At 58.3% G+C, this 55,885-nt stretch carries 57 protein-coding genes (2 of these 57 cut by a window edge); 23 read left to right on the top strand and 34 right to left on the bottom strand.

The window, feature by feature from the left end; all coding sequences use genetic code 11:
* Positions 1-923: the 5' portion of an ABC transporter substrate-binding protein gene (locus GOX66_RS00875; RefSeq protein ID WP_170758705.1), read on the bottom strand. It extends 28 nt beyond the left edge of the window; only the first 923 of its 951 coding nucleotides appear in the window; its start codon is at positions 921-923; the stop codon falls past the left edge of the window.
* Positions 924-1,339: 416 nt separating this feature from the next.
* On the opposite strand from GOX66_RS00875, the gene GOX66_RS00870 reads away from it, so the two are divergent.
* Together GOX66_RS00870 and GOX66_RS00865 are read left to right on the top strand one after the other, a co-directional pair.
* Entirely contained in the window at positions 1,340-2,002 is a 663-nt protein-coding gene (locus GOX66_RS00870) for a DNA-3-methyladenine glycosylase I (protein ID WP_170758703.1), read from the top strand.
* Positions 2,003-2,043: 41 nt separating this feature from the next.
* Positions 2,044-2,730, top strand: a complete 687-nt coding sequence (locus GOX66_RS00865; protein WP_170758701.1) for a hypothetical protein — start codon at positions 2,044-2,046, stop codon at positions 2,728-2,730.
* A 3-nt stretch (positions 2,731-2,733) separates the two neighbouring features.
* On the opposite strand, the gene GOX66_RS00860 is transcribed toward GOX66_RS00865, so the two are convergent.
* Positions 2,734-3,138, bottom strand: coding sequence for a c-type cytochrome (locus GOX66_RS00860; RefSeq protein ID WP_170758699.1), 405 nt, complete (start codon positions 3,136-3,138; stop codon positions 2,734-2,736).
* A 98-nt stretch (positions 3,139-3,236) separates the two neighbouring features.
* Between GOX66_RS00860 and GOX66_RS00855 the strand changes: the two genes are divergently transcribed.
* A complete protein-coding gene (locus tag GOX66_RS00855) occupies positions 3,237-3,674 on the top strand; it encodes a DMT family transporter (RefSeq protein ID WP_170758697.1) in 438 nt (145 codons plus the stop codon).
* On the opposite strand, the gene GOX66_RS00850 is transcribed toward GOX66_RS00855, so the two are convergent.
* Together GOX66_RS00850 and GOX66_RS00845 are read right to left on the bottom strand one after the other, a co-directional pair.
* The gene (locus GOX66_RS00850; protein WP_170758695.1) at positions 3,658-4,344 is read right to left on the bottom strand and encodes an ABC transporter ATP-binding protein; all 687 of its coding nucleotides are present in this window, start codon (positions 4,342-4,344) and stop codon (positions 3,658-3,660) included. The two genes, GOX66_RS00855 and GOX66_RS00850, sit on opposite strands and share 17 nt — an antisense overlap.
* Complete coding sequence (locus tag GOX66_RS00845; protein WP_170758692.1) at positions 4,337-5,632, bottom strand: lipoprotein-releasing ABC transporter permease subunit; 1,296 nt, start codon at positions 5,630-5,632, stop codon at positions 4,337-4,339. The genes GOX66_RS00850 and GOX66_RS00845 overlap by 8 nt, the downstream gene beginning before the upstream one ends.
* 431 nt (positions 5,633-6,063) lie before the next feature.
* Between GOX66_RS00845 and GOX66_RS00840 the strand changes: the two genes are divergently transcribed.
* Positions 6,064-6,423: a hypothetical protein gene (locus GOX66_RS00840; protein WP_170758690.1), complete on the top strand. Its 360-nt coding sequence runs from the start codon at positions 6,064-6,066 to the stop codon at positions 6,421-6,423.
* On the opposite strand, the gene GOX66_RS00835 is transcribed toward GOX66_RS00840, so the two are convergent.
* Together GOX66_RS00835 and proS are read right to left on the bottom strand one after the other, a co-directional pair.
* Positions 6,420-7,331: a glycosyltransferase family 2 protein gene (locus GOX66_RS00835; protein WP_170758688.1), complete on the bottom strand. Its 912-nt coding sequence runs from the start codon at positions 7,329-7,331 to the stop codon at positions 6,420-6,422. The genes GOX66_RS00840 and GOX66_RS00835 overlap by 4 nt on opposite strands.
* A complete protein-coding gene (gene proS / locus GOX66_RS00830) occupies positions 7,315-8,655 on the bottom strand; it encodes a proline--tRNA ligase (protein WP_170758686.1) in 1,341 nt (446 codons plus the stop codon). Before proS ends, GOX66_RS00835 begins: the two co-directional genes overlap by 17 nt.
* Positions 8,656-8,823: 168 nt before the next feature.
* Here proS and GOX66_RS00825 point away from each other — a divergent pair, with 168 nt between their 5' ends.
* The 5 genes from GOX66_RS00825 to GOX66_RS00805 all read left to right on the top strand — a co-directional run bounded on the left by GOX66_RS00825 (position 8,824) and on the right by GOX66_RS00805 (position 13,416).
* Positions 8,824-8,982 carry a hypothetical protein gene (locus GOX66_RS00825; protein ID WP_170758684.1) on the top strand — a complete coding sequence of 53 codons (159 nt, stop codon included), beginning with the start codon at positions 8,824-8,826 and terminating at the stop codon, positions 8,980-8,982.
* Between the two features lie 10 nt (positions 8,983-8,992).
* On the top strand, positions 8,993-9,967 hold the full coding sequence (locus GOX66_RS00820; protein ID WP_170758682.1) for an isopenicillin N synthase family dioxygenase: 975 nt from the start codon (positions 8,993-8,995) through the stop codon (positions 9,965-9,967).
* A gap of 91 nt (positions 9,968-10,058) precedes the next feature.
* Complete coding sequence (locus GOX66_RS00815; RefSeq protein WP_170758680.1) at positions 10,059-11,132, top strand: AI-2E family transporter; 1,074 nt, start codon at positions 10,059-10,061, stop codon at positions 11,130-11,132.
* Positions 11,133-11,822 (top strand): HdaA/DnaA family protein, encoded by a 690-nt coding sequence (locus GOX66_RS00810; protein ID WP_170758678.1) that lies wholly within the window; start codon positions 11,133-11,135, stop codon positions 11,820-11,822.
* A 49-nt stretch (positions 11,823-11,871) separates the two neighbouring features.
* A complete protein-coding gene (locus GOX66_RS00805) occupies positions 11,872-13,416 on the top strand; it encodes a Ppx/GppA family phosphatase (RefSeq protein WP_170759274.1) in 1,545 nt (514 codons plus the stop codon).
* Between the two features lie 2 nt (positions 13,417-13,418).
* Here GOX66_RS00805 and GOX66_RS00800 read toward each other — a convergent pair whose 3' ends face one another.
* The 6 genes from GOX66_RS00800 to scpA form a co-directional block, all read right to left on the bottom strand.
* Entirely contained in the window at positions 13,419-13,793 is a 375-nt protein-coding gene (locus GOX66_RS00800) for a hypothetical protein (protein WP_170758676.1), read from the bottom strand.
* 38 nt (positions 13,794-13,831) lie between these two features.
* Positions 13,832-14,824, bottom strand: a complete 993-nt coding sequence (locus GOX66_RS00795) for an endonuclease/exonuclease/phosphatase family protein (RefSeq protein ID WP_170758674.1) — start codon at positions 14,822-14,824, stop codon at positions 13,832-13,834.
* Between the two features lie 4 nt (positions 14,825-14,828).
* Complete coding sequence (locus GOX66_RS00790; protein ID WP_170758672.1) at positions 14,829-15,509, bottom strand: molecular chaperone DjiA; 681 nt, start codon at positions 15,507-15,509, stop codon at positions 14,829-14,831.
* Positions 15,510-15,554: 45 nt separating this feature from the next.
* Complete coding sequence (locus GOX66_RS00785; protein WP_170758670.1) at positions 15,555-16,043, bottom strand: GNAT family N-acetyltransferase; 489 nt, start codon at positions 16,041-16,043, stop codon at positions 15,555-15,557.
* On the bottom strand, positions 16,040-16,642 hold the full coding sequence (locus tag GOX66_RS00780) for a VOC family protein (protein ID WP_170758668.1): 603 nt from the start codon (positions 16,640-16,642) through the stop codon (positions 16,040-16,042). The genes GOX66_RS00785 and GOX66_RS00780 overlap by 4 nt, the downstream gene beginning before the upstream one ends.
* 102 nt (positions 16,643-16,744) lie before the next feature.
* Positions 16,745-18,871, bottom strand: coding sequence for a methylmalonyl-CoA mutase (gene scpA / locus GOX66_RS00775; RefSeq protein ID WP_170758666.1), 2,127 nt, complete (start codon positions 18,869-18,871; stop codon positions 16,745-16,747).
* A gap of 168 nt (positions 18,872-19,039) precedes the next feature.
* Here scpA and GOX66_RS00770 point away from each other — a divergent pair, with 168 nt between their 5' ends.
* Positions 19,040-19,486 carry a DUF4174 domain-containing protein gene (locus GOX66_RS00770; protein ID WP_170758664.1) on the top strand — a complete coding sequence of 149 codons (447 nt, stop codon included), beginning with the start codon at positions 19,040-19,042 and terminating at the stop codon, positions 19,484-19,486.
* Positions 19,487-19,562: 76 nt separating this feature from the next.
* Here the strand turns inward: GOX66_RS00770 and GOX66_RS00765 are convergent, their stop codons facing one another.
* Positions 19,563-21,608 (bottom strand): acetyl-CoA carboxylase biotin carboxylase subunit, encoded by a 2,046-nt coding sequence (locus tag GOX66_RS00765; protein ID WP_170758662.1) that lies wholly within the window; start codon positions 21,606-21,608, stop codon positions 19,563-19,565.
* A gap of 117 nt (positions 21,609-21,725) precedes the next feature.
* On the bottom strand, positions 21,726-21,929 hold the full coding sequence (locus GOX66_RS00760; RefSeq protein WP_170758660.1) for a hypothetical protein: 204 nt from the start codon (positions 21,927-21,929) through the stop codon (positions 21,726-21,728).
* 650 nt (positions 21,930-22,579) lie between these two features.
* Between GOX66_RS00760 and GOX66_RS00755 the strand changes: the two genes are divergently transcribed.
* Positions 22,580-23,731: a DcaP family trimeric outer membrane transporter gene (locus tag GOX66_RS00755; protein ID WP_170758658.1), complete on the top strand. Its 1,152-nt coding sequence runs from the start codon at positions 22,580-22,582 to the stop codon at positions 23,729-23,731.
* Positions 23,732-23,818: 87 nt separating this feature from the next.
* Here the strand turns inward: GOX66_RS00755 and GOX66_RS00750 are convergent, their stop codons facing one another.
* From GOX66_RS00750 to GOX66_RS00740, 3 genes are all read right to left on the bottom strand, one after another.
* Positions 23,819-24,172 (bottom strand): hypothetical protein, encoded by a 354-nt coding sequence (locus tag GOX66_RS00750; protein ID WP_170758656.1) that lies wholly within the window; start codon positions 24,170-24,172, stop codon positions 23,819-23,821.
* Positions 24,173-24,307: 135 nt separating this feature from the next.
* A complete protein-coding gene (locus GOX66_RS00745) occupies positions 24,308-24,715 on the bottom strand; it encodes a DUF6497 family protein (RefSeq protein ID WP_237212396.1) in 408 nt (135 codons plus the stop codon).
* A gap of 186 nt (positions 24,716-24,901) precedes the next feature.
* Positions 24,902-26,434 carry an acyl-CoA carboxylase subunit beta gene (locus GOX66_RS00740; protein WP_170758654.1) on the bottom strand — a complete coding sequence of 511 codons (1,533 nt, stop codon included), beginning with the start codon at positions 26,432-26,434 and terminating at the stop codon, positions 24,902-24,904.
* Positions 26,435-26,614: 180 nt separating this feature from the next.
* Between GOX66_RS00740 and GOX66_RS00735 the strand changes: the two genes are divergently transcribed.
* Positions 26,615-27,820, top strand: coding sequence for a multidrug effflux MFS transporter (locus GOX66_RS00735; RefSeq protein WP_170758652.1), 1,206 nt, complete (start codon positions 26,615-26,617; stop codon positions 27,818-27,820).
* 64 nt (positions 27,821-27,884) lie between these two features.
* Complete coding sequence (locus GOX66_RS00730; RefSeq protein ID WP_170758650.1) at positions 27,885-29,285, top strand: helix-turn-helix domain-containing protein; 1,401 nt, start codon at positions 27,885-27,887, stop codon at positions 29,283-29,285.
* A gap of 54 nt (positions 29,286-29,339) precedes the next feature.
* On the opposite strand, the gene GOX66_RS00725 is transcribed toward GOX66_RS00730, so the two are convergent.
* The 6 genes from GOX66_RS00725 to GOX66_RS00700 form a co-directional block, all read right to left on the bottom strand.
* Positions 29,340-29,579: an HP1242/YdcH family protein gene (locus GOX66_RS00725; RefSeq protein WP_170758648.1), complete on the bottom strand. Its 240-nt coding sequence runs from the start codon at positions 29,577-29,579 to the stop codon at positions 29,340-29,342.
* A gap of 78 nt (positions 29,580-29,657) precedes the next feature.
* Positions 29,658-31,316 carry a choline dehydrogenase gene (gene betA / locus GOX66_RS00720; RefSeq protein WP_170758646.1) on the bottom strand — a complete coding sequence of 553 codons (1,659 nt, stop codon included), beginning with the start codon at positions 31,314-31,316 and terminating at the stop codon, positions 29,658-29,660.
* Between the two features lie 84 nt (positions 31,317-31,400).
* Complete coding sequence (betC, locus tag GOX66_RS00715) at positions 31,401-32,909, bottom strand: choline-sulfatase (protein ID WP_170758644.1); 1,509 nt, start codon at positions 32,907-32,909, stop codon at positions 31,401-31,403.
* On the bottom strand, positions 32,906-33,478 hold the full coding sequence (gene betI / locus GOX66_RS00710; protein ID WP_170758642.1) for a choline-binding transcriptional repressor BetI: 573 nt from the start codon (positions 33,476-33,478) through the stop codon (positions 32,906-32,908). The genes betC and betI overlap by 4 nt, the downstream gene beginning before the upstream one ends.
* An 87-nt stretch (positions 33,479-33,565) precedes the next feature.
* Positions 33,566-34,474 carry a DMT family transporter gene (locus GOX66_RS00705; protein WP_170758640.1) on the bottom strand — a complete coding sequence of 303 codons (909 nt, stop codon included), beginning with the start codon at positions 34,472-34,474 and terminating at the stop codon, positions 33,566-33,568.
* Between the two features lie 40 nt (positions 34,475-34,514).
* The gene (locus GOX66_RS00700) at positions 34,515-35,114 is read right to left on the bottom strand and encodes a LysE/ArgO family amino acid transporter (RefSeq protein WP_170758638.1); all 600 of its coding nucleotides are present in this window, start codon (positions 35,112-35,114) and stop codon (positions 34,515-34,517) included.
* Between the two features lie 86 nt (positions 35,115-35,200).
* On the opposite strand from GOX66_RS00700, the gene GOX66_RS00695 reads away from it, so the two are divergent.
* Positions 35,201-36,091: a LysR family transcriptional regulator ArgP gene (locus GOX66_RS00695; RefSeq protein ID WP_170758636.1), complete on the top strand. Its 891-nt coding sequence runs from the start codon at positions 35,201-35,203 to the stop codon at positions 36,089-36,091.
* Positions 36,092-36,100: 9 nt separating this feature from the next.
* Here the strand turns inward: GOX66_RS00695 and GOX66_RS00690 are convergent, their stop codons facing one another.
* Both GOX66_RS00690 and GOX66_RS00685 read right to left on the bottom strand, forming a co-directional pair.
* Positions 36,101-37,375, bottom strand: coding sequence for a permease (locus tag GOX66_RS00690; protein WP_170758634.1), 1,275 nt, complete (start codon positions 37,373-37,375; stop codon positions 36,101-36,103).
* Between the two features lie 163 nt (positions 37,376-37,538).
* Positions 37,539-38,279 carry a YebC/PmpR family DNA-binding transcriptional regulator gene (locus tag GOX66_RS00685; RefSeq protein WP_170758632.1) on the bottom strand — a complete coding sequence of 247 codons (741 nt, stop codon included), beginning with the start codon at positions 38,277-38,279 and terminating at the stop codon, positions 37,539-37,541.
* 110 nt (positions 38,280-38,389) lie between these two features.
* Here GOX66_RS00685 and GOX66_RS00680 point away from each other — a divergent pair, with 110 nt between their 5' ends.
* The 4 genes from GOX66_RS00680 to GOX66_RS00665 all read left to right on the top strand — a co-directional run bounded on the left by GOX66_RS00680 (position 38,390) and on the right by GOX66_RS00665 (position 43,050).
* Positions 38,390-40,162 (top strand): SLC13 family permease, encoded by a 1,773-nt coding sequence (locus tag GOX66_RS00680; protein ID WP_170758630.1) that lies wholly within the window; start codon positions 38,390-38,392, stop codon positions 40,160-40,162.
* A gap of 16 nt (positions 40,163-40,178) precedes the next feature.
* Positions 40,179-40,913 (top strand): glutamine amidotransferase, encoded by a 735-nt coding sequence (locus GOX66_RS00675; protein WP_170758628.1) that lies wholly within the window; start codon positions 40,179-40,181, stop codon positions 40,911-40,913.
* Between the two features lie 72 nt (positions 40,914-40,985).
* Positions 40,986-41,408, top strand: coding sequence for a hypothetical protein (locus GOX66_RS00670; protein WP_170758626.1), 423 nt, complete (start codon positions 40,986-40,988; stop codon positions 41,406-41,408).
* Positions 41,389-43,050: an FAD-binding dehydrogenase gene (locus tag GOX66_RS00665; protein ID WP_170758624.1), complete on the top strand. Its 1,662-nt coding sequence runs from the start codon at positions 41,389-41,391 to the stop codon at positions 43,048-43,050. Before GOX66_RS00670 ends, GOX66_RS00665 begins: the two co-directional genes overlap by 20 nt.
* Positions 43,051-43,063: 13 nt before the next feature.
* On the opposite strand, the gene GOX66_RS00660 is transcribed toward GOX66_RS00665, so the two are convergent.
* From GOX66_RS00660 to GOX66_RS00650, 3 genes are all read right to left on the bottom strand, one after another.
* A complete protein-coding gene (locus GOX66_RS00660; protein ID WP_170758622.1) occupies positions 43,064-43,804 on the bottom strand; it encodes a YbaY family lipoprotein in 741 nt (246 codons plus the stop codon).
* A 98-nt stretch (positions 43,805-43,902) separates the two neighbouring features.
* A complete protein-coding gene (locus GOX66_RS00655) occupies positions 43,903-45,681 on the bottom strand; it encodes an SLC13 family permease (RefSeq protein WP_170758620.1) in 1,779 nt (592 codons plus the stop codon).
* 91 nt (positions 45,682-45,772) lie between these two features.
* Positions 45,773-46,585: a TIGR00282 family metallophosphoesterase gene (locus GOX66_RS00650; RefSeq protein ID WP_170758618.1), complete on the bottom strand. Its 813-nt coding sequence runs from the start codon at positions 46,583-46,585 to the stop codon at positions 45,773-45,775.
* Between the two features lie 89 nt (positions 46,586-46,674).
* Here GOX66_RS00650 and GOX66_RS00645 point away from each other — a divergent pair, with 89 nt between their 5' ends.
* Positions 46,675-46,908, top strand: coding sequence for a putative hemolysin (locus tag GOX66_RS00645; RefSeq protein ID WP_170758615.1), 234 nt, complete (start codon positions 46,675-46,677; stop codon positions 46,906-46,908).
* 5 nt (positions 46,909-46,913) lie between these two features.
* Here GOX66_RS00645 and GOX66_RS00640 read toward each other — a convergent pair whose 3' ends face one another.
* Positions 46,914-47,486 (bottom strand): 5-formyltetrahydrofolate cyclo-ligase, encoded by a 573-nt coding sequence (locus tag GOX66_RS00640; protein WP_170758613.1) that lies wholly within the window; start codon positions 47,484-47,486, stop codon positions 46,914-46,916.
* Entirely contained in the window at positions 47,483-48,877 is a 1,395-nt protein-coding gene (mgtE, locus tag GOX66_RS00635) for a magnesium transporter (RefSeq protein WP_170758610.1), read from the bottom strand. Before mgtE ends, GOX66_RS00640 begins: the two co-directional genes overlap by 4 nt.
* A 140-nt stretch (positions 48,878-49,017) precedes the next feature.
* Between mgtE and guaD the strand changes: the two genes are divergently transcribed.
* A complete protein-coding gene (gene guaD, locus GOX66_RS00630; protein ID WP_170758608.1) occupies positions 49,018-50,307 on the top strand; it encodes a guanine deaminase in 1,290 nt (429 codons plus the stop codon).
* 27 nt (positions 50,308-50,334) lie between these two features.
* Here the strand turns inward: guaD and GOX66_RS00625 are convergent, their stop codons facing one another.
* The 3 genes from GOX66_RS00625 to GOX66_RS00615 form a co-directional block, all read right to left on the bottom strand.
* A complete protein-coding gene (locus GOX66_RS00625) occupies positions 50,335-51,669 on the bottom strand; it encodes an 8-oxoguanine deaminase (protein ID WP_170758606.1) in 1,335 nt (444 codons plus the stop codon).
* A 114-nt stretch (positions 51,670-51,783) separates the two neighbouring features.
* Positions 51,784-52,575: a histidinol-phosphatase gene (hisN, locus tag GOX66_RS00620; RefSeq protein ID WP_170758604.1), complete on the bottom strand. Its 792-nt coding sequence runs from the start codon at positions 52,573-52,575 to the stop codon at positions 51,784-51,786.
* A gap of 44 nt (positions 52,576-52,619) precedes the next feature.
* A complete protein-coding gene (locus tag GOX66_RS00615) occupies positions 52,620-52,991 on the bottom strand; it encodes a helix-turn-helix domain-containing protein (RefSeq protein ID WP_170490074.1) in 372 nt (123 codons plus the stop codon).
* 335 nt (positions 52,992-53,326) lie between these two features.
* Here GOX66_RS00615 and GOX66_RS00610 point away from each other — a divergent pair, with 335 nt between their 5' ends.
* The gene (locus tag GOX66_RS00610) at positions 53,327-54,283 is read left to right on the top strand and encodes an NADPH:quinone oxidoreductase family protein (RefSeq protein WP_170758603.1); all 957 of its coding nucleotides are present in this window, start codon (positions 53,327-53,329) and stop codon (positions 54,281-54,283) included.
* 7 nt (positions 54,284-54,290) lie between these two features.
* Here GOX66_RS00610 and GOX66_RS00605 read toward each other — a convergent pair whose 3' ends face one another.
* Complete coding sequence (locus tag GOX66_RS00605; RefSeq protein ID WP_170758601.1) at positions 54,291-55,172, bottom strand: LysR family transcriptional regulator; 882 nt, start codon at positions 55,170-55,172, stop codon at positions 54,291-54,293.
* A 127-nt stretch (positions 55,173-55,299) separates the two neighbouring features.
* Between GOX66_RS00605 and GOX66_RS00600 the strand changes: the two genes are divergently transcribed.
* Both GOX66_RS00600 and GOX66_RS00595 read left to right on the top strand, forming a co-directional pair.
* Positions 55,300-55,509 (top strand): DUF1127 domain-containing protein, encoded by a 210-nt coding sequence (locus GOX66_RS00600; protein ID WP_170758588.1) that lies wholly within the window; start codon positions 55,300-55,302, stop codon positions 55,507-55,509.
* Between the two features lie 182 nt (positions 55,510-55,691).
* A protein-coding gene (locus GOX66_RS00595; RefSeq protein WP_170758586.1) for a Bax inhibitor-1/YccA family protein crosses the window boundary here: on the top strand, positions 55,692-55,885 show its 5' portion. The gene runs 583 nt beyond the window's last position; the window shows 194 of its 777 coding nt (coding positions 1-194); the start codon lies at positions 55,692-55,694; the stop codon falls past the right edge of the window.

Below are 55,885 nucleotides of genomic sequence, written 5' to 3'. Positions count from 1 at the left end.
CGCCATTTGCCTTCGTTCTCGGCCATCCATGCGGCGACAACTTCTTCGACGGACCCGCCGTCAACATCGATCGCGCCCATCATCGGCTGCTGGTCTTCGACCGCCAACTGATAGTTGGTCAGGATTTCATAGGCGGCAGGCCATTTGTCTGCCATGCCGCTCCACCCAGCCTTGAAAATGCGCGACGGCGAGAAGTCACAGTCGTTCACGGCGTTCGGGTTCGGTCCCCAGGCCGGGTCGGTGAAACATGCTTCTTCACCTGCGGGCAGGTCAACAAACTGCACATCGTAGGCCGACATCGCCCAGTGCGGCTGCCAGAAGGTGATCAAAAGCGGTGATTTCCGCTCGGTCGAGGCGCGCAGTTCTGCGATCAAGGCACCTTCGGAACCTGCAGGTACTGCTTTGAAGGGCAGTTCCAACCCTGTCATGCGGTCCGCGCCAGGGGTTCCCCAATCAGCCGGGTAATCGACCAGACGGCCACCGGGCAACGTTTCAGCCGTGGCAAATACCTGAGCACAGTCCTTGAGTGCTTCCCAAGCGGGCAGGCCCGGGCACAGGTCGGCTACGTGCGCGGGGTACGCGATGCCTTCTTTCGCATCCAGACCCAGATCACCAATTTCGACGACAGTGCCCTCGTCAATCTTCTTGGCGTATTCGTCCGACACGTTGGACGACCAGATTTCCAGCGTCGCGTCGATGTCACCGTCTGCCAGAGCCTGGAACTGGTTCATCATACCCGCGGTTACATATTCCACGTTGTACCCGGCGGCTTTAAGCATCTCACCCGCCACATGTGTCGTTACGTGCTGGCCGGTCCATTCGTTGATCGCCAGCTTGATCGGCTCATCAACGGCGCCCATGTCCGCCGCATAGGCGGAACTGGCGACGGCCATAGCCAACAGGCTTACACTGAGTTTCTTCATCGACATTCTCCCTGTCTTATTTTGTTTTTGCCCACCCCGGCGCTCTGTCTGGTGCCGGAAAGCTTGTCGAACGACAATACCATGTCGCAACATGCACAAAATTAGCCGGAAAAGGGAAGTGAACAGTTTGAACCGGGGCGGAATTACTCGCCTCTCAGTCTGACAATTTCCCCCACCTGCTGCGCCATGAAAATCGTCCACCCCTTGTGCTTTGGCTTTCTTGGGGGTCGAGACGTTGACTGACGAGTCAATCACAAACCCGAATCCTCTATTTTGTCGAGCTTTTCTTTTACATTTCAGTTATTTTTTTGCGCCGCTCTAGGGGGTCAGGCGGTCGGAGACCCGTGAAAGTGCGCGATCAGAAGCCTTGCAACCGGCCGCTCAACACGCAACCCTACCGGCGGAGGACGCCGCAAATGCACACTTTCGACGAGATATTCGCCATCGCCGCTGACCGCCACGGCGGCCCGGACGCATTGGAAAAAAAGCTGAGCAAACCCAAAAGCGTGACCGAACTTGCCGCCATGCCCGATGATCGCTGGTTGTCGGTCATTACCAAGACCATCTTTCAGGCCGGGTTCAACTGGAAAGTCATCGAAAACAAATGGGACGGGTTCGAAACTGCTTTTGACGGGTTCGATGTCGGGCGGTGTGCCTTCATGGATGATGAGAAATTCGACTCGCTACTTCAGGACACCCGTATCGTGCGCAACGGGACCAAGATCGCGACAGTCCGGGAAAACGCCGCCTTTCTTCTTGAATTGCGCGAAGAAGGGGGTGTTGGCCATGTTTTGGGCGGCTGGCCCTCGACGGATTATGTGGGCCTTCTGGCGATGCTGGGCAAACGTGGATCGCGCCTCGGCGGTGCTTCGGCCCAATATGCCATGCGGTTCGCGGGCCGGGACAGTTTCATCCTCTCTCAGGACGTCACCGCGCGGTTGATTGCCGAAGGGGTGATTGACAAGGCATCCACCTCTAAAAAGGCTATGGCGGCCGTTCAGCGGGCCTTTAACACATGGATGGGCCAATCCGGGCGGACGCTGACGGAAATCAGCCGGGTTTTGGCGATGAGCCTGTGAAAACTGGTTGCAGAGCGAAGGCATCGCATTAGGCTTCAATCATGGCTTTCCGCATTTTGATGATGTTTCTCTTCCTGCTTGCCTCCTGCGGTCGCCCGCTGACGGATCAGGAGCGCGCCTTTGCCAGCGCCATGCAGGGTGACACGCTGAATCTGGATCAGGTGCGTCTGGTCGAAGGGGCTCCGGTCGCGCCGATAACCTTCTATCGCAAAGAGCGCCCGCGCCTTGCCTGTCGGGAACGCATTCTTCCACCACCCGAAGAAGGTATTGTCACGGCGAAACCCGCCGCCGTGGCGCTGTTCAACAGAGTGTATTTCACGCGTGATTGGTATCTTGAGGACTATATGTCCGAGTTCCCCGAACAGATGGATCTGGTGGCTGCGATGCTGCTGGCCCATGAACTGACCCATATCTGGCAATGGCAGAACCGAAGGACCACCGGCTACCACCCCCTGCGCGCCGCGGCCGAACATGGCGGCAACAAGGACCCCTACCTGTTCGACCTGAGCACCTCACCCGATTTTCTATCCTACGGGTTCGAGCAACAGGGCGCCATTGTCGAAGAGTACGTCTGCTGCCGGGCACTGGACCCAACCGCGCCGCGCACCCGGCGATTGCACGATATGCTGGGCGCGCATTTCGATCTGTCTCCTCTACCGGAATCACAGCGTGAACGCGACATCGTTATTCCCTGGAGCGGCGCCAAGATTGACGGCATTTGCCGCTAAGGCTCAATTCCCTTGCAAGGTCTCAAGATAGGCGACCAGATCAACAATCGGCTGGCTTGTCAGGATCGGCTGACCTTCATGCGTTTTCATCGAGGTGTCCTGACCATCGAAATATGGTCCGTAGACAGGCATCGGGCTGCCGTGACTGACCAGCGGGTCACGCCCATCGATCCGCGCCACGACCCGAGCGGTTGGAAAAACTCCGTCCTCACCTGCAAGCTTGGTCAGGTCAATCGGCTGAATGACCAGGACACCGGCCATTGGACCATGCCCGGTTGCGTCAATCCCGTGACACGTCGCGCAGTAATGCTGAAACAGTTCAGCACCGGTTTCCACATCCTGCGCGCTGACTTGGGACGCCATCGCCAGCATGCCTATAGAAACTGCACTCAGTATCGGTCTGATCATCGCATCCTCCTGTCACAATTGACATTTGCAGGCTTGCCCGAGGTGCCGCTTGGCGCAATGATCCAGATCAACGAATTGCGGCGCAGAGGGTACAGGCAATGACACAATACGCAGCTATAATGCTGGCAGCCGGAATTGGCGTGCCGATCCTTGCGGCATTGAACGCGGCATTGGGCAAGCTGATCGGATCGCCAACCGCCGCGGCTTTGGTCCTGTTCGCCATCGCGTTTGCATCGTCCGCGTTGGTCTTGTTGCTGTTTCCGGGCTTCGGAGCGCTGTCAAAAGTGGCGGACGCCCCCAAACACCTGCTGCTGGCAGGCGTTCTGATCGCGTTCTACGTGCTGTCGATCACCCACGTCGCCCCGCATTTTGGCGTCGGCAACGCGGTGTTCTTTGTACTGCTGGGGCAACTGATCAGCACGGCGGCCATCGACCATTTCGGCCTGTTCGGCGCGCAGATTACGCCGCTGTCTTGGATCCGTGCAGGCGGTATCGCCGTGATGGCCTTGGGCGTTGCAATCACTCAACTGGCTTGAGCATACCCGCCTCCAGCCGCAGCTTGCGGTCCATCCGCGCGGCAAGGTCCATGTTGTGCGTGGCAATCAGCGCCGAAAGCCCCTCGTCCCGAACCAGCGCCATCAGCGCGTCAAACACCTGATCCGAGGTCTCAGGGTCCAGATTACCTGTCGGCTCATCGGCCAGCAGAACCCGAGGCTTGTTGGCCAGCGCCCGACAGAAAGCCACGCGCTGTTGCTCGCCGCCCGACAAAGCCGCCGGACGGTGATCGGCGCGCGGCGCGACGCCGACTCTGTCCAGCAAAGTCATCGCCCTTTCCTGCGCCACCTTCTCTGACACGCCATTGGCCAGCTGCGGCAGGGTGATGTTCTCCAGCGCCGTGAATTCGGGCAGCAAGTGGTGGAACTGATAGACGAAACCCACATCCTGACGCCTGAGTGCCGTACGGCTGCGGTCGCCCTTACTTTTTACCTTCCGGCCCGCGATCTCGACCGAACCGGCATCGGCAGTGTCCAATAACCCGGCTATGTGCAGTAAGGTCGACTTGCCTGCGCCCGAGGGTGCAACCAGAGCCACCGCCTCACCACCACGCAGTTCCAGATCGGCACCACGCAACACCTGAACCTCTCCCGGAGTGCCTTTCAGATAGGTCTTGGTCAGACCGTTCAGCCGCATCGTCACATCATTCATAGCGCAGCGCCTCAACCGGATTCAGCCGCGCCGCGCGGCGGGCCGGGAAATAGGTGACAAAGAAGGACAGACCCAGAGACAGCCCAATCGCCTTGAGCACATCCGACAGGTGCAGCTCGGCGGGCAGAGCATAGATGCCCCGAATGGACGGATCCCAGACCCCGCCGCCCATCACGTAGTTCACGAACGAGAATATCGGGTCGATATAGATGGCAAACAGGCAGCCAAGAACAACACCCAATGCGGTGCCGATGATGCCCGTGAAAGCACCACAGATGAAGAACACCCGCAGCACCGACCCTTCGCTCAGGCCAATAGTCCGCAGGATACCGATATCCCGGCCCTTGTTTTTCACCAGCATGATTAGTCCCGAGACGATGTTCATTGCCGCGATCAGCACGAGGATCGACAGGATGATGAACATCACGTTGTCCTCAACCTCAAGCGCGCGCAGAAAGCCGCCCGATGCGTCCTGCCATGTCCAGATCTGACTGCGCTCGCCCGCGGCCTCAATGATCGGGATCAGGATCGGTGTCAGCTCTTCCGGTCGCTCGACCATCACCTCAATTTCGTCAGCGACGCCCTCCCGGTTAAAAAAATTCTGCGCCTGATCGAAGGGCATGTAGACGCGCGTGCGGTCGATATCGTAGCGACCGGCTGAAAACAAATAGACCACGCGATAGGCATTCACCCGTGGCGAGGTGCCAAAGGCGGTTTTCACCCCGTTTGGCGAAGTCAGCTTAACGGTGTCGCCGACGGCTGCCCCAATACTGCGTGCCACGCCCGAGCCGATGGCGATCACGTCTTCGCCTTCGTGAAACAGCGACAGATCGCCGACGGCCTGTTCACTTTGGGCAACGCCGGGCAGGTCGAGCAGATCATCGGGGTGGATGCCAAATACCTCAACGCCACTACTGCGGTCGCGATTGGTGATCAGCACCTGCCCTTTGACCAGTGGTGCAGCACGGACCACACCGGGCACCTGTGCGATACGGTCGGCCATGTCATCATAGTCTGCGATAGTTCGGTCCAGACGCCCCTGCGCATCGAAATTGCCAGAGGAATACACTGTGACATGGGCATTGGCCCCCAGAATGGTGCCGACGAACTCAGACCGGAATCCCGACCGCACGGCTAGCGTGGCAATCAGAGCAAATACGGCCAGTGTGATCCCGATCAGAGAAATCCAGGTCATCACGCTGACACCACCCTCGGCGCGGCGCGCACGCAGATAGCGCCAGGCGATTTTCCATTCAAATGGGGCAAAGGGCGGGGGTGTATTGGCCATGCCTGCTCCGGATGTTTTGTTCGGCGCGACCCTTTCGGCATTTCGCCGGATGGTCAAGCCGGTTGTCTCTCTTCCGGGGTCTCTGTTCGGGCCAATAAGCGGCTTCGTACCAGGATCGCTGACACTCGTTACAGGAACGAATACTGCAAGCACCAAACCACCCAAAAACGAATCAGCAAAGCTCGGATGAGTGGGGCTGCATCGGATTTAAGGAGATCACCCTGAAACGAACTTAAACCCATAGTTGTGATCCTATTCACAGACATGTCGCCATTGTTTCAGCTATGAAACCAATACTGGCAAAGCGCGATAAACTGAATTCAAAATGCAACATTTTGGTGCGCAATTTTATTTCGTGTTTTGCTAAGTTTATTTAACTTTGTTACCACTTTTAGTGGGGGAGTAAATGGTTTTAAGAGCGGGGGTCGCTCATGAGTATTCGACTTGAACTTGAACAGAAGGGCGCAATTTCGGCCCACAGAGCATCAACAGAATTGGATTGTGAAACAGCCGCATTACTGCGCGCCACGATCCGCCCGGCATTCTCCAGCGCAGTAAGCTGGAGCGGCCTGACAGAAATCCTGAGAGACAAGGGTTATCGCCTCGCCTTTCGGCAAGGGCGGCTTTGCATCACTGATCGCGACACAGGCGACCGGGTTTGCGGGTTGCGGTTTTTAGGGTTCGAATTCAAAGACCTTGTGCGCCGTTTAGGCCGGCCAATCGTCGTAGCGCGGGGCAGTCACGCCGATGGCGATATTCTGACCGCACGGCCAACAGTGGGCGGCGTTTAATAACGCCTCCAGAACTGAACCGACCGGCGCAGAGTTTTTGCAAGGCTAAAGAGCGCTGCGTGTGCAGTCATAGGCTGTGCAAGCGATTTCAACAGAATTGCCGATGAAACCCTTACCGGCAGTTGTCCTTTCCTGAACCACTCAATGCGCTGGCTTTCGTCGTATCCGGACATATCGCAAAACTCGCCGAAGTTCTTTCGCCAGCATTCAGCCATTTCAGCACCAACTGCATCGGCATCGGCCGATACTCCGCCTTTTCGGAAAAGCGATAAAGGTGTTTGCACTTTGTGACCCTGATGGCCAGCCAAAATCATGCGCAGAAGCATGTCGTAATCGGCGACAATGCGGAACCGCAGGTCATGCCCCCCCAATTGCTGAAACAGAGATTTCCGGATCAGCATCGCATTGTGACCAAAGGGCATTCGTTGAAGGATAGATTTGATGGTTAAGCGACGCGCATGGCGCTGACTGCCATCTTCATCGACGAAAATCGTTTCGCCATAGATGAAATCCGGTCGGGTTCCCTTTATCGCGTTACTTATGTTGAGCAGACAGTCGTCACCCGGAATCAAGTCGTCCGAGTTCAAGAACAGAATATACTCTCCGGCACAAAGCTCGACGGCTTTGTTCATCGCGTCATAGAGGCTCTGATCGGGTTCGCAAAAATAGCGGACCGGAATACAATCCGCCGAAGTTGAAATGCCTTTGATCGCCTGCTTGAGCAATTCCTGAGTGCCGTCAGTCGACTTTCCATCCCAGATCACGTGTTCGACGTCTCGAAAACTCTGGCTCTGGACGCTGTTCAGGGCGCTAAGAATTGTTTCTTCGCGCCCCTCCTCGATCAGGTTTCTGGTAACGGTGACAACCGAGATCAGCGGCTGACGGAGATTCTCAGGCGATTTGCTCATAGATCTCGGCGATTCTGGTGACGGCGGCCTCGGGGCTCAGTTCCTCGCTTTCGCCGGTACGGCGGTTGGTCAGTTCGACCACGCCGTTCTTCAGACCACGCGGGCCGACGGTGATGCGCCATGGCAATCCGATCAGATCCATTGTGGCGAATTTGCCACCTGCCCGCTCTTTGCGGTCGTCATAAAGCGGTTCCAGACCCAGCGCAGTCAGCGCGCTGTAGATCTTATCGCAAGCTGCATCCGCTTCTTCGTCGCCTTGCTTGAGATTGACGATACCGCAGTGGAACGGTGTCACGCCTTCTGGCCAGATGATGCCCTTGTCATCGTGGCTGGCCTCGATGATAGCGCCGATCAGGCGGCTTACGCCGATGCCGTGGCTGCCCATGTGCACCGGAACCGGCTTGCCATCGGGGCCTTGGACCGTCGCGCCCATCGCCTCCGAATACTTGGTGCCGAAATAGAAGATCTGTCCAACCTCGATCCCGCGCGCCACACGGCGACGTTCCTCGGGCACCTGATTGAACAGCGCCTCGTCATGGGTTTCATCCGTGCGGGCGTACTTCGAGGTAAACTCTTCGAGGATCGCCTGACACTGTTCCCGGTTGTCATAGTCGATCTCACGATCACCAAAGGTCAGGTCAGTGACTGCGCTGTCATAGAAGACCTCGGACTCACCGGTATCGGCCAATACAAGGAACTCATGCGTGTTGTCGCCGCCGATCGGGCCGGAATCCGCGCGCATCGGGATGGCCTGCAGGCCCATGCGCTCGTAGGTGCGAAGGTATGTGACCAGATGGCGGTTATAAGCGTGCAGCGCATCTTCTTTCGACAGGTCGAAGTTGTAACCGTCCTTCATGTAGAACTCGCGCCCTCGCATCACGCCAAAACGCGGGCGGATCTCGTCGCGGAACTTCCACTGGATTTGATAAAGCGTCAGGGGCAGGTCCTTGTAGCTGTTGACGTGACCGCGGAAGATGTCAGTGACCAGTTCTTCGGCGGTGGGGGTGAACAGCATATCCCGGTCATGCCGGTCCCTCATACGCAGCATTTCCTGACCGTAGTCATCATAGCGCCCGGATTCACGCCACAGGTCTGCCGACTGGATAATTGGCATCTGGATCGCGATATGGCCTGCGCGCGCCTGCTCCTCATGGATGATATCCTCCAGCTTGCGCAGCACTTTGAAGCCCAGCGGCAACCAGGAATAAATCCCGGCGGCGGCCTGTTTGATCATGCCTGCGCGCAGCATCAACCGGTGGCTGACGATCTGAGCCTCGGACGGGTTTTCCTTGAGAACGGGCAGAAAGTAACGGCTGAGGCGCATAGATTGACCTTCAAAGGTGAGAATTCGACTTCAAGGCTGCTTATGCCAAAGCCCCGCCGGGGGCAATCGTGCATTGGCGATTTTGCGACCTCAGGTCAGTCGGTTTTTGGATTGACCCGTCAGTTGTGAACTTCAAGTGTGAAAGAATGTATAGTCCAAGAGGCGCCAATGCAGACCATTCAGGAACCCACCTGTCAGATTCCCGTTGTCGATAATGCAGAAGTTCTGGTCAACGGATCAGGCCCCGCCGCGCTGGCGACAATGCGTGCGGTGTCCGAGGTGTTTCTGGTCGACCGGTTCACGCCAAACTGCGTCGACAGGGCGTGAGGTTTCGCTAATGGACCGTATCCCTACAATCGACATTTCCCCGTTGCATGACACTGCCCATCCTGAATACGAGCAGACTGTTCGGCAAGTGATGGATGCCTGCACACAGATCGGATTCCTGTCGATCACGGGTACTGGCATTTCTCAGGAAACCGTTGCAAAGGTTCGCGCCTGCACTCGTGCTATCTTTGACGTTGATGAAAGCTCCAAATGGGATCAGGCGATCACCCGCGAAAACTATCGCGGGTACATTCCGATGGGATTCTTCACACCGAATGACGGGTCAGGCCAGGCCGACAAATACGAAGGCTACAAACTGCATCACGAGGTGGCCAGCGACGCACCGGTCCGAATGGATTGTGCGCTTTATGGTCCGAATAAATGGCCTCGTGAAGTGCCCGAGGCTGGTGCGGTTATTCTCGACTACTGGTCTCAGCTTGATCGCGTAGCAGACGTACTTCTGGGGGCTCTCGAAACGGGTCTGAAGGTTCCCGTGAACGTCTTGCGCGATGCATTTCGCGACCCCATGACCAACATGACCTTGCTGCACTATCCACCCCAAGCACCGGATGAGGGCGGCTATGGTATTCATCCGCACAAGGACACCGACGCTCTGACTATCATCGCCCCCGATCCCGTGGGCGGGCTTGAAGTGCAGACCCGCGATGGCGGCTGGATCACACCGGACTGCCCACCGGGCGGGTTCGTCGTCAATATCGGCGATATGCTGGAACTGTGGTCAGGTGGTCGGCTGAAATCCACACCACACCGCGTGGTCAATCGTTCGGGCAAAGAACGCTATTCTTTCCCCTATTTCGCTGTTCCTCGCCATGATGTGGTTGTCGCGCCCCTGCTCGCACCACTTCCAGGTTTTGACCGCCCGTCCGTTCACTGCGGCCACTGGTCGGCCGAGATATGGCGCACCAACTGGCCGAATGAAACGGCACATGATCACACACCGGAACTGGGTACGCTCAACGACTAGCGACCCAAATTCGCCTACGGCATGAAGCGCTTGCATCACAGGGCCGCATACGCCAAGAACACCTGCAAGGGCCGAAAACAAGGGGACAGCAATGGCTTTGCCGGTGAAGGATCAGCTCAGGTACTGGGGGATTGCCGCTGCGGTATTTGCGGTGCTGCTTTGGGCGCTTGGCGATGTTCTTCTGCCCTTCGTGATCGGCGGAGCGATCGCCTATTTCCTTGATCCTGTCGCGGACCGGCTGGAAAACATGGGCCTGTCTCGCATGGCGGCAACCGGGATAATCACCATTGTCGGGGTACTGAGCTTTGTTCTGGCCATTCTGATGGTCGTGCCCGCGTTAATTACACAGCTGATCGATCTGGTTGAGGTGTTACCCAGCCTGTTCAAAGAACTGCGCGGCTTCGTCGAAAAGCAATTCCCTTCTTTGTTGGACCGTGAATCCAGTTCGCATCAGGCGCTGGTCTCGCTGGGCGAGACGTTGCAGTCCAAAACCGGAGACGTGCTGCAATCGGTTGTGGCCTCGTTGGGGTCCGCGATCAACGTGGTTGTCCTGCTGGTCATTGTTCCGGTCGTGGCGGTCTATCTGCTGCTGGACTGGGACCGCATGATCGCCCGCATCGGAGAGCTTTTGCCCCGTGATCACGCCCCTACGATTAAGCGTCTGGCCGGGGAAATCGATGCCGTTCTGGCCTCGTTTGTGCGCGGCATGGGAACCGTCTGTCTGATCCTCGGTACTTACTACGCCGTGGCACTCATGGTTGTTGGTCTGCAATTCGGGCTGATCGTTGGCTTTATTGCCGGTCTGGTCACATTCATCCCCTATCTTGGTGCCCTGATTGGCGGCGCGCTGGCCATTGGTCTGGCCTTGTTCCAGTTCTGGGGCGACTGGACCCAGATCGCGCTGGTCGCAGGTATTTTTGCGCTGGGTCAGGTGACCGAGGGCAACTTTCTGACCCCCAAACTGGTCGGTAGCTCGGTCGGTCTGCACCCGGTCTGGTTGCTGCTGGCGTTGTCAGTTTTCGGCGCGCTGTTTGGCTTTGTCGGCATGCTGGTCGCGGTACCCGTTGCAGCCGCACTGGGGGTGGTGGCGCGGTTTGCCACGTCAATCTATCTGGACAGCCGGCTATATACCGGCCTTGAAGGGCTGAATCAGGAAAAAGAATGAATGGCCCGACAACTGAGCTTTGATCTTCCGGCCAAGACTGCCTTGGGTCGTGAGGATTTCTTTGTGTCACCCGCCAACGCGCTGGCCGTTGCGATGATCTCGGCCACGTCCTGGCCCGGCAACAAACTCGTGCTCAGCGGCCCTGCCGGTTCTGGCAAGACGCATCTGGCACATGTTTGGGCGGCAGAAACGGGGGGCAGGATCATTCAGGCCCGGGATGTGCGCTACGACGATGTGCCCAATCTGGCCCGCACCCCGATTGCGGTCGAAAATATCCCGATGGTCGCAGGCGACATCGAACAACAAAAGACCCTGTTTCATCTGCACAATCTGGCCCTTGCCGAGGGGCGCGCCCTGCTGATGACCGGTCGGCTGGCGCCGAAGCTGTGGCAACTGCCCCTGCCGGATCTGCAAAGCCGTATCGAAGGCGCGCATCACGTCGCTCTGGACCCGCCAGATGACGCGCTTTTGGGGGCCGTTCTGGCCAAACTGTTCGTTGATCGCCAGCTGAACCCTGGTCCAGAAGTAATTGCTTATCTGGTCAAACACATGGACCGGCGATTTGAAACTGCTGCCGAGGTTGTCGCGCGCCTTGATCAACTTGCCCTGTCGGAAAAGCGCGAGATCACACGTGCGCTGGCAGTGAGGGTTCTGAACTCGGACTCAAAAGATGTCGAACCTGACAATTGACCCGCAACTGGCGATTTCGCAAACTGCGACCGGAAAATCTGGAAATGATATGGATCAGACTGTCGAAACCGACATCCCGGATTGGGGACCTTTCGGAAAACCTTTGTTCGACAACCCCGAAGCCCGCGCCCTTTCGCGGGTAGGCGTTGTCGATGTCGGATCGAACTCGGTTCGGATGGTGATCTTTGACGGAGCGGCGCGGTCGCCAGCCTATTTCTACAACGAAAAGGTCATGTGCGAGCTTGGGGCCGGTCTTTCGGAATCCGGGCGTCTCAACCCGCGCGGACGTGTACGTGCACTAGCCGCTTTGCGCCGATTTCAACAATTAGCCGACGATCTTGGTCTGCCGGGACTGCATGTCGTGGCCACCGCCGCGGTACGCGAGGCCAAGGATGGGCCGGATTTCTGTGAAGAAGTGAAGTCCGAAACGGGCCTGACGGTATCGGTCATTGACGGCGCCGAAGAGGCGCGCCTGTCCGCTCAGGGCGTTCTATTGGGCTGGCCGGGTGCGTACGGGCTGATCTGCGACATCGGTGGATCTTCGATGGAACTGGCCGAGATCGGCGGTGGTGATGTCGGAAGGCGCGTGACCTCCGCTTTGGGTCCATTGAAACTGCGCGATATCAAAGGCGGGCGCCGTGCGCGCAAGGCGCATATCAAGACGACGATGGAAGACCTTCGCAACCAGATGGGTCCGCAACGGGACCGTCTGTTCCTTGTCGGCGGCAGTTGGCGGGCTTTCGCGCGTCTGGACATGCTGCGCCGGGGCTATCCCCTGAACGTTCTGCATGAATACCGCATGACTACCAAGCAGGTTCATCAAACCATCAAATTCATCGAAAAAGGTGACCCGGACAAACTGCGCAGCCAAGCAGGCGTGTCCAGTTCCCGCATGGCGCTGATCCCCTACGCGATGGACGTGCTGGCGCGGTTGATCCGCACGTTCAAACCAAAAGACATCGCGATTTCGAGCTATGGCATCCGCGAAGGGCTGCTGTACGAACAGATGTCGCAAAACCTGCGCGACTGCGACCCGCTGATCGAGGCCAGCCGGTTCTCGGAGGCTAAGGATGCTCGTCTGCCCGGTTTCGGCAAGCACCTGTATGATTTCGTGATGCCGGTGTTCAAGTCCGCCCCACCCGCGCGGATTCGTCTGGTCAAGGCGGCCTGTCTGTTGCACGACGTCAGTTGGCGCGCCCATCCCGATTACCGCGCCGAGGTCTGTTTCGACAACGTAACCCGCGCCAATCTGGGCGGTCTGAAACATTCCGAGCGGGTCTTCATCGGCCTCGCCCTGCAGCACCGGTATCGCAACAAGCGCGAAGGCAACCGGTTCGAACCGCTATACAAATTGCTGGATGAGAAAGACCAGAAACAAGCTGAGATTCTGGGCAAGGCCATGCGGTTTGGCGCGATGCTTTGGATGCAAAGCAATGCCAAAATGGGGACTTTGCGTTTCTACCCGAAAAAGCGCCAACTCGAACTGCGGCTGCCTTCGGCGGCTGTCCCTCTGTTCAATGAGGTCGCCAAGGCGCGCCTGAACTCACTGGCGAATGCCCTGAAGTCCGAAACCCGAGTGATCATCAAAGGCTAAAGTCAGATTTCCGTTGCCCCGTCCGGCTCTTCTTCGGATTGCTCAGGAATGTCTTCAGGGTCCTGGGGCGGTTTTTTCCGGATGATGATGTCACCATTTGGCAGCATCTCGGGCGTTTCATAGGCGCTCCAATCCTGAACCTTGCCGGCCAGTTCCGCCAACGCAGGGCCCATTTCCTCGATAAAGGACTTCATGGCCGGACCAAACTGATCGGCAAGTCCAAGCAGGTCGTCCAGCGCCGGCTCCATTTCCTGGCGCAACCCTTCGAAGAAAAGTTCGGCCCCCTGCTCCATCAGCGACTTTCCAGTGTCTTCCTCGGCGCTGGCAGGAAGTGCCAGGGTCAGGGTTATCGCGCAGATCGGAATAAAGTGTTTCATGACGCAAAATATAGGCGGTACGACCACTTGATGAAAGGTCAGAGGTCGATATCCAGCGTGACGGGGAAATGATCGGATGCGGTCAGCAATGCCGCGTGCAGATCTTCTGAGGTCTGACAGGCCGCGTCCCGAAAAGGGTGCCAGATACGCCAGTTTGGTTTGCGCGCGCGCAGGTTGTCGCTGATCATGATGTAGTCAAGCAGAGCCTCAAGAAATTGCCCGTCCGGGCGGGCAAACCGGGCGGTCGAAGGAGGGTTGCCCGACGGTGCCCCAAATGCGGTTGCCGCATGCGGATCGAACATTCCGGCCTGCAACACGATCTCGACCGAGGATCGTCCGAACAGGTGTTCGAACTCATCCAAGCCCGGGCCGTCATTCAGGTCACCCATCAGAATGACGTGCTCCCCCGCGTCGATATGCACCTCAACCCGCCGGGAAAGCCAAACGGCTTGTGCCAGTTGCTTGCGCCGGTTCGCGATCGAGATGCGGATCGCCTCGTCCCGCGTCTGGGCCCCGTGCGGCGCCTTGGATTTCAAATGCGCGCCGATCAGGCGGAACTGCCCCCCTGCGCGGGTTTGAACGGCCAGTTCCATTGGTGGCTTGGAAAAGCGCACGTGGTCTTCGGTCGCATCAATATCGAGATCGATGTGAAACACGCCATCAAAACGCGGAGCTGACTTCTCGTCGTCCTTCGGATCATGGCGAACCGTCAGCACAGCCGGATCGTATAGCAAGGCAAGCTCTTGATGCGTGTCGTTGGCAAACCCCATCACGGCATGGGATGTGCGCAGATCGAAGGCTTCGGCAAAGTTCTGCAGCGCGCGGATGGTGTCCTGCGTTTTTCCTGTATTCGGTGCCTCGACAATCAACACCGCGTCCGCATCGACTGCGGTCAGTACCTTTGCAATCGCCTCAACCTGCTGCGCCTTGGTCACGTCGTGGCGAGCGGACCAGCTGTCATCGACAAGCAAGTTATCCTTGCGATCAAACAAGTTGGCAAACCATTCGATATTGTAGGTCGCCAGCCGCATCCGCTCAGGCCCGCGCGCCGTTGATCTCGTCCCAGGCGCGGTTGATGTCGATCATCTTTTTCTCAGCCAGCCGAATGGCTTCTTCGGGCACACCGCGTGCCATCATCGCATCCGGGTGCGTCTCTCGTACTAGCTGTCGCCAGACCTTGCGAATATCGGGTAGCGGCATGTCTCGCGGGACACCCAGAACCGTGTAGGGGTCTTTGGGCGCGTCGGGCACGAACCGCTCACGCAGGGCCATAAACTGGGCGTCGGTCTGACCGAAAATCCGGCTAACTTCCTCCAGAAACTCGTTCTCGTTGGGGTGATAGAATCCGTCCGCCATCGCGATGTGGAACAGCCCCTCCATCAGGTCGCACAGTGTAGTGCTGTCATCGGCAAACATCCGGGCGATTTTACGGGCATAGTCCTGATAGCCAGCAACGTCCGTTCGGGCCATGTCAAAGACGCGCGCCGCGCCGGCCTCGTCTTCGCGGGCAATCTGAAACACGTCACGGAAGGCGGTCACCTCGTCCCGTGTAACCTGCCCGTCGGCCTTGGCCATTTTCGCGCCCAGCGCAATCACGGCAATTGCAAACGCGACCGAACGTTCCGGGGGCGTTCGCAGTTTCTCAAAAACCGCGGTCAGGCTTTCGCCCTGTGCAAGCGCGCTCAGCGCGTCGGATATACGAGTCCAGATCGACATGAGCGCACCCTAGCGTCCCAAATCGCGACTGTCAGGTGCGACTAATCAGTCCGCGGCAAGAATTTTCTGCATCAGCACAAGATCCAGCCATTTGCCCCATTTGAAACCAACCTCTGGCATGCGACCGACCTCGGAAAAACCGAGCGACGCGTGAAAAGCGATGGCGTCCAAATTGGCCGAAGAAATGCCAGCCACCAGCACGTGCACGCCTTCTGCCTGCGCCACGGCCTCAAGGGCCCACATCAACGACCGCCCCGCGCCCCGCCCGCGCGCCTCAGGGGCCAGTTGGATCGTATGCTCGCGACACCGCGCATATCCCGGCCCGGAACGAAACGGGCCATAGGTGGCAAAACCCACCACCTGCCCGTCGACTTCGGCCACAAGATAAGCTGGACAGCGGTTTTTGATATCAACAGCAATATCTTCGGCGCTCCGCTCATCGGTCGTGAAGGTGACGAGCGTCTCGCGGATGATCGCGTTGGTGATCGCAGCAATAGCGGCTGCATCCGCAACCTGAGCTTGCCGGGTTATCATTCCAGCACGCGTTTGCCATGAGGTGTCTCGAACTCAGCCTGCAATGCGGCAGGTCCGGTGTCAAACACGACCATCTCCAAATCCCCCAAAAGCCTCGCTAAGTCCAAAGCCTCCGGATGGTAAACCACGAGGCGCTGCAGACGGCAGCCGCTGTCCTGCAGCATCTTGGCCGGGTGCAGATCACCGTGCCACTGAATGAGCGCCGGGAACAGGTTGTCAAAGGGCAAGCGCCCATTGGGCGGAACCGCCATCTGCCATCGCAGAGCCCCACGAGCCAGGTCAATTGGACGACCGACACCGTCGGGAAAGACAGTCAGCGACTCTGCGATATTTGACACCCGGCAAATCCAGTTGGTCAGGCGGGGCTGACCCTTAAACCGGTCCAGGTCAAACCACCGGGTTCTTTCGGGATTGGGGGCTTCCGGGTCTATCGCGATGGCCTCCAGATAAAGCCCATTCCGCAGGCCCAGCAGCCGGTTGTAGGTGCCGAACTTTTCGTGCTTGCCGCCATCCTGCAGCGGTACGCCTAACGCTTGTTCGATATGAGCAGACGCCTCTGTGAGCGTTTCGCCCGCAACGGCCAGATGATCCAGTAACACGCGCGCCCTCCTGTGAAAAAGACCAGACCCAAACGGATCTGGTCGCATGTTTTCGTCAAAGGCACAGGATCACAAGATTTTTCGTTGAAAATCTTGGTGGGGTCAGCCTTTGGCCTCGCCGATCAGACGCAAGATGTCCTGCGCGGCCTCGGGGATATTGGTGCCCGGCCCAAAGATCGCCTTGACGCCGTGATCATAGAGGAACTGGTAATCCTGCTGCGGGATGACACCACCACAGATCACGATGATATCCTCGGCCCCTGCCTTTTTCAGCTCTTCGACCAGCTGCGGTGCAAGTGTTTTGTGCCCCGCTGCCTGCGACGAGATGCCGACGACGTGCACGTCGTTGTCCACCGCATCCTGTGCAGCTTCGGCCGGGGTTTGGAACAATGGTCCAACGTCCACGTCAAACCCGATATCGGCAAAGGCGGTGGCGATCACCTTGGCGCCCCGGTCGTGACCGTCCTGCCCCATCTTGACCACCAGCAATCGCGGTCGACGACCCTCGGCTTCAGCGAACTCCTCGATGGATTTCTGAATGGCTGCAAAGCCTTCGTCGCCCTCATAGGCCGCCCCGTAGACACCGGCCAGCGTTTTCACTTCGGCGCGGTGACGACCGAACTCTTTTTCCATTGCCATGCTGATCTCTCCTACGGATGCGCGGGCGCGGGCGGCCTCGACGGCAGCGGCCAGCAGGTTTCCACCCTCTTTGGCAGTCTTGGTGAGTGCGGCCAGCGCGGTCTGGCACGCAGCCTCATCACGTGTTGCGCGGATACGTTCCAGCCGCGCAACTTGGGCCTCACGAACGGCGACATTGTCGACGTCCAGAATGTCGATTGGGTCTTCCTGTTCCTTGCGGTATTTGTTGACCCCGACGATTACCTCATCGCCCCGGTCGATCATCGCCTGACGGCGCGCTGCCGATTCCTCGATGCGCAACTTGGGCATGCCCGAGGCGACAGCCTTGGTCATACCGCCCATTTCCTCGACCTCTTCCATCAGCGCCCAGGCCTTTTCGACCAGTTCATTGGTCAGGCTTTCAACATAGTACGAGCCCGCCAAAGGATCGACCACATCGGTCACTCCCGTTTCTTCTTGCAGCACCAATTGCGTGTTCCGCGCAATGCGGGCCGAGAAATCGGTGGGCAGCGCTATCGCCTCATCCAGTGCGTTGGTGTGCAGCGACTGGGTGCCGCCCAGAACCGCGCTCATCGCCTCATAGGCGGTGCGGATCACGTTGTTATAGGGGTCCTGCTCCTGCAGCGACACGCCAGAGGTCTGGCAGTGAGTTCGCAGCATTTTCGAACGCTCGGATTTCGCGCCGAACTCGGTCATCACCCGGTGCCACAACGTGCGAGCAGCGCGCAGTTTGGCGATTTCCATGAAGAAATTCATACCGATAGCGAAGAAGAACGACAGACGGCCCGCGAACTTGTCCACATCCATCCCGGCTTCGGTCGCTGCGCGCACGTATTCACGACCATCAGCCAGCGTATAAGCCAACTCCTGCACCAGGTTCGCCCCGGCCTCTTGCATATGGTAGCCCGAGATCGAGATCGAATTGAATTTGGGCATCTCGTTCGATGTGAAATCAATGATGTCCGAGATGATCCGCATCGACGGCTCGGGCGGATAGATATAGGTGTTGCGCACCATGAATTCTTTCAGAATATCATTCTGAATAGTGCCGGACAGTACGGATTTGTCGTGCCCCTGCTCTTCACCCGCGACAATGAAACTTGCCAGGATCGGGATCACCGCGCCGTTCATCGTCATCGAGACCGAGACCTTGTCCAGCGGAATGCCGTCGAACAGGATCTTCATGTCCTCGACGCTGTCTATTGCCACACCGGCTTTACCCACATCGCCAACAACGCGCGGGTGGTCGCTGTCGTACCCCCTGTGCGTCGCCAGATCGAAGGCCACCGAGACACCCTGCTGCCCCGCAGCCAGATTGCGGCGGTAAAACGCGTTCGATTCCTCAGCTGTCGAGAACCCGGCATACTGACGGATCGTCCACGGACGCCCCGCATACATCGTCGCCTTTACCCCGCGCGTGAACGGACCGAACCCGGGCAAGGACCCCATATGTGGCAGATCGGCGGTATCGTCGTGCGTGTAGAGCGGTTTGACGTCGATGCCTTCCAAAGTCTCTTTGGTCAGGTCTTCCAACGGGCGACCGCGCAGCTCTTTTTCGGCCAGCGCCTGCCAGTCCTTCGTATCGGTCATAGCGATTTCCTCTTTTCAATTCGGATCGCGCCGGGGCATGGCCCGCGCATTGTGATGTTCAGTGCCGCCCGTTCGGGTACGGCTAAGCGCAACATTTTGAACGCCATGTTCATTTCGCTGGTCGCATTCGTCGACGCAGAGGCTATATTCAAACGAACAGGAGGCCTCATGACACGAACGCTTGCCCTTGTTTTCTCGGCACTATTCCCGCTGGCCGCTTTGGCGGCGGATGGGTCTGCACCCGCCGGTGAAGATTTCGTCCGCCCTGCCGGTGACAGCGAATTAAGCGAATATCTATGGGTCAGCCGACCCATTGTCGTTTTCGCTGACACACCTGCAGACCCGCGGTTCCAACAACAAATCGACATGCTGCTTGAGGGCGAAGATGCGATGCGGGACCGGGATGTCGTAGTCCTGACCGATACCGACCCATCGGCGCGGTCTCCGATTCGGGCACAGCTGCGTCCACGCGGGTTCCAGATGGTGTTCGTCGACAAGGACGGCGTCGTCAAACTGCGCAAACCCAGCCCCTGGAGCGTCCGCGAAATCGGCCGTTCTATCGACAAGACGCCCCTGCGCGAACGCGAGATTCGTGAACGGCGCGAGGGCGGTTGAGCGCCTTCGCCACGCCCATAGCACCCGGCGCAGAACACCGGGAACTTATGGAGATATGGCAAATGCGCGGTCATGATCATTCAAACTCGATGATCACATCGTCTACGGCGAGGCTGTCGCCGGGGCCTGCGTTGATCTTGGCTACGGTGCCTTTCTTCTCGGCGCGCAGGATGTTTTCCATCTTCATCGCCTCGACGGTGCACAGCGCCTGGCCTTCCTGAACCTCCTGCCCAACTTCAACATCGACCTTCACGATCAGACCGGGCATCGGGCAGAGCAGCATTTTTGAGGTATCCGGCGGCAGTTTTTCTGGCATCATTCTGGCCAGTTCTGCCTGCCGCGGACGGCGCACATGCACCTTCAGGTCCGCCCCCCGGTTGCGGATGCGGAACCCGCCCGAGATCTTGTCGACCTTCAGAACCAGCGGGCTGCCATTCACGTCCAGCACCGCCAATTGATCACCCGGCGTCCAGTCCGATGCCACGCGCAAGGTGGTACCGTCTTCGAATTTGACCGTTGCGCCTTCTCGGTCAGCATTCACCTGAACAGGGTATTCCTGACCTTGCAGCGTCACAACCCAACGTTTGCCGACCTTGCGTTCGTGATTGTCCATCCGGCCGGAAACGCGCGTCCTGCGGATTTCAGCAACTCGGTGCATCGCCGCGCAGGAGGCCGCGATCTGGTGCAGGTCGGATTCGGGCAGAGTTACCCCCTGGAACCCATCCGGGTATTCTTCGGCAATGAAGGCCGTGGTCATGTCGCCACTGATGAATTTCGGGTGGTCCATCACGGCGGACAGGAACGGCAAGTTGTGGCCGATGCCCTCAACCTCGAAGCTGTCCAGCGCCACGCGCATGGCCTCGATCGCCTGTTCGCGGATCGGAGCCCAGGTACACAGCTTGGCAATCATCGGGTCGTAATACATGCTGATCTCGCCGCCTTCATAGACGCCTGTATCATTGCGCACGGCGGTTTCGCCTTCGGGCGCGTCACCCTGCCATTTGCCGTTGACCAGCAACGGACCGGCAGCGGTTTCCTGCGGCGGGCGATAGCGTGTCAGACGACCAATCGACGGCAGGAAGCCGCGATAGGGGTCTTCAGCATAAAGACGGTTTTCGATGGCCCAGCCGGTCAGGGTCACGTCGTCCTGTGTGATCGAAAGTTTCTCACCCGCGGCCACGCGGATCATCTGTTCGACCAGATCGACACCAGTGATCAGTTCGGTCACCGGGTGTTCCACCTGCAGACGAGTGTTCATCTCCAGGAAATAGAAGTTCTTGTCACCATCGACGATGAATTCCACCGTGCCCGCGCTGGCATAGTTCACGGCCTTGGCCAAGGCCACCGCTTGCTCACCCATCGCTTTACGCGTTTCCGGGTCGAGGAACGGCGACGGCGCCTCCTCCACCACTTTCTGGTTACGGCGCTGGATCGAGCACTCACGTTCGCCCAGATAGATTCCATTGCCATGGCTGTCGCAAAGCACCTGAATTTCGATGTGGCGCGGCTGAGTCACGAATTTCTCGATGAAAATCCGGTCGTCGCCAAAGGAATTAGCTGCCTCGTTCTTGGACGACTGGAATCCTTCGCGCGCCTCTTCATCATTCCAGGCGATGCGCATGCCTTTACCACCGCCGCCGGCGCTGGCCTTGATCATCACGGGATAGCCGATGTCGTTCGAGATCTTCACCGCCTCATCCGCGTTTTCGATCAGGCCCATGTAACCGGGCACGGTCGAAACGCCCGCTTCCTGCGCGATTTTCTTCGAGGTGATCTTGTCCCCCATGCTTTCAATCGCGCCAACCGGGGGGCCGACAAACGCTACGCCTTCAGCATCCAGCGCTTCAGCGAATTTCGAGTTTTCGGACAGAAAACCGTATCCGGGATGCACGGCCTGCGCCCCGCTTTGGCGAATTGCTTCCATCACCTTGTCAATCACGATGTAGGACTGGTTCGCAGGCGGAGGGCCAATGTGAACCGCTTCGTCCGCCATCGACACATGCAACGCGTTTCTGTCCGCGTCCGAGTAAATGGCAACAGTGCCGATACCCATCTTACGAGCGGTCTTGATGACCCGGCAGGCGATCTCGCCCCGGTTGGCGATCAGGATCTTGTTGAACATGGAACGTCCTTTGTCTTTGTGTTCTGGAAACGCAAAACGCCGCCGCGGGGAATTGACCCTGCGACGGCGTGATGCGCGATGACGGACGGGGCGACGCGCGCCCCAGTGCATTCGGTGTTACCTACAGTTGTTCTGCGTCTTGCAGTACAGCACGTTGCCCGCTGCACCGACCACTGCGCCCAACAGCGGGTCGGCGCTGACGACCGCCGCGCCCACCGCTCCTGCGCCGCCGCCAAGCAGCGCCTGTTCGCCCGTGCTGTCACCACACGCGGCAAGGCCGGCACAGGCCGCCACTGCAAGGTAAATACGTGAGAATCGCATGTCTTCTGCCCCTTTAGGTTTCTTGACTCATTCGGGGGCACTTGCCGCAACCAGGCGTTGTTATTCAATAACAGGGGCGGTGAAGTGGGTATTTGCGCAGGTTTATGCCGCTTGAAGCGCGTAGTGTGCACAAAGAAAAACGCGGGCAGGATTTTGTGGGTTTCACAAACCTGCCCGCGGAAGGAAGGGGTACGGAATAGTAGGTGCTTGTGCGGCGCAGGCAAAGTAGAGCCGCACTGCCCGTTCAGATTGCACGGCATAATCGACACCGCAAACAAAGGTTTGTTTCCAACTGAGATTCCGGCTGGAAACCGCCAATCTGGCAAAATCCCGCGCAAATTCGTGCCGACATGGATCATGGCCGCATGCGTGGGTTTGGCATCCAAATCCGTCACGTTCCCGTTACAAATTCCTCGGGCATTACGGTTTTCTGCATATGCAACATCACGAATCGGCGGCATTACCCGCAGTAAAATAATATTCACGAACAGAATGTTAACCGATCTGTTCACCATGCTGTGAAAAACCGTGGTCTTAAACACACTTTTGCATGAGCAAATTATCAATTTCCATCCCGTTCTCGTGATTTCCAACGCTGACATTTGCGTGAAACCTTGAGTTTGTACACTTGCACACAAGGAAACACTCACATGATTACAAAGAGAAAAAAGGCAATCCTGCTTGCTGCCTCTGCTCTTAGTGTGACCAGCACGCTTGCTTTTGCCCAAGACGCCCAAACCCAGGCCGAACTGGATGCATTGCGCGCCCGTGTCGAGGCCCTGGAGGCCGCGAACCCTGGCTCTGGCACCGGAGATCTGAGGATCGGAAACACCACTCTTGATGTCTATGGCTACATCAAGGCCGATTTTTTCTATGACTTCGAATTTGACCAGGGTGATACCGCCTTTGTGAACGTCATCGGTGAACCATCGGCCGCGACCAGCGGCACTTTTGGTGCAACTGTTCGCCAGTCCCGGATCGGATTGCGCACCAGCACACCCAGCGCCATTGGTGAAATCGGCGGTCAGCTTGAGCTGGACTTGTTCGCCTCGAACGGTACTGCAGAGCTGCGCCTGCGCCACGCCAATATCACGATCGGAGACAACTGGCTGATTGGTCAGACATGGACCAATTTCATGCCGCTGGACACCTATCCGACCTCGGTTGAATTCAACGGCCCGGTTGGTATTCCTTTTGCCCGCGTTCCGCAGGTTCGCTATTCGAACCGATTTGCTACCAACACAACGTTTTCGACTTCCATCGAAGAGAATGTCGGCGGTTCGAACTCCAACGATCCGGTCCTGACTGCGGCGGTTGAATATAACGATGGCACTTATGTCGCCCGCGCCTCGGCGCTGTACGGCAAGGCCGAAGGTGGAGGAGTTGAAGTCGACCAGACAGGTTTCACCGTGTCCGGATCGATCCGTCCGTGGGAAGGCGGCCTGTTCCAGGTCAACTATGTCAACGGCCAGGCGCTTGGTCCCTACATGATCGGTCTGGGTGATCCGGTTGTCGGCGGTCAGGCTAACGACGTTGACGGATATACCATTGAATTCCGCCAGGACCTCGGCCCCAAATGGAATGTCGGTATCTCCCATGGCAGGGAAAGCTACGACCTGCCGACCTCGACTGGCACGTTGTCTTTTACCGAGCTTGAAACGATCCACGTAAACGCCTTTTACAAGGCCACTGACAATCTGACCCTCAGCGCGGAATATATCTACGGCGAAAGGAACGACGCGCCCACGGGCCGGACTTTTGATGGCAACCGGGTCCAGGTGGCCGCTCAGTTGAATTTCTGAGCGCACATACCCACCCTGCCCGACCTTGGGCAGGGTTTTTGCCGGGATAGCCCCAAGATTGGTATGTGCGACAGCGGCTTGCATGAGTCACCGCACCCCGTCGAAAATGTCGGGGAAGGACATCCGAGCCACGTCCGGATCAATCACCAACAACGCATCATAACTGGCCGGATCAAACGGGTCTTCGGCCGGAACGACCTCACGCTCGAAAAACCAGCTCAGGCGCCCGGCGTCCAGATTGCCACGCTCGAATGGCTGATCACCGAAGTGTTCCCACAACGCCTCCATGAAGGCCGCGTCCGCGCGGCGGTCCGCCGGCTTGCGGTCGCGAAACCTCTCACGCCGGGTCAGGGAGGTGACGCCCTTGGGATTTGCCCGGCGAATGGTGAACTGAAAATCGGTTCCGGGCATGCGTCCGGGAAATCCGCGATGTTTCAGCATACCGGCACCTCCTCGATTTTATAGTTCATGGGAAAAAGAAACGTGTACCCGAGATTGGACGGGATCATGTCGCGCACCTCCAAAGCCGTATTGGTGTCCAGAAACGCTCTGATGACGTGAAATGGGGTTTCATGATCAGAGCCCCTCCCAGATACACCGGGACTGCTCCAGCCGGTAGGCTTCAAAATACTGAGTTGCGTCAGGCGATGAACGCCCGAACTCGATTGGCCGGTCGGACAGAGAAATAACAACTCGCGCGGGATCGAGTTCATATTTCGCTACATAGGCAACCGCGAGGGTCTGACACAGGTGCTCCATATCCGCCGAAGCGACATCATACCCGATCCGCCCAACGGTGGAGCCGATCTTAGGCGCGATAAAGCGAAACCTCACCCAAAGCTCACCCGGGTTATTGTCCAGCAGGACATCGCTCAGATGCACGGGTTGTCCGGACGGCACCGGCAGCAGGTTGTCAGATTGCGCGAAAGCAGGCGACGCCCATCCCAACAGGACCATAGCAAAGGCGCGACCCCAGACCCACAAGTGAGCTCCTCTCTCCGGGGTCGCGCGCGCATGGCTATTGGCCTGCGCGGTTCTATGTCTGATAGGGCATTTCATTAGCAGCTTTGGCCTCAAAGTCAAACTTGCCATCCGGTAATCTTACCCGGCCAGCCTGCAGACTGTGCTGCAATATGCGGCTGGCCCGGTAAATTATTCACATCTCACCCGTCACAGCGGAATATTGTCGTGCTTTTTCCACGGATTCTTCAGCTGCTTGTTGCGCAGGCTGGCAAAGGCCCGGGACACACGGCGGCGGGTGGATTGCGGCATGATCACCTCATCAATGAAGCCCCGCTCGGCGGCAACAAAGGGGTTGGCAAACCGGTCTTCATAATCCTGCGTGTGCTGCGCGATCTTCTCGGCGTCACCCAGGTCTGAGCGGTGGATGATCTCGGTCGCACCCTTGGCACCCATCACTGCGATCTCGGCCGTGGGCCAGGCATAGTTGAAATCACCGCGCAGGTGTTTCGAGGCCATAACGTCATAAGCGCCACCATAGGCCTTGCGAGTGATCACGGTCACTTTGGGAACCGTCGCCTCGCCATATGCGAACAGAAGTTTGGCGCCGTGCTTGATCACACCGCCATATTCCTGCGACGTCCCGGGCAGAAAGCCCGGTACATCCACAAAGGTCAGGATTGGAATCTCGAAACAGTCACAGAACCGAACGAACCGTGCGGCCTTGCGCGAACTGTCGATATCCAGACAACCCGCCAGAATCATCGGCTGGTTGGCCACGACGCCCACGGTCTGCCCTTCCAGACGGATGAAGCCGGTGATGATGTTCTTGGCGAAGTCTTCTTGGATCTCGTAGAAATCGCCCTCATCCGCCACTTTGGAGATGAGTTCCTTCATGTCGTAGGGCGTGTTCGGATTGTCCGGGATCAAAGTGTCCAGCGAAGTCTCGACCCGTTCAGGACTGTCGAAGAAGGGGCGAACCGGCGGCTTCTCGCGGTTGTTGAGCGGCAGGAAATCGACCAGACGACGCACCTCTGCCAACGCCTCGACATCGTTTTCGAACGCGCCATCGGCGACCGAAGATTTCCTGGTGTGGGTCGAAGCTCCGCCCAGTTCCTCAGCGGTGACCACTTCGTTGGTTACGGTTTTCACGACGTCGGGTCCGGTCACGAACATGTACGAGGTGTCTTTGACCATGAAGATAAAGTCGGTCATTGCCGGGCTATAGACCGCACCACCGGCGCAGGGACCCATGATCACACTGATTTGCGGCACTACGCCCGAGGCCATGATGTTGCGCTGGAACACTTCGGCATAACCCGCCAGTGATGCCACGCCTTCCTGAATGCGCGCTCCGCCCGAGTCGTTGATGCCGATCACGGGCGCACCATTCTGGATCGCCATATCCATGATCTTGCAAATCTTCTGGGCGTGGGTTTCCGAAAGAGACCCCCCGAACACAGTGAAATCCTGGCTGAACACATAGACCATCCGGCCGTTGATCGTGCCCCAGCCAGTGACAACGCCATCGCCCGAAAGCTTTTGTTTTTCCATCCCGAAATCGGTGCAGCGGTGGCTGACGAACATGTCGAACTCTTCGAAACTACCTTCATCCAACAGCAGTTCGATCCGCTCGCGCGCTGTCAGCTTTCCACGCCCGTGCTGTGCGTCGATACGCTTTTGCCCGCCCCCAAGCCGGGCGTCGTTACGGCGGTCTTCAAGCTCGGTAAGGATGTCTTTCATGACGTTGATCCCCTGTAAAATTTGCCCGAACATACAGACAGGTGATCCCAAGCCAAAGGTCTTTTCGGCAAATTTGCAAAACTTTGAAAATGTGCCAGTGGAAAACTGCAAATTTGTTAATGTCATCCGCGCCCGATCAACCCGGTGGCCTTTTCCAATGACAAGCCCTAAGAGTGAACCATGCAGTTCAGTTCCACCTCTGTCGGTCGCACTCCGCCCACCCTCCTGACGCTGGTTTTGCTGTCGGGAATGTCCGCGCTCAGCATCAATCTGCTTTTGCCAAGCTTACCCAATATGGCAGTCCATTTCGACGCCGACTACAAAATCATGCAGCTGTCGATTTCACTTTACCTGCTGACAAATGCGGTGCTGCAAATCCTGATTGGCCCGCTGGCAGATCAACTGGGACGCAGGCCTGTCATTCTGGGAGGGTTAGCCCTGTTCCTGTTGGCGACACTTGGCTGCATTTACGCCCCGAATGTCGAAACCTTCCTGGCATTCAGGATGTGCCAGACAGTTATCGTGGTCGGCCAGGTTCTCAGCCGGGCCGCTGTCCGCGATATGTATGAACAGGATCGGGCCGCCTCAATGATTGGTTACGTGACAATGGGAATGGCAGTGGTTCCCATGATCGCACCAGCTGTTGGCGGGCTGTTGGAGGAAAGCTTCGGCTGGAAAGCAAACTTCTGGCTGCCTTTCGGACTGGCCGCGCTGGCATTGATCCCGACTTATCAGGATTTCGGTGAAACGGCGGCAAAAAGCGGCCGGTCCCTGCTTCAGCAATTCCGTGAATACCCCGAGCTTCTGACGTCGCCCCGGTTTTGGGGATACGCCATGTCGTCAGCTTTGTCCTCAGGCGCGTTTTTCGCTTACCTGGGCGGCGCTCCTTTTATCGGAACCGAAGTTTTCGGCATGACTGCCGCAAAAGTAGGATTCTATTTTGGCGCTCCGGCCATCGGGTATTTCGTAGGAAACTTCATCAGCGGACGCTTCTCTGTTCGTTTCGGAGTAAATCGCATGGTCTTTTGGGGGTGCTGGCTCAATGCGATTGGCGTGGCCCTGTCAGCAACCTTGTTTCTGGCCGGTTTGGGAACAGCGCTTAGTTTCTTTGGGTTCATGACGTTCGTGGGCATCGGAAACGGTATGTCCATTCCCAACGCAACCGCAGGATCATTGTCGGTCCGCCCTCACCTTGCAGGCACAGCATCAGGCCTGAGCGGCGCCATCATGCTGGGAACCGGAGCCGCCCTCAGCGCATTGGCCGGAGCACTTTTGACGCAGGATACAGGTGCGATGCCCTTGCTTTGGCTTATGCTGACCACCGCTGTTCTCGCAATTTTTGCCATCACCGCCGTGATCCGACGCGAAAGACGGTTGGGACTTTAGGAAACTTGCCTTAACGGGTTTGCAAAGCTAGCTTGCAGAAACAGAAAAGTTGCAAAGGCAGGCTATGGCCACCCAAAAACTCTATGCCGGTGCGAAGCTGCGCGAAATGCGCACACGCCTGACACTGACGCAGAAGGAATTTGCCGCCAAACTGGGCGTTTCGCTGCCCTATCTGAACCAGATGGAGAACAACAACAGGCCGATTTCGACCACGGTTGTTCTGGCGCTGGCTCAGGAGTTTGGAATGGACGTTACTGAGCTTAGCACAGGGGACAGCGAACGACTGGTCTCGGACATGCGCGAGGCGCTGGCCGATCCAATATTCGACGATGCCACACCGCCGCTGGCGGACCTGAGATTGACGGCCTCGAACGCTCCCGCCCTTGCCCGTGCGTTCATCGCATTGCACAGAACCTATCGGCAAACCCATGAGCGCCTAGCCTCTTTGGACGAAGCGTTAGGGCGCGAAGACGCACGGATTCAGGCAAGCCCGTGGGAAGAAGTGCGCGATTTTTTCCACTATTGCGACAACTATATAGATGCCGTCGACCGCGCAGCCGAGAGGTTTGCCGCACGGGCCGAGGAAGCCGGCGGCGTCCGGGCCGCAGCCATCAACAGTCTGGCAGAGCGCGGCATTCGGGTTCAGTTTGTGGAAATCCAAGAAATCCGCAAATACGATGCCGACAGCAAAACACTGCTGCTCTCGTCCCGCAGCTTCCCGCAAACGCAAGTGTTTCAACTGCTGTTGCAGGTCGCTTTGCTGAGTCAGGATAAACTGCTTGAGGCCACCCTGGATTTTGCCAAGTTCCAAAGCGATGAAGCCCGCTCAATCGCCAAGATCGGTCTGGCCAATTACTTCGCCGGGGCGTCGCTTATGCCTTACGAGGCGTTTCTGACCGCCGCGCAGGACTACCGCCACGATCTGGAGTTGCTCAGCAACCGTTTTGGAGCATCCATCGAACAGGTGGCGCACAGGCTGTCCACCCTGCAACGACCGGGTGCCAAAGGTATCCCGTTCTTTTTCGTGCGTGTAGATCAGGCCGGAACGATCACCAAGCGCCACTCGGCCACGCGTCTGCAATTTGCCCGGTTCGGTGGCGCGTGCCCCCTGTGGAACGTCCACCGCGCCTTTGAAACCCCCGGCCATTTCCTGCGGCAACTCGCGGAAACGCCCGATGGCGTCCGTTATATTTCTCTCGCACGGGATGTGTCGAAATCGGGAGGTTCATATGGCGCACCCGTGCGCCGATATGCCATTGCGCTGGGGTGTGAAATCCGCCACGCCGAGGCGTTGGTCTATGCCGATAACCTCGATATCAACAATGCCAGTGCCTATGAGCCGATCGGCATCTCGTGCCGTATCTGCGAGCGGCAAAACTGCCACCAACGCTCGGTTCCGCCACTGGAAAGGCGGCTTTCCATTGATACCCATACACGCGGCACGCTGCCGTACGAAGTTACTTGACCAAAAAGAGGGCGCGGCTGGCTGTGACGGGGGCAGCGCCCCCGCCTCATGGTGTCAGGCTTTCGACAAAATCGCCCAGATCTCGTCCTTCAACGCTGCGCGCTTCTTACGCATCTCACCCTCGGCCAGATCTTCCATCGGCTCGACATTGGTTTCGGCGCGATGCACAGTGCGGTTGATCTCGTGATACTCATCCGCCAGCCGGGCAAAATGCGCATCCGATTGCTTGAGCTGACTCATCAATTCAACCTTGTCCGGAAACTCTTCGGCCAGTTCATGTGGGGTGTGGGACATTCCTGTTCGCTCCTCAAATATGTCGTTGCGATTCAGGTCTATAGGATACCGCCCCACCCCGCTTTGACGCTGATCAAATCACCGCTGGGTGGTTGCCCATGCCGGATGAATCCACGGGCGGTCATTTGCCTTTGACAATGCCTCTTTACCCAACAGATGATCCGACATCTTCTCACCGACCATGATCGAAGGCGCGTTTAGGTTGCCGTTGGTGATCTGCGGGAAAATCGAGCTGTCCGCGACACGCAACCCATCCACTCCGATTACGCGGCCCTCGGGATCGACCACCGCGTTTTTGTCATCGGCTCGGCCCATCCGGCAGGTACCGCAGGGGTGATAGGCACTTTCGGCATGTTCGGATATGAATGCGTTGAGCTCTTCATCCGTCTGAACTTCGGCGCCCGGTTGAATTTCCTTGCCCGAATAGGGCTTGAAGGCATCCTGACCGAAAATTTCGCGCGTCATACGGATGCAAGTGCGGAAATCCTCCCAATCCTCTTCATGGCTCATGTAGTTGAAACGGATCACAGGCGCATCCTCGACCCTGGCCGAACGCAGGGTGACCGCGCCGCGTGATGGTGAGCGCATCGGGCCAACATGGGCCTGGAACCCGTGCCCCTCGGCTGCGGCCTGCCCGTCGTAACGGACAGCAATCGGCAGGAAGTGGTACTGAATGTCGGGGTATTCCACACCTGGCTTCGACCGGATGAAAGCCGCGCTTTCGAACTGGTTCGATGCGCCCAGGCCGGTTTTGGTGAACAGCCATTGTGCCCCGATCAAGCCTTTGCTGACCAGGTTCCAATGCTTGTACAGCGTGATCGGCTGCAGCGACGCCTGCTGAATGTAAAGCTCCAGATGGTCCTGCAGGTTCGCACCTACGCCCGGACGATCAGCGACAACCTCAATCCCATGTTCGGTCAGGTGCGCGGCTGATCCAATCCCGGACAGCATCAGCAATTTGGGCGAGTTGATCGACGACGCCGCCAGAACCACCTCGCGACGGGCGCGGATGATTTCTTTTTTGCCACCGCGCACCAGCTCAATCCCGGTCGCGCGTCCGTTTTCTATGACCACCCGACACGCCAATCCACGCACGATATCGCAGTTGTCGCGCTTGAGCGCGGGCTTCAGATAGGCATTCGCCGCCGACCAGCGCCGTCCTTTCCAGACGGTCTGTTCCATCGGCCCAAAACCTTCCTGTTTTTCGCCGTTATAATCGCCGGTGACTTCGTACCCTGCCTGTTGTCCCGCATCGACGAAGGCCTGAAACAATGGATTCTCTCGCGGACCGCGCGAGACATGCAGCGGGCCGTCGGTTCCGCGCCATTTCGGGTCACCACCATGGCCGCCGTCATGCCACGTCTCCATGCGTTTGTAATAGGGCAGCACGTCCGAGTAGGACCAGCCATCGGCCCCCATCTCGGCCCAGGTGTCAAAGTCGCGCGCGTGGCCGCGTACGTATACCATGCCGTTGATCGAGGATGACCCGCCAATTACCTTGCCGCGTGGACAGGCCAGTTGACGGTTGTTCAGATGCGGCTCGGGCTCGGACCGGTAGCCCCAGTCATACATTGGCATGTTCATCGGATAGCTCAGCGCCGCCGGCATCTGGATGAAAGGGCCGGCATCGGTGCCGCCATGTTCGATCACCAGAACCGAGGCGCCCGCCTCGCTCAGTCGATAAGCCATCGCGCATCCTGCGGATCCTGCGCCTACGATGACGAAATCTGCTTCCATTTTCAGGTCTCCATAACCCTCCGGGTTGAGATTTCACGAAATCTCATCGCCTCCGGCGGGAGTATTTTCAAAAAGATGAAGAGGTTATTCGCCACGCGGGAAACGGGCGTTTTCCTCAACGGTATTCAGGTCCATGTGGTTGCGCATGTAACGCTCGGACGCTTTTTGCAGAGGCTGGTAATCCCACGGATAATAACCGCCCTGCCTAAGCGCCTCGTACACGACCCAGCGGCGGGCCTGGCTGGCGCGGACATCGGCGTCGAACCGATCCAGATCCCAACGCGCCTCGGATTTTGCCCGCAGAGATTCCAGCGTACCTGAGTGGTCGGGATGGTCTGCAAGGTTGTCCTGTTCGTGCGGATCGGTTTCCAGATCAAAAAGCTGATCCGGGTCCAGCGCACAGCGGTTGTACTTCCACTTGCCATAGCGCAGCGAAACCAGGGGCGCATAGGACGCCTCGGCGGCGTATTCCATCATGACTGGCGCAGTCCGTTCCGTTCCATTGGCCAGCGGAACGAGGTCTTCACCATCGGTCCACGGGGCAATCTCGGCCATATCCACACCCGCCAACGCACCAAGGGTCGGTGTGACGTCAATTGTGGAAACGGGCGTATCGATGCGGCCGGCCGGCATTCCCGGCGCAGAAATCATCAGCGGTACCCGCGCCGAACCTTCGTAGAAGTTCATTTTGAACCAAAGACCACGTTCCCCCAGCATGTCGCCATGGTCCGAGACGAACATGATGATGGCATCCTGCCGCGTGGCTTCCAGCACTTCGAGGATTTCGCCGATCTTGTCGTCGAGATACGTGATATTGGCAAAATACGCGCGCCGCGACTTACGGATGTCCTCTTCGATAATGTCGAAGCTGCGCCAGTCGTTGGCGTCGAAGATACGCTGCGAATGTGGGTCTTGATTGTCATAGCCAAGGTTCGAAACCTCTGGCAGCAGATGTTCGCAGTCTTCGTATAGGTCCCAATACTTGCGACGCGCCACGTAGGGGTCGTGAGGGTGCGTAAAGCTGACAGTCACGCACCACGGGCGGTCATCTTTGCCGCGCGCCAGATCATAGAGCTTGGCCTTGGCGTTGTAGGCGACCTCGTCATCATACTCCATCTGATTGGATATCTCGGCCACCCCTGCGCCCGTCACCGAACCCATATTGTGGTACCACCAGTCGATCCGCTCGCCCGGTTTGCGGTAATCCGGGGTCCAGCCGAAATCGGCCGGGTAGATGTCGGTGGTCAGGCGATCCTCGAACCCGTGCAACTGATCTGGGCCGACGAAGTGCATTTTGCCGGACAGGCAGGTGTAATAGCCCGCACGGCGCAAATGGTGCGCATAGGTAGGGATATCGCTGCGGAACTCTGCAGCGTTGTCGTAAACGCCGGTGCGCGTTGGCAATTGACCCGACATGAAGCTGGCCCGCCCCGGGGCACAGAGGGGTGAAGCCGTGTAAGCGTTGGCAAACCGGGTCGATTTTTCGGCCAGTTTCTTCAGGTTCGGTGCATGAAGCCAGTCAGCAGGACCATCAGGAAAGAGGGTCCCGTTTAACTGATCCACCATCAGGATCAGAATGTTGGGTTTTGTCATTTTTCAGCCTCGAGCAGAGTGGTGAGGACACGCAGTGCGTGGTTGACGGCCAGTTGCGGCTCTTCCGGAGCGCTGAGCGCAGCACGGATATACAGCCCGTCAATCAGTGCGATCATGTTCTCGGCAGCCTCGACCGGATCGCTTAGCATTGGACGCAGGGCGTCGATAAGGTTGGAACGGATACGCGCCTGATAGATTTGCCACAGCCTCAGCGCGTCATCGTTTGTCTGCGCCAGAACGTAAAACGTCATCCACGCGGCGATGACATCGGGCGTGAAGCAAGACGGCGCAAAGCTGGCCCGGATAACGGCCTGTGCCCGTTCGTTGGGGGCTGCCTTTCTGAGTTCTTCCCGCGCCTCGGCGCCAAAATCGGACAGTATACGACGCATCGCAGCCAGAAAGATCTGGTCCTTGCCGCCGAAATAGTGATGCGCCAGGGCACTGGACATTCCTGCCCGCTTGGCGATCTGACTGACGGTCACGTCCAGGGATTTTTTCGACCCAAGCTCGGCAATCGTCGCTTTGACGATCGCGTCACGACGGATTGGTTCCATTCCGAGTTTTGGCATCGTTCCCCCCTCACAGCGTTGGTGGGAAAACGCTACGAGGTTTTTATTGACTCGTCAATTAATAACAGTTTGAGCCGCCCTGAACGGTTAAAGTTTGGGTGCAATACTGGGGGTCGTCAAGTTGCTTCGGTTCAGAACCGCCTCACGCCAGGCGATGAAGCTGACGGCGGACAGGATCAGCGTACCACCCGCAACAACCCAGACATCGACGCTTTCGTTAAAAACCAGCGCTCCCAACAAGGTCGCCCAGATCAGCTGCAGGAACGTCACGGGCTGGGTGACCGCGACAGGCGCGGCTTTCAAGGCTATCGTCATGAAATAGTGTCCTGCGGTGGCAAAGCTGGCGACCAGAAACAGCACTCCCAAATCGCGCATACTGGGTGGAGACCAAACGGCGACGGCAAAGGGAATCAGGGCGATGGTCACCCAGATCGACATATGGGCCACAACGACCGAGGGCGGTAAATCGCGGACAAGCACCTTCGCAATCAGGTATGAACCGCCAAGCGCCAGAGCTGTGCCCAGCATGGTGAGGTGCCCCGGCGAAATCTCCCGGAACCCGGGGCGCAGGATGATGAGAACACCAATCAACGCGGCAATGATCGCTGCTATCCGGCGAATGGCCAGCTTCTCACCCAGAAACAGTGCCGCACCCAATGTCACATAAACCGGGGTCATGTAGTTCATCGCCGTGACCTCGGCCAGGGGGATTTGCGTCATCGAGAAAAACCACAGCATCACTGCCACGGCATGGACGATCCCGCGCACCCCAAACAAAGTCAGCTGTCTGCGCGTCAGATGTGTTGTTAAAACCAGACGCAACGCGGGCAACAAAAAGACCAATCCAAAAACGAACCGCAGGAACGCCGCCTGAATCGGGTCCATCGTGGAACCCAAAGACTTGACCAGCGCAGTCATGACCACAAAGGACAACCCAGCAGAAAACATCCAGAACATGCCCACTAATGGGCGGTATGGGGCCGTGAGAGTTGTCATGTTAACGGTTGAACACCGAAACCCCCGTGGGGGCAACCCGTCACATCGCCACAAGTTTGAGAGCGATGGTCAGCATGACCACGCCGATCAGCACGTCCAGCACCTGCCATGCCCGAGATCGTGCGAAAACCGGTGACAGCACCCCTGCCCCGTAGCCCAAAGAAAAGAAGAATACGAAACTGGACAGCATGGCCCCCACGGCAAATGCCAGCCGATCGTCATACTGTGCTGAGATCGATCCGATCAAAACGACCGTATCCAGATAGACATGCGGGTTGAGCCAGGTAAAGGCCAGCACCGTCAGCAGAACCGAGCGCAGACTGGCGCTCTGCCCCTTGGCCACATCCATCGCGGCCCCTCCGCGCCACGCCGATTGCAGACTGCGCAGCCCATACCACGTCAGGAAGATCGCACCGCCATATCGCATGATTGTTTCGAACCAGGGCAAGACCTGCGCCAGAGTTCCAAACCCCGCTACACCCGCCGCGATCAGGACGGCATCCGAAACCGCGCAGGTCAGGCACAGTGGAAACACGTGTTCACGCCGCAATCCCTGACGCAGCACAAAGGCGTTCTGTGCGCCAATAGCAAGGATAAGGCTAAAACCCAGAGCGAAGCCGGCAATCAGGGACGTGGGCATGAAACCTCCTGTGTTCAGTGATGTTGACTACGGGCTAAGTGGCGTCCTATCAATTTAAAGATGTTGATCTTGATTAAGTTTGACTAATGCTGCTGGATCCCATCCACTTGTCCGCCCTGTCATCGATTTTGCGCCATGGCAGCTTTGAGGCCGCAGCGGCGGAATTGGCGGTGACGCCGTCGGCCATATCGCAGCGGATCAAGGCACTGGAGGATCGCGTGGGCGCGACCTTGATCAACCGGAGCACGCCCTGCACCGGTACTCCTGCAGGATTGCGTATCGCACGGCACGCCGAGGATATCGGGCTGCTCGAGACCAAACTGGCCCGCGAGCTGACTTTGGATCGGGCGACAGGCCCGGCGCGAGTCCGGATTGCGGTTCCGGCCGACGTGCTGGCGACGTGGTTCATTAACGCAATGGCACAGGTGGAAGGGTTGTTGTTCGACCTGGTTGTCGATGATCAGGACCATTCCGCGGAATGGCTGCGACGCGGAGAGGTCAGCGCCGCAATAACCGTTGGTGGACAGCCCGTTTCGGGCTGTGACGCTGTTACGTTGGGCGACCTGAGATACATTGCCACCGCCAGCCCAGATTTCATGCGCCGCTGGTTCTCCGATGGCGTGAACGAATGCACACTGACCCGCGCACCCTGTTTGACTTTCAACCGCAAAGACGGCCTTCAGAAATCGTGGATTGCTGCACAGACAGGCCGCCGGATATCGCCACCGTCACACTTCCTGCCGACTTCACACGGCTTTGTGGAGGCTGCCATTGCCGGCCTGGGTTGGGGGATGAATCCCATTGGAATTGCGCAACATGCGCTGGAAGACGGGAGGTTGTGCCCCGTTCTGCCCGACGCACCGCTTGACGTGCCGTTGACCTGGCAGATTGGCCGTGTGCTGGGCTCGGCGCTTGCTCCACTGACCAGTGCGGTCAGGCGGGCAGCGGTCGACGCGCTTCTGCCTGCGAATTCGTAATGCTCCTGTTCAGGACGGCACCGGTTCTTTTGTATTGGGAACGACAATGCGATAACAGGCGATGGCCGCGAACAGGCTGACAAGGACAATGAACGCGACCGCCCATGCGACCTCGTGCATATGCGCGACACCGGCCAAAGCCGCCGATATCAAGACGGCAGAAATCCGGCATATGCTTTTGATCGCGGCCGCCCCTTTGACGCGTTGATCCTTGGGTGCGACATCCCAAAAATACAACCTTCGGGCGCTGCTGATACCTGTCACGGCCACCGTTACGATGAACAGAGCGATGGCGTGCAGATGCACCGCGTGGTCAATCCCCAGAAAGTGCACCGTCAACAACACCGCTCCGGTCAGAGCAACCATCAGGTTGCCGGTAACCATGACCGCGCGGTGAGATTTCATATTCACCAACTGCCACAATGGGGCCGAAACCAGATACCCCGATGCGGACGAAACGATCATGGCCGTCAGCCCTTTGGCCGAGGTGTGATGCGCCTCGGCCGCGATCAATGCAAAGAATGGCACCGACAGGGACACCACGACCAATGGCATACGCATGACCATGTAACGGCGGAACCATGCCTGATCGAACATGGCGACAATGTCCGTGAAATTCTCGATCAACTTGCGCTTCCGCACTGGTTGCGCCCCGTCCTTATTTTCGGGCCGATGAACGGCTTCTGACATCGCCAGAATAGACAGGCCGGACAAGACAAAGAACGTCACTGAAACAGCAATGACTGCGGAATGACGGGAAAAAGGTGGGTTCTCTTTGGTGACCTCATGCACCAACAGCACCAGTCCGATGGCCCCCAGCCCGCCAACGCCAAGCTGAAGATAGTTCATGATCATCCGCGACTTGGATTGCACATGTTCGCCTAATAGGTCAGTCATCATCAGCGACTGTATCTCTTCGATCAGACCAATCAGAAAAAACGCCGCGACAAAGGCCAGGGCGATCGCGGGAACAATGCCGGTCGCTGCCACCACAACCGCCATGATAAGGCATGCCCCGATTGCAACTTCGGATATCGCAATCCCGCGTTTTTTGCTCTCGCGTGCCGCTATCGGCTGCGCTAGAAACACGTCCGAGATCATGCTGCCGACCATTCGAACAGACACCAGAGCACCGGCAATGAACATCGGCAGTTCAAGCGACACGGCCAGAAATGGCAGAACAACGGACGGGCTGCCAAGCGTCCACGCAACCTGAGACAGGATGCTCTGCCCAGTCAGAACCGGAAAGTTCCTTTTTGGTGGGGTCGTCGAAATGTCCGTCATCTGTTTTCCGGCCCTGCGTTGACTGGTGCGCGAAACCGTCCGGGATCGTTTGCGTTCAGATTCAAGCCTATAGCGTTCTTCGCGACCGGCCAAGAACTCTGAGACCGCGAAACTAAAAACCCGGCCAGAGGCCGGGTTTTCAACGATTGCTTTACGATACAGATCAGAGCTGCGCCATGACCTCGTCCGTAGCTTCAAAATTGGTCGTAACGCGCTGGACGTCATCGTCATCTTCCAGCGCGTCTACCAGTTTCATCAGCCGCTGCATGTCTTCCAGACCCAGTTCCGTCGTGGTGGTCGGCTTCCAGATCAACTTGGTTGACTCTGTCTCGCCCAGCGCGGATTCCAGCGCGTTCGACACTTCATTGAGATCTGTGTCGGCGCACCAGATGATGTGGCCCTCGTCCGAGCTTTCGACGTCTTCGGCACCGGCCTCAATCGCCGCTTCGAACACAGTGTCAGCGTCACCGACCGTTGCCGGGTAGACCACTTCGCCCTTGCGTTCGAACATAAACCCGACCGAGCCGGTCTCGCCCAGATTGCCGCCGTTCTTGGAAAAGGTCGAGCGCACGGTCGATGCAGTCCGGTTACGGTTGTCGGTCATCGTTTCAACGATCACGGCCACACCGTTCGGGCCATAGCCCTCATACCGGATTTCTTCGTAATCGTCGCCTTCGCCTGCCTGCGACTTCTTGATTGCGCGGTCGATCACGTCCTTGGGGACAGAATTCGACTTGGCTTCTTTTACAGCCAGACGCAGGCGCGGGTTCTTGTCGGGATCGGGGTCGCCCATTTTGGCGGCGACGGTGATTTCTTTCGACAGCTTGGAAAACAGCTTGGACCGCGCGGCGTCCTGACGCCCCTTGCGGTGCTGGATGTTGGCCCATTTGGAATGGCCTGCCATGTTGCGTCCTCGTGATAGTGATTGCGTATTCGGCGCTCATATAGACGTTTGCGGGGCATGGGATCAAGAGAGCGGCTTGTCCAAGCCCCCCTTGTGGGTATGGTGGCGGCATGACGACCGATCAGATTATTCTTTTTGCCCTTTTCGCCACAGTGTTCGGAATGCTTCTTTGGGGGCGATTTCGATACGATCTTGTGGCCTTCACCGCACTACTGATTGGGGTCGTGCTGGGGGTTGTACCCGTTGATGACGCCTTTGCCGGTTTTGGCCATCCTGCAACGATCATTGTGGCACTGGTCCTTGTCGTCTCGGCCGGTTTGGTACGGTCGGGGGCGGTGTTCCTGATCACGCGTACTCTGGTCGATGCGTCACGGGGCCTGGGCGCGCATATTGCGCTGATGGGCGGCATAGGGGCCGTTCTTTCGGCCTTCATGAACAACGTGGCCGCCTTGGCGCTGCTGATGCCGGTCGACATCCAGACCGCGCGAAAAGCCGGGCGATCCGTCGGGCTGACCCTTATGCCGCTGAGCTTTGCCACTATCCTGGGCGGCATGGCGACGCTGATCGGCACCCCACCCAACATCATCATCGCCTCAATCCGGCAGGAAACTCTCGGCAAGCCCTTTCGTATGTTCGATTTCGCCCCGGTCGGCGGTCTGGCCGCCATCGCCGGACTGGCCTTTGTGGCACTGGTAGGGTGGCGGCTGATCCCAAATCGGGGCCCGCAGACCGAAACATCCGAGGCTCTGGCCGAGTATATCGCCGAGCTGACGATCCCCCCGGGATCAGCACATATCGGCAAGAGGGTCAGCGAACTGTACGAAGCTGCCGAGAAATCCGACGTCGCAATCATCGGCCTGATCCGCGACGGCAAAAGGCGTTATGGTCGTTCGGCACATGCCACTCTGCACGAGGGCGATGCCTTGGTACTGGAAGCCCGCCCTGAGGCTCTGGATGAGTTCCGGGCCGCGCTGAGTCTCGATTTCTCGGACACGCGACGGCAGGAACTTCTGACGGCCGAGGGGGACGGCCTTGAAGTGATCGAGGTTGTCGTCCCTCAAAGCGCGCGTATCGCCGGACGCACGGCGCAGGGATTGGGTCTGGCATGGCGGCAGAGCACCGTGCTGATGGGTATCTCGCGCCAGGGCCGCCGCATCACCGAACAGGTACGCAAGACGCCGGTGGAGGCAGGGGACATTCTGCTGCTGCTTTGTCCGCGGGACCGAAGTTCTGATGTGACCGATTGGCTGGGCTGCCTGCCACTGGCGGAGCGTGGGTTGAACGTCACCGCCAGTGAAAAGGCGTGGCTGGCAATCGGCCTGTTCGCTGCCGCCGTGCTGGCGGCGAGCGTCGGGCTGATCTACCTGCCCATCGCCTTGGGGCTGGTCGTGGTCGCCTATGTCCTTACCAAGATCATGCCGATCGCCGATATCTACAATCATATCGAATGGCCGGTGGTGGTGCTGCTGGGTTCCATGATCCCGCTGGGCAGCGCTTTGGAAACATCCGGCGGCACTGAGCTGATCGCTAACGCACTGGTGCAACTGACTGATGGCTTGCCCGCCTGGGCCATCCTGACGGTTCTGATGGTGGTCACGATGACTCTTTCGGATGTGCTGAACAACACCGCCACGGCCATCGTCGCGGCCCCTGTCGGCATCCAGATGGCCCGTACGCTCGAGGTTTCGCCCGATCCTTTCCTGATGACGGTGGCTGTTGCGGCCTCGGCCGCGTTCCTCACTCCAATCGGGCATAAGAACAACACGCTGGTGCTGGGCCCCGGCGGCTATCGCTTTGGCGACTACTGGCGCATGGGACTGCCGCTGGAAATCCTGATTATTGCGGTTTCCATTCCCGCCATCCTTGTCTTCTGGCCGCTTTGACGGGTAAGGGCATCCTATGAAACGATTTCTGATCCTGCAGCTGCGCCCGGAAACCGAAGCCTCGGACGCTGAGTACGCCTCCATCCTAAACAAGACCGGCTTGTCCCCAGAACAGGCCCATCGAATCCGACTGGACTGCGAAGACCTGCCAGACGGGCTGGACGTGACGGATTATGCCGGAGTGATCGTCGGCGGCGGCCCCGGCTGCGTCAGCGACGATCCGGCCACGAAATCCGCGATGGATGCGCGAATTGAAAAAACAATCATGGGCCTGATGCCCCAGATCACCGCGCAGGATCATCCCTTTATGGGATGCTGCTATGGGCTTGGCATTCTGGCCGCGCATCTGGGTGGTGACGTCAGCAAGAAACAGTACGGAGAACCCGTCGGACCCTCGACCTGTCACCTGACCGAAGACGGTGCGCGTGACCCGCTGACTGCCGGATTGGAAAACACCTTTGACGCGTTCGTCGGTCATAAAGAGGCCGTACAGTCCCTTCCCGACGGATGTGTTCACCTGCTCGCCTCGGACCCCTGCCCGTTTCAGATGATCCGCTGGGGCCAGAACGTTTACGCCACGCAATTCCACCCGGAAGCTGATGCAAAAGACTTTGAACAACGCATCAATATATACAAAGACTTCGGCTATTTTCCACCCGATGACGCACAGCGCCTGATCGATATATGCCACGCAGCAGACGTCACCCAGCCCGGCGAAATCCTGCGTCGTTTCGCCCAACGCTACATGTGACCCAACGGCGTTGTTGCCTGCGGCTTTGACACTCGCATAGGCTGATCGGAACGGCTTTGGGAGGAGTTGTTCTTGGATCTGCTCATAAATGTCGGCCTGCCGCTGTCGCTGACGGTTTTCATGCTGTCTCTGGGCGTTGGGCCCGAGGTCGCCGATTTCCGCCGCGTCGTCAGCCTGCACTTCCCGTTCGCCATCGGTGTGCTGAGCCACATCATCTTGCTGCCCATCGCGGCCTATTTTTTCGTCACGTTGTTCGCATTGCCGTCCGAGATTGCGGTTGGCTTCATGCTGCTCAGCGCTCCTCCCGGAAGTTTCAATCGCCGGTCTGGCCCTCGCCTAGATCCTGATCAACACTCTGGCGGCGCTGACCAAAGGGACAGGCAGGGGGTTCAGCCCTCGGCCGTTTTGGGATCACGATGTATGGTGTGGCCCTTCCGTTTATCGCCTGGCTCCGCGGCCGCTGAAAGGACAAGACATGACCACCAACACTGTTGATGCCATTGTCGTAGGGGCCGGGCTGGCTGGTCTGGCGGCCGCTTCCGAACTGGGTGATCGCGGCAAGAAGGTTATCGTCCTCGATCAGGAACCCGAACATTTTCTGGGCGGACAGGCGTTCTGGAGCCTTGGCGGGCTGTTCATGGTGAACACTCCTGAACAGCGCCGGATGGGCATCAAGGACAGCCATGAACTTGCGTTGCGCGACTGGATGGGCAGCGCGCAATTCGACCGCGACGAAGACGCCTGGCCTCGCAAATGGGCTGAGGCATACGTGGAATTCGCCGCCGGAGAAATGCGACCCTGGTTGTACGAAATGGGCCTGCGCTGGTTTCCAGTCGTCGGCTGGGCCGAGCGCGGAGGGTCATATGCGGATGGTCACGGCAATTCGGTGCCCCGGTTCCACATCACCTGGGGCACAGGCCCGGGGGTTCTGAAACACTTCATCCGTCGCGTACGCGAACATGTCAGCGCGGGGCTGATCGAGCTGAAATTTCGCCACCAGGTAAGTCATATCATCATGCAGAACGGTACGGCCAAGGGCGTCTCGGGCGAGGTTCTTGCCGATGACGCCGCACCTCACGGTGCCAAAACCAATCGTGATGAAGTTGGCGAGTTCGAAGCCTATGCGCCTTCGGTCATCGTCACCTCGGGCGGGATCGGCGGCAATTTCGAGATGGTGCGTCAGAACTGGCCCCGCGACCGGCTGGGAGAACCGCCAAAGGATATGGTGGCGGGTGTGCCGTTTCACGTCGATGGGCGGATGATCGGCATCAGCGAAAAGGCCGGGGGTCACGTGATCAACAGCGACCGGATGTGGCATTACACCGAGGGCGTGCGGAACTGGAACCCGATCTGGCCTTCGCACGGTATCCGCATCCTGCCCGGCCCCAGCTCCATGTGGTTCGACGCACGCGGTAACCGGCTGAAACCACCCTGCATGCCCGGGTTCGATACGCTGGGTACCCTGGGCGAAATCCTGAAAACCGGCTATGAATACAGCTGGTTTGTCCTGACCCAGAAGGTAATCAAGAAAGAGTTTGCCCTCTCAGGATCCGAACAGAACCCCGACATGACCGATGGTGGCTGGAAAGAGGTACTGTTCCAGCGCATCCTGACCGGATCAAAGGCAACAGCGCCGGTCGAGGCATTTAAGGAACATGGCGAGGATTTCATCGTCGCCAATACACTGACCGAACTTGTCAGCGGCATGAACCAGATGGGTGGCGGTCTGATCGACGAGGCACATCTGCGCGCTCAGATCGAGGCGCGAGATTCACAGGTCGATAACCCCTTTACCAAGGACGCCCAGATGGCGGCCATTCTGGCGGCGCGCAATTACCGCGGGGACAAACTGATCCGGACCGCGAAACCTCACAAGTTTCTTGACCCCGCCAACGGCCCGCTGATCGCGGTGAAACTGCACGTGCTGACGCGCAAGACGCTGGGTGGATTGCAGACCAATCTGGACAGTCAGATGATCGGTGCGGATGGTCAGGTCGTTCCTGGCCTGTTTGCTGCGGGAGAGGTCGCCGGCTTTGGCGGTGGCGGTTACCACGGCTACAACGCGCTGGAAGGCTCGTTTCTGGGCGGCTGCATCTTCTCGGGCCGTAATGCCGGTCGGTCAAGAGCCGTCGCTTGAACGGCTCTCAGCTTTATTGCGTCCGCGCAAATTGCACCACGGGTTGCCCAGCACTGTCCAGCAACACCAGCGTATCGCCTTTTTGCGCATAGGTGGTCACGCCCTGCAACGCTTTGAAAAACTGCCGCTCGACTTCATCCAACGGCGGTGGGCAGGCCATCAGCGTTGCTGCCATGTTGTCAGGGAACTCGATTCGACTTCCCGAGATTTCCGCCCGACCGGAAAAACGGTTGCAGCCACCACTGCCTGAAAAGGCGCCGCCTTGGGCGAAAGAGAGCGTGGGCCGTTTTTCAGTTTCAAGCCGCGCACCGTTCAACCCGGTTGCAGTCCAATTGGTATTCTCCAGCACCGCAACCCCCTGAGGTTTCGCCTGAACCAGGACCAGATCAGCCGTGTTCCCGGAGCCATCGGTCAAAACCGGATAGGCCGTATCCGTGGTAAACAGCAGCTTTTCGCCCTGAAAGACCGATCCGCGCACCACATAGCGCATCCCGTCCTGGATCAGCGCTTCGTCGTAGCTGAGGTCAAACTGCGCAGGCACGCTGGTCAGCGCATAGCGTTTAGCGGCCAGGGTCACGGATGGAGCATCAGAGCGAGACACGTCCTGCAATTGAACGTAAAGCGTCGCGTCCGGCGGAACCGCGATACGTTCGCGATACGTGGCCGTGCCTTCTATAGTTCCGGCCACGGCGGCACTGCTCAAGGCCACCGACATAGCCGCAACAGCAATAACGGCGGATCCAATCCTGGGCATAAACGTCTTCCCTTTCGCAAATTCTCTTTCTCAAAACATTGTGCGAGGTTCCGAGATTACAAGAACTTCGAGGAAAAACCGGCGGTTCTGCGCCGACCTTACAGGGGCCAGATCAATGGAATCAGCAGTGAGGCCAACAAGCCGACAGTCAGGTTCAGCGGGATACCGACCTTCATGAAATCCACAAACCTGTACCCGCCCGGACCGTAGACCATCATGTTGGTCTGATAGCCGATTGGTGTCGCGAACGAAGCCGAGGCCGCGACCATAACCGCCACCACCAGCGGGCGCGGATCGATTCCCACGGCCTGCGCCAACCCGATGGCAATCGGCGTCACGACGACGGCCACCGCATTATTCGACACCAGCTCGGTCAGCACAGAGGTCAGCAGGTAGACCGCCCAGATGATCAGAACGGGTGGCAACTTGCTAAGGCCCGGCGCGACGGCCTCGACAATCAGCGAAACCGCCCCGGATTTATCGAGCGCTGCGCCGATGGCCAGCATCGCGAAGATCAAGGCCAGAAGACGGCCTTCGACAAATGAAAACGCCTCATCAGCGTCGATGCAGCGGGTGATCAGAACTACAGCAACCGCCAAAATCGACAACAGCAGGATCGGCGCGACACCCAGCGCGGCCAGCGCGACGATCCCTACGAGCGAACCAATGGCAATCGGAGCGTGGCTGCGACGGAACGCCCGGGCCGAAGGTTGCGCGACGTCGACCATTTCCATGTCGGCCGCCAGTTTCTGGATGTCCGCAGGGGCACCTTCCAACAGCAGCGTATCCCCGACCCGAACCACCAGATCGTCCAACTGACGCCCGATATTCTGATTTCGGCGATGCACGGCCAGCACATAGACACCGTACCGGCGACGCAGACGCAACGCACCCAAGGTCCGGCCAACCATGCGGCAACCGGGGGTGATCAGTACTTCGACTGTTTTGGTCTCAACCGCTGAAACCTGATCAACGCGCTTCAGTTCCTTGTTGCTCTGCAGGCTCAGCAGTTCGGTCATCTGGGTACGCAGAACCACGCGATCGCCGACGTTCAGCGTGACGCCCTTCAAATTACGCCGCAGTGACTCGTCGCCCCGGATCACGTCGATCAGGCGCACACCGGGACGTTTAAACAACTGAACCCCTGTCACTTCGCGCCCAATCAGGTTGCTTTCGGGGGGGATGACCGCCTCGGTAAAAAATTTCATTTTCGACCGGTCGCTGAGTAGCGAGGCCATGCTGTCCCGGTCCGGCAGAAGACGTGGCGCGACAAAGCGCAGATAGAACATCCCGTAAATCACCAGCACGATGCCCAGCGGGGTAACTTCGAAAATCGAGAACGCTGTCATCCCCTGCGAGCGGGCGACACCGTCCACCAAGAGGTTGGTCGAGGTTCCGATCAAGGTCAGTGTGCCCCCCAGAATGGCCGCGTAACTCAGCGGGATCAGCAATTTCGAGGCCGGAACGTTCAATGTGCGCGCAATCTGGACAAAGACCGGGATCATGACGACCACCACTGGCGTGTTCGAAACCACGGCGGAAGCAAATACGACAAAGGCCATCAGCAAGCCGATGGCAAAGCGCGGGTTTACCTGCGCCTGCTTCTGCGCCGTCGTGGTGAACGCGTCCAGCGCTCCGGTTCGCACCAAAGCACCCATGATGATGAACATCGCCGCAATCGTCCAGGGCGCCGGGTTGGACAACACAGCCAGCGCGCTTTGATAAGGCAGAATACCCGTCACCAGCATCAGGGCGACACCACCGATGGCGACAACCTCGGTCGGATAAACTTCGCGCAGGAACATGATGAACATGCCTGCAACGACCATCAGCGCCAATATTGCGCTGCCCGTTTCTGTCAGTTGAAGGAAATGCATTCTTGGTATTCTGTCCGAACCCTGGCCTGGCCTATGCGCCCGTCAGGCAGTTTCACGCATTGCGCGCAGCAGAGCAAGCCTGACTTGCTGTTTAAGGCCCAGCTTGTTCCAAACGCCCTCCGACGCGGACCATCCGCACGGTTTTGGCGTGGCCGTCACGGTCGTCGGTTTCGACAAAAACGCCGCTCAGGGTCGCCTCACCATTTGCCGGGGTGAACCGAGCCTTGGGCATTCCGGTAATGAACCGGCGCATTGGCTCCACCTTGTCCATCCCAATGACCGAGTCGTAATCTCCGCACATCCCCGCATCGGTCAGATAGGCCGTTCCACCGGGCAGAACCTGAGCGTCGGCGGTTGGCACATGGGTATGTGTTCCCACCACAAGGCTAACGCGTTTGTCACAGTAATGGCCCATTGCCATCTTTTCCGATGTCGCCTCACAGTGCATATCAACGATAATCGCCTGCGCCTGACCACCGCGCGGGTGGGATTTCAGGATTGGCTCAATGGCCGAAAATGGATCGTCAAAGGGCCGCTTCATAAAGACCTGCCCCAGCACTTGCACGACCAGCACCTTGCGCCCGCCCGGAGCCGTATACAGACGATGCCCCCGTCCCGGCGCACCCTTGGCGAAATTCACTGGCCGAACAATGCGCGGCTCACCCTCGATGAATTGCAGCATGTCCTTCTGGTCGAACGCATGATCACCCAGCGTAAGGCAGTCAGCCCCTGCATCCAGCAGCAGCTTGGCATGGTCCCCGGTAAGGCCCATCCCGTTCGAGGCGTTCTCACCGTTGACCACAACAAAATCCAACCGCCATTCGTCGCGCAAACGCGGCAGATGTTGCTGTACAGCCGCACGCCCAGCGCGGCCCATGACGTCACCCAGAAATAGTATCCTCATCCGATCTGTCCTAAGTGTGGCAATGGGCAAACACAAGCGCTTAAACTGTCTGCATAATCTGTCAAAGCACATTACACAGGAGAATTTTTATGCCTCGCATCCTTCTGGCTGCCGTAGGGCTGACCTCACTTGCGGCATGTGATCAGCCGCCGTCTTCTGATTCAACCGCGCGGCTGGCAAACCCGGCCGCGACTTACTGCATTGAAAGCGGTGCGCGATACGAAATTCGCGATGGCGACAATGGTCAGTCGGGAGTTTGCATTCTGCCAGATGGAAGTGAAGTCGACGCCTGGGATTACTTCCGCGAAAACAGCCCGATCTGACAAGATCAGGCCGAAAAGGTCAGCACGCGACTTTCAGTAATCACCATATCCAGCGGCTGATCAGTGGGTTCCAGCGGCAGCCCTTCCGCCTCTTGCGCATCAAAGGCGAAGCCGATGGCCAAAGTGGGACGTTTGGCGCGAAGGCCGTCCAGCGTACGGTCATAGAACCCGCCGCCGTAACCCAGCCTGCCGCCCTGCGCGTCAAAGGCAACAAGCGGCACGATCAGAATCTCGGGGTCGAAATAATCATCAACCTCGGGCACCCTGGCACCGAACGGGCCGTCCTTCAGTGCACCTTCGGGTGTCCAGCGTGAAAACTTCAGCGCCTGCCCTGCCCCCTGGATGACCGGCACGCCAACCGGGCCATAAGCCGAGGCCTCGGCCATGGCAGGCAGCGGGTCGATCTCAGTTCGGATCGGCATATAGCCGGACATGGGCACACCCCGATGACCCGCCAGAACCTCGGACAACCGTCCCGCGGCGCCGGGCATACGGGCATCAAACGCGGCCTTACGGCGCGCAAAGGCTTCTTTTCGCGCAGCGGCCTTGATTTCAGTCAGATCGGTTGTTTCGGTCACAGTAGCACCACGCTGGCAAGCCCCAGAAAGATAAAGAACCCCATGACGTCGGTTGTTGTCGTCACAAAGGTCCCTGACGCCAGCGCCGGGTCAACGCCCAGACGGTCCAGCACCACCGGTACTACCGTACCCGCAAAGCCTGCGATCACCATGTTCACGACCAAGGCCGATCCGATCACGACACCCAGCAGCGGAGAGTCGAACCAAAGCATCCCCACCGTGCCCAGCACGATGGCGAAACACAGCCCGTTCAACATCCCCACCAGCAATTCTCGCCGGATCACACGTGCGACGTTTGAGCCGGTCAGGTCGCGCGTTGCCAGCGCCCGCACCGCAACCGTCAGCGACTGCGTTCCTGCGTTTCCGCCCATCGACGCCACGATTGGCATCAGAATGGCCAGCGCCACCAGCTGATCGATCGCCGCCTCAAATTGCGAAATCACCAATGAGGCACAGATCGCCGTACACAGGTTCACCGCCAGCCAGGGCAAGCGCCGCCTGCTGGTCGCCGCCACACTGTCGGACAGAGAGCTTTCGTCGCTGACACCGGCAAGGCGCAGCATGTCTTCTTCGTATTCCTCATCCAGAACCACCATTGCATCGTCGATGGTGATCACACCGACCAGACGCCCGTCACCGTCGACTACAGGGGCCGAGATCAGGTGGTACTGGTTGAAGGCATAAGCAACGTCTTCCTCGTCCTGATCGACGGGGATGGTGTGAAATTCCTCCTCCGAAATGTCATGCAGTGCAACCTCGCGACGGGTCGCCATCAGCTTGCCAAGCGTGACTTGCGCGACGGGCTTCAGGCGAGGGTCGACAAGAACGATGTGATAGAATTGCTCGGGCAGGTCGTCATTGGCGCGCATGAAGTCGATGGCCTGACCCACCGTCCAGTGTTCAGGCGCCATGACCACCTCGCGCTGCATGAGGCGGCCGGCAGAGTTTTCCGGATAAGACAGGGCCTGTTCGGCCGCAATCCGTTCAGAGTCCTCAAGCGCGTCCAGAATAGTCTCTTGCTGAGGTTCTTCGAGGTCTTCAAGCAGGTCCACGACATCGTCGCTTTCCATGTCGCGCACGGCCTCAGCCAGAACGTCCGGGCGCAGAACCCCGATAACCTCTTCCCGAACGGCCTCATCCAGTTCCGACAGGATGTCGCCGTCAAACTCCTTGTCGTAAAGGCGGATCAGGCGAGCGCGGTCATAGGGGTTGATCTGTTCCAGTAGGTCGGCGATGTCGGCCGCATGCAGCGGCTCCATCAGCTCGATCAGCTTGTCGCGATCATCCACATCAACAGCGTAAAGGATGGCCGCCACAGTCCGGGGATCCAGCGCATAGACGTCTTCGTCGCCGGTGGACTCGGTCACGGGTTCATCAAAGCCTGTCGTCATGTCTGCCCCCGTATTTTTTGGTCATTGACCCTTAAATAGAAGAAGCAGCTACCGGAAAACAATGACAATGCGCCGATTTACCCACAACTATCCCGCGCTTATGCTGTTTCGCAGTCCCATACCGCCGGAGATACAGGAAAATGCCGCAAAAAACGCTGCTGAAAGGACGTGTCCTGAGTTTTACCGGTTCACCTTTCGAAGGTGAACCGACCGAAGCGGTTCAAATCAGCGAAGCGGTCCTGATCGAAGACGGCCGCATTTCCGCAGTGGCGGATGCCAACAGCGTGACCGCCGCGCACCCTGATGCCACTGTGGTGGATCACGGCCAGCATGTGATCATGGCCGGTTTCGTGGACGCGCATGTGCATTACCCCCAGACCGCGATGATCGCCAGTTGGGGCAAGCGCCTTATTGACTGGCTGAACACGTATACGTTCCCCGAAGAAATGAAGTTCGGCGATGTCGGTTATGCCACTGAGATCGCCAACCGGTATCTCGACCTGACCACTGCGCACGGCACCACGACGATGTGCAGTTTCTGCACTATTCATCCGGAAAGCGTCGATGCATTTTTCGCCGCTGCCCAAAGGCGCAACCAACGCGTGGTCGCGGGTAAAACCTGCATGGACCGAAATGCGCCGGAAGGCCTACGCGACACCGCTCAGACGGCTTATGACCAATCTGCAGCATTGCTGGAGAAATGGCATGGGATCGACCGCCTGTCCTATGCGATAACGCCACGTTTCTCGCCCACCTCTACCCCTGAACAGCTTGAGGCAATGGGCGCATTGTGGTCCGAGCACCCGCACTGCCTGATGCAAACCCACCTCAGCGAGCAGACAGACGAAATCGCATGGGTCCGCGAGCTGTTCCCCGAGGCGCGCGACTATCTGGATACCTATGAGAAGTTTGGTCTGTTGGGCGCACACGGCCTTTACGGTCACGTCATCCATCTGGAGTCGCGTGAGCGTGACCGGCTTCGTGAAGTTGACGCCGCGCTGATCCACTGTCCGACCTCGAACACGTTCATCGGATCTGGTCTGTTCGACATGGATGGCTTGATGCGCGACGGCCACCGGATCGGATTGGCGACGGACACCGGTGGCGGATCCAGCTTTTCGATGCTGCGCACGATGGCAGCCGCCTATGAAATCGGGCAACTGCGCGGATCACCGCTGCACGCGGAGCAACTCTTGTGGCTGAGTACGATTGGATCGGCCCGTGCCCTACGGTTGGACGATTGCATTGGGAATGTAGCACCGGGGATGGAGGCCGATCTGATCGTTCTTGACCTCGCCTCGACCCCCGCCATCGCCCAGCGCGAAGCCTGTGCTGACGATTTGTGGGAGGCCATCTTTCCCACCATCATGATGGGCGACGACCGGGCGATTGCCGAGGTCTGGATCGCCGGTCGTCGCGTGGACAAGTAAGCAACTGCGCCTTTTCGGCGCAGACCATCACGCTTGCAGGCTTCGTGCCAGCTGGTTTTGCCGCTCGATCACGCGGGGCATATCCAACGTGATGACATGCCCATCGCGCACGATCTGCCGCCCTTCAACAAACAGGTGCTTAACTTGCATCGGTCCGGCCAGCAGCAGGGCCGCCGGGTCCCAACTGCCCGCGCTTTCAATGCAGCGCGTATCCCAGACGGCGATGTCGGCTCGTTTTCCGGGCGAAAGACGGCCGCAATCGGGACGGTTCAGAACGTTAGCACCTCCGCGCGTCGCGATCTCCAATGCTTCGCGCGAAGACATAGCATTTGCCCCGTTTACAACCCGCTGCAATAGCATGGCCTGACGTGCTTCGAGGATCAGGCTGCCATTGTCATTGCTGGCCGAGCCGTCCGCGCCCAGCCCGACCGGAACGCCCTGATCGCGCATCGCACGTACAGGCGCTATGCCCGAACCCAGACGGCAATTGGAGCATGGGCAATGCGCAACGCCGGTTTTGGTGCTTGCAAACAGGTCGATCTCGACCCCGTCCAGTTTCACGCAATGCGCGTGCCAAACGTCCGACCCTGTCCATCCCAGTTCCTCGGCGTACTGGCCGGGACGGCAGCCGAACTGGGCCTGCGAATAGGCGATATCTTCGTCGTTTTCCGCCAAATGGGTATGCAACATCACGCCCTTGTCACGGGCCAGAACCGCCGCGTCGTGCATCAGGTCCCGGCTGACCGAGAACGGAGAACACGGCGCGAGCCCGACCCTGCACATTGACCCCTCGGACGGGTCATGAAACGCATCAACCACGCGGATCATATCGTCGAGTATCGCGCGTTCGCCTTCGACCAAAGCGTCTGGCGGCAGCCCTCCTTCGCTTTCGCCAATACTCATCGCGCCGCGTGTCGGATGAAATCGCAGACCAATCTCGGCAGCGGCAGCAATCGTATCATCCAGCCGCGCACCGTTGGGATAAAGATAAAGATGATCCGAACTGAGCGTACACCCGGAAAGTGCCAGCTCTGCCAAACCGATCTGAGCGGAAATAAACATCTCCTCCGGGCCAAATCGGGACCAGATTGGGTAGAGCGTCTGCAACCAGCCGAACAGCAATGCGTTCTGACCGCCGGGCACCGCGCGGGTCAGGGTTTGGTAGAGATGGTGGTGGGTATTCACCAGCCCGGGCGTCACAACACACCCTGACGCGTCGTGTATATCACCCTCTGTTTGAAGATCGTGGCCGATCTGTTCGATCTGCCCGCCGCGGACCAGAATATCCGCGCCGGACAATTCCCGCCGCGTGTCATCCATCGTCAAAATGGTGTCTGCGTTTTTGATAAGGATTTCGGTCATTTCGCCCTCCTGCATATACCCGTCTCATGCAAGAAGTGCGTGGGCTGGCGGAAAACGGGCGTAAGAACCAGCCGGATTCACTCTACCCGACCGGTCAGAACCCAGCAACTGATTTCAATAGCTGCGCAAGATTTCCAACGCTGCCACGTGCAGGTCAGAGTTGGCTGCTGCAAGCGCGCGCCCGCCACTATGGGCTGGTCCGCCCCGCCAATCGGTGACAATCCCACCGGCAGCCTCTATCACAGCGATCGGGGCCTGAATGTCATAAGCGTTGAGTCCGGCTTCGATCACCAGATCGATCTGCCCCGCAGCCAACAAAGCGTAAGCATAACAATCCATGCCATAGCGGGTCAGCCGCGCGTGCTGCGCCACGGCCTCGAAACCGGCGCGGTCCTCCGGTGCACCAACCTCGGGGAAAGTGGTAAACAGGATGGCCTGATCGAGCGTTGGTGTCGGACGGGTTTTCAGCCGTGTGGTACCGGTCGGGCCGATAACCTTAGCAATTTCCGCCGATCCCACGAACCGTTCGCCGATATAGGGTTGATCAATGACGCCCATGATCGGTCCGTCCTGCGTGCTCAGCGCGATCAGAACGCCCCAGGTTGGAGTGCCGCTGATAAACCCGCGCGTTCCGTCGATCGGGTCCAGAACCCAAGTCCGGCCACTATGGCCCTCTACCTGACCAAATTCCTCGCCGAATATACCGTCCTTTGGACGGTGTCTGGCCAAAACATCCCTCATGGCCTTTTCGGCATTTCGGTCGGCGACCGTCACCGGATCGAAACCTTCGGCCAGCTTGTTGGCTGTCTCAAGATTGGATTGCCGGAAAAACGGAAGAATGGCCGCCCGCGCCGCGTCGGCCATTTCTTCGGCAACTTCCAGATCATTAAACTTGGTTTCCTGCATGCGCCACCCGTGCGATCCGCGCGACGCAGAGTCAACCCGTTAAATCATGCGACGTCACTTAGCACCCGTGCCAGTTCAAACAAACGGCGGCGTTGGTTTTCAGGGATCGCATAGTAGGAACGAACCAGATCCAAAGCTTCTTTGTCGCCCATCAGATCGGCAGGAACTGATTTCTTCCCGGTGGTTTCTTTTTCGGCTTCCTCCAGACCTTCAAAGAAAAAGCTGACCGGTACATCCAGTGCTTCAGCAATGTCCCATAGTCGAGACGCGCTGATCCGGTTGGCCCCTGTTTCGTATTTCTGAATCTGTTGAAACTTAATACCAACTTGCTGCGCCAACTGCTGCTGGGTCATGCCAATCAGCCAGCGGCGATGCCGGACGCGCTTGCCCACATGGACATCGACGTGATGGGTCATTGGTATTCTCCTCTACTACACACACAACCAATTCAGGTGTGCGACATGCTTATACCGCAACGCTAGCGAGCCGCCCTTAACCACTCCCTAATCAGGAACATGCCCCCCAAATCAGCACCATGGGACAATATTGCCCGTTTTTGGCATTTTTTCAAGAAGGTTGAATCTGATTCCCTGAATAATGGATTAAGGTTGTGTCGTTGCGATCCGGCACACGTCCATTCCGGCAGGGCAGGTTGAAACAGCTACGGCGGCGCCTTTCTTGGCTTGCCCGGTATGTGATTGACAATTCCAGATTGGCACGAACCTATTCGAAAAAAACTCAGGAGCCAAATATGCTGGCGTACAGGATTCCATCCGAAGGGGCGGCCGCTCGGCTTTGTAATATTGATGTTCCTGTACCTAGCGAAGGTCAGGTTCGCGTTGCGATCAAAGCCTGCGGTTTGAATTTTGCCGATCTGCTGATGCAGAAGGGTACATATCAGGACACGCCATCAGCGCCATTTACACAGGGCATGGAAATTGCCGGCGTTGTCGATGAAACCGGGCCCGGCACGACGCATCTTAAACCTGGAGACCGGGTTGCGGTGTATTCAGGTCAGGGCGGTCTGGCGGAATATGGTGCATTTGATGCCAACCGGGCAATTCGCCTGCCCGATTCCGTCAGCTTTGAAGATGCTGCCGCCATTCAGATCGCCTATGGCACCAGTCATATTGCACTGGACCACCGCGCGCGCCTTCAACCCGAGGAAACTCTGCTGGTGACAGGCGCTGCGGGCGGGGTCGGGTTGACAGCCGTCGAGATCGGCAAGCTGATGGGCGCAACAGTGATCGCCCAGGCACGCGGCGCGGAAAAACTGGCGGTTACCCAAAAGGCGGGTGCGGATCACCTGATCGACGCCTCCGAGGATCTTCGCGCCCGCGTCAAGGATTTGGGCGGAGCGGATGTTGTTTATGACGCCATCGGCGGTGATGTATTCAAGGCCGCATTCCGGGCCACCAACCCCGAGGGGCGCTTACTGCCAATCGGATTTGCCGGCGGCGACGTTCCGCAGATTCCGGCCAACCACCTGCTGGTCAAAAATCTGACGGTGATTGGTCTTTACATTGGTGGATATCTGACTTTCCGACCGCAAGTCGTACAGGACAGTTTCAACACGCTGTTCCAGTGGTGTGCTGAAGGTCGGATCAAACCTCATATCAGCCATACACTACCGCTGTCGGAAGCCGAAAAAGGGTTGCAACTTCTGCGTGACCGCAAGGCGACCGGCAAGGTTGTAATCACGCCCTGAGAGCTGGTCAGCCGACGACCGCCTTCAACGGCGCACCGCCCAGCATACGGAAATTCTGGCGTACAAGCGTTGCCAGCGCCTCGACGACCTGACCGCGCCCGGCCTCGCCCCCGTACAAATTAATCATATGTGCGGGAAGTTCCGGTAGCACTCCTCCGGTGTCTATCTGAACCAGATGCGCGGCCTCGGTGCCGTCCAGCATCGCATGAACCGCGAGGTCGGCACTTACTGTCGCCTCGATCGTGCGGTCGTTTTCGGTTTCAACGGACAGTTCCCAGGGGATGCCTGCCTCGTCCAATGCTGCAATGACCTGCGGCCGGAACAGACAGCGGCGGCCAAGCGCCAGCGGAATCGGTCGTTTGCGCCAGGCCGAGCCGCCCGGAGCACCGATCCAGCGCAAAGGCAGTTCCGCGATGGTTTCGGCGCCCTCGCCCCCGTTTGCCTCGGTCGTCAGGATCAGATCGCACTCTCCGCGTTTGTACATATCCTTGAGCTGAAGCGAATAGGACGACACCAGTTGTACACGAACCCTTGGGAAGTCCGCATTGAACCGCTGCAGAACCCTGGGGATTGCCGGGTAAACAATATCGTGAGGCACACCGAGCACGACCTCTCCCTCAAACGCCTGATCCGTGAGTTTTGAGATCACTTCATCATTCAATGCGATCATGCGCCGGGCATAGGCCAACAACTGCTCGCCCGAAGCGGTCAAGGCGATAGTTCTGCCGCTGCGGTCCAGCAACTCGAGCCCCAACAGTTCTTCCAGCCGCTTCAGCTGCATTGAAACAGCCGACTGCGTCAGATGCAGAAACCCGGCGGCACGTGTCACACCACCATGGTCGGCTACAGCTACAAACGAGCGCAATGTCGTGATGTCCAAATTTCGCATGTTCACGATTCCTTATGCGTTACTTCATAAATATTCATTTTCAAAATGTGTCATATCGCGCCATATAAATCAAGGAAGTTGATGGAACACGATGAAACCATCGAATTTCAAGGAAAGGACAAATACTATGACCCAAATTGCAATCAAAAGAAACTGCAAGCCTCGCCGCGGCTTTAGCCTGACCACCGTTTGGGACGCACTTTCCCTGAGGCGCCAGCGCCGCAATCTGGCAAGACTGGATGACCGGGCGCTGGAGGACATTGGAATCACGCGTGAGCAGGCAGAGGCTGAGGCCAGCCGCCCGATCTGGGATGCCCCACAATTCTGGCAAAAATGATGCCAAAACACTCCAGTTTGCCAAAAAGGCGGCCCACATAGGCGGGCCGCCTTTTTTGTTGCGTGTTTTAACCCGTTTCTCACGTTAAACCCTTGAAACGTGGCCCGCAGTTTCCGATATTTGCGGGGAACGGGGTCCGAAACTCGGACCGCGACAAGAACTATGTGAAGGGAGACCCTTTAATGGCACAATTCGACACGATCCGGACGGCGACCGGCGCGCGCGCTGCCCAGATTGACGAGGGCCTGCGCGCCCACATGAACAAAGTCTACGGCACGATGTCTGTAGGCATGCTGATTACTTTTGCAGCAGCCTGGGCTATCTCGGGCCTGGCAACAACGGCTGACCCATCGGCAGCCGCAGCACAGTTGAGCGC

It is taken from the genome of Ruegeria lacuscaerulensis (assembly GCF_013031245.1).
Classification (GTDB): domain Bacteria; phylum Pseudomonadota; class Alphaproteobacteria; order Rhodobacterales; family Rhodobacteraceae; genus Ruegeria; species Ruegeria lacuscaerulensis_C.
The sequence above is the reverse complement of the archived record's forward strand: the minus strand, read 5'-3'. Positions and strand labels throughout refer to the sequence as shown.

Bases quoted from the DNA above. Each gene is read 5' to 3' on its own strand.
- GOX66_RS00770 (WP_170758664.1), top strand. From the start codon at position 19,040: ATGACACGAACGCTTGCCCTTGTTTTCTCGGCACTATTCCCGCTGGCC.
- GOX66_RS00680 (WP_170758630.1), top strand. From the start codon at position 38,390: ATGACGACCGATCAGATTATTCTTTTTGCCCTTTTCGCCACAGTGTTC.
- GOX66_RS00725 (WP_170758648.1), bottom strand. From the start codon at position 29,579: ATGTCCCACACCCCACATGAACTGGCCGAAGAGTTTCCGGACAAGGTT.
- GOX66_RS00795 (WP_170758674.1), bottom strand. From the start codon at position 14,824: ATGCGGCTGGCGACCTACAATATCGAATGGTTTGCCAACTTGTTTGAT.
- GOX66_RS00690 (WP_170758634.1), bottom strand. From the start codon at position 37,375: ATGACGGACATTTCGACGACCCCACCAAAAAGGAACTTTCCGGTTCTG.
- GOX66_RS00850 (WP_170758695.1), bottom strand. From the start codon at position 4,344: ATGAATGATGTGACGATGCGGCTGAACGGTCTGACCAAGACCTATCTG.
- GOX66_RS00750 (WP_170758656.1), bottom strand. From the start codon at position 24,172: ATGCTGAAACATCGCGGATTTCCCGGACGCATGCCCGGAACCGATTTT.
- GOX66_RS00605 (WP_170758601.1), bottom strand. From the start codon at position 55,172: ATGCGAAATTTGGACATCACGACATTGCGCTCGTTTGTAGCTGTAGCC.
- GOX66_RS00820 (WP_170758682.1), top strand. From the start codon at position 8,993: ATGGACCGTATCCCTACAATCGACATTTCCCCGTTGCATGACACTGCC.
- GOX66_RS00650 (WP_170758618.1), bottom strand. From the start codon at position 46,585: ATGAGGATACTATTTCTGGGTGACGTCATGGGCCGCGCTGGGCGTGCG.
- GOX66_RS00695 (WP_170758636.1), top strand. From the start codon at position 35,201: ATGCTGCTGGATCCCATCCACTTGTCCGCCCTGTCATCGATTTTGCGC.
- GOX66_RS00735 (WP_170758652.1), top strand. From the start codon at position 26,615: ATGCAGTTCAGTTCCACCTCTGTCGGTCGCACTCCGCCCACCCTCCTG.
- GOX66_RS00810 (WP_170758678.1), top strand. From the start codon at position 11,133: ATGGCCCGACAACTGAGCTTTGATCTTCCGGCCAAGACTGCCTTGGGT.
- GOX66_RS00785 (WP_170758670.1), bottom strand. From the start codon at position 16,043: ATGATAACCCGGCAAGCTCAGGTTGCGGATGCAGCCGCTATTGCTGCG.
- betA (WP_170758646.1), bottom strand. From the start codon at position 31,316: ATGGAAGCAGATTTCGTCATCGTAGGCGCAGGATCCGCAGGATGCGCG.
- GOX66_RS00760 (WP_170758660.1), bottom strand. From the start codon at position 21,929: ATGCGATTCTCACGTATTTACCTTGCAGTGGCGGCCTGTGCCGGCCTT.
- scpA (WP_170758666.1), bottom strand. From the start codon at position 18,871: ATGACCGATACGAAGGACTGGCAGGCGCTGGCCGAAAAAGAGCTGCGC.
- guaD (WP_170758608.1), top strand. From the start codon at position 49,018: ATGCCGCAAAAAACGCTGCTGAAAGGACGTGTCCTGAGTTTTACCGGT.
- GOX66_RS00700 (WP_170758638.1), bottom strand. From the start codon at position 35,114: ATGCCCACGTCCCTGATTGCCGGCTTCGCTCTGGGTTTTAGCCTTATC.
- GOX66_RS00655 (WP_170758620.1), bottom strand. From the start codon at position 45,681: ATGCATTTCCTTCAACTGACAGAAACGGGCAGCGCAATATTGGCGCTG.
- GOX66_RS00705 (WP_170758640.1), bottom strand. From the start codon at position 34,474: ATGACAACTCTCACGGCCCCATACCGCCCATTAGTGGGCATGTTCTGG.
- GOX66_RS00730 (WP_170758650.1), top strand. From the start codon at position 27,885: ATGGCCACCCAAAAACTCTATGCCGGTGCGAAGCTGCGCGAAATGCGC.
- hisN (WP_170758604.1), bottom strand. From the start codon at position 52,575: ATGCAGGAAACCAAGTTTAATGATCTGGAAGTTGCCGAAGAAATGGCC.
- GOX66_RS00845 (WP_170758692.1), bottom strand. From the start codon at position 5,632: ATGGCCAATACACCCCCGCCCTTTGCCCCATTTGAATGGAAAATCGCC.
- GOX66_RS00660 (WP_170758622.1), bottom strand. From the start codon at position 43,804: ATGCCCAGGATTGGATCCGCCGTTATTGCTGTTGCGGCTATGTCGGTG.
- GOX66_RS00610 (WP_170758603.1), top strand. From the start codon at position 53,327: ATGCTGGCGTACAGGATTCCATCCGAAGGGGCGGCCGCTCGGCTTTGT.
- betI (WP_170758642.1), bottom strand. From the start codon at position 33,478: ATGCCAAAACTCGGAATGGAACCAATCCGTCGTGACGCGATCGTCAAA.
- GOX66_RS00805 (WP_170759274.1), top strand. From the start codon at position 11,872: ATGGATCAGACTGTCGAAACCGACATCCCGGATTGGGGACCTTTCGGA.
- betC (WP_170758644.1), bottom strand. From the start codon at position 32,909: ATGACAAAACCCAACATTCTGATCCTGATGGTGGATCAGTTAAACGGG.
- proS (WP_170758686.1), bottom strand. From the start codon at position 8,655: ATGCGCCTCAGCCGTTACTTTCTGCCCGTTCTCAAGGAAAACCCGTCC.
- GOX66_RS00625 (WP_170758606.1), bottom strand. From the start codon at position 51,669: ATGACCGAAATCCTTATCAAAAACGCAGACACCATTTTGACGATGGAT.
- GOX66_RS00835 (WP_170758688.1), bottom strand. From the start codon at position 7,331: ATGAGCAAATCGCCTGAGAATCTCCGTCAGCCGCTGATCTCGGTTGTC.
- GOX66_RS00685 (WP_170758632.1), bottom strand. From the start codon at position 38,279: ATGGCAGGCCATTCCAAATGGGCCAACATCCAGCACCGCAAGGGGCGT.
- GOX66_RS00800 (WP_170758676.1), bottom strand. From the start codon at position 13,793: ATGAAACACTTTATTCCGATCTGCGCGATAACCCTGACCCTGGCACTT.
- GOX66_RS00765 (WP_170758662.1), bottom strand. From the start codon at position 21,608: ATGTTCAACAAGATCCTGATCGCCAACCGGGGCGAGATCGCCTGCCGG.
- GOX66_RS00815 (WP_170758680.1), top strand. From the start codon at position 10,059: ATGGCTTTGCCGGTGAAGGATCAGCTCAGGTACTGGGGGATTGCCGCT.
- GOX66_RS00825 (WP_170758684.1), top strand. From the start codon at position 8,824: ATGCAGACCATTCAGGAACCCACCTGTCAGATTCCCGTTGTCGATAAT.
- GOX66_RS00675 (WP_170758628.1), top strand. From the start codon at position 40,179: ATGAAACGATTTCTGATCCTGCAGCTGCGCCCGGAAACCGAAGCCTCG.
- GOX66_RS00615 (WP_170490074.1), bottom strand. From the start codon at position 52,991: ATGACCCATCACGTCGATGTCCATGTGGGCAAGCGCGTCCGGCATCGC.
- GOX66_RS00600 (WP_170758588.1), top strand. From the start codon at position 55,300: ATGACCCAAATTGCAATCAAAAGAAACTGCAAGCCTCGCCGCGGCTTT.
- GOX66_RS00860 (WP_170758699.1), bottom strand. From the start codon at position 3,138: ATGATCAGACCGATACTGAGTGCAGTTTCTATAGGCATGCTGGCGATG.
- GOX66_RS00840 (WP_170758690.1), top strand. From the start codon at position 6,064: ATGAGTATTCGACTTGAACTTGAACAGAAGGGCGCAATTTCGGCCCAC.
- GOX66_RS00755 (WP_170758658.1), top strand. From the start codon at position 22,580: ATGATTACAAAGAGAAAAAAGGCAATCCTGCTTGCTGCCTCTGCTCTT.
- GOX66_RS00645 (WP_170758615.1), top strand. From the start codon at position 46,675: ATGCCTCGCATCCTTCTGGCTGCCGTAGGGCTGACCTCACTTGCGGCA.
- GOX66_RS00870 (WP_170758703.1), top strand. From the start codon at position 1,340: ATGCACACTTTCGACGAGATATTCGCCATCGCCGCTGACCGCCACGGC.
- GOX66_RS00665 (WP_170758624.1), top strand. From the start codon at position 41,389: ATGACCACCAACACTGTTGATGCCATTGTCGTAGGGGCCGGGCTGGCT.
- GOX66_RS00740 (WP_170758654.1), bottom strand. From the start codon at position 26,434: ATGAAAGACATCCTTACCGAGCTTGAAGACCGCCGTAACGACGCCCGG.
- GOX66_RS00790 (WP_170758672.1), bottom strand. From the start codon at position 15,509: ATGTCGATCTGGACTCGTATATCCGACGCGCTGAGCGCGCTTGCACAG.
- GOX66_RS00855 (WP_170758697.1), top strand. From the start codon at position 3,237: ATGACACAATACGCAGCTATAATGCTGGCAGCCGGAATTGGCGTGCCG.
- mgtE (WP_170758610.1), bottom strand. From the start codon at position 48,877: ATGACGACAGGCTTTGATGAACCCGTGACCGAGTCCACCGGCGACGAA.
- GOX66_RS00865 (WP_170758701.1), top strand. From the start codon at position 2,044: ATGGCTTTCCGCATTTTGATGATGTTTCTCTTCCTGCTTGCCTCCTGC.